We start from the raw sequence: 57,671 nt of genomic DNA on the forward strand, positions 1-57,671 counted from the left end.
AAGCTTAAGGTTTGCTTAAAGAGTGAAAATTTTTGGTTAAGTAAGTTAAAATTTTGGTGCGATTAGGTTTTGAGAAGTTTAAAACCCACCAAAAACACGCACACGCTCCCTAATAATATCCCATTAAGCACGAGTTCACCCCCATTTTCAAGGATGATTCCCACACTCAAACTAGCCATTAAGTTCGCCCCAAAAATTGCTATAGCATTTAACTCTTGTAATTTGACTTGGTTTTTGGACTGAATGCTGTTAAACAAGAAAGTTCCTCCATTAAAACTCAACGACCATGCAATGCCTACAAAAATGAGCGATACTAAAAAGCCCCAAAAATCTTGGCTCATTAGAGCTACAATCCCAGCGATACCATAAAAAATCATGCCTATTACAATAAGCCTAAAAGGATTGAGTTTTTTAACTAAAAATGCAAGCAATAAGCTTGGAGCATACATGGCTATGAAATGCCACATTAAAACATTTTTGATTTCTTGTGGCTCATAATGTGCCATACTTAAAGGCAGAGCGTTCATCATTAAAGTCATTAAAGAAAAGCCCACAGCACATGATAGCGTAGCCCTTAAAAAATGGGGTTCTTTCAAGCATTCTAATAGCGTTGCTTTTATCTTTGGCTTAGGGGGTAAAGGCGTTAAGTCTAAAAACATGGTGCATAAGAAATTCAAAGCACACAAGATTGAAACAAAAATGAATGAACCCACAAAAGGGGTAGGCATAAGATGGAGTCCAAAATGAGCTAAATTAGGGCCTAAAATGCCCCCTAGTATGCCACCTCCTACAATTAAAGCGCTCGCTTTGTAAGCATGATTTTGATTAGCATTTTTTAAAGCTTCATTAACCAAAAAGCGATAAAAGCTATTTAGGGCTGTGAAAAACCCAAGCAAAAAGGTGGCTAAACAAAAGAGTAAAAAAGAGCCTTGAAATAAAGCAAGAATGGCTAACAACGCCCCACAAACCCCTACAAAAGCGCTCCACAAAAAAGCCTTTTTTCTGCCCAACTTATAGATGATATTAGAAGAAAAAAATACCGCTATAAAAGCCCCACAAAGCGTTAGAGAGACAGCTAGAGTGCTAAGATTAAGCACAAAAACACCAGTATGTTTATTGAGCTGTTCTACAAACCACTTCCCTGCTAAAGGGCTAGAAAAGGTTAATAAACTAATCACTGCCCCATTAAACCCCTGAGACAGAAAAAGCAGAAAGATGTTTTTGTTGAACATAAATACTACCCCCAAATGCGACTATAAATAGCCTAAAAAATACGCTCTTTTTTTAAATCATTCAAAAATTTTCTAATATTTTCTCTAGGGATAATCACTAAAGTTTTAGGGTGTTCTAAGGTTGTGCTGACGACCCCAACAAGTTCGCCGCTATCACTAAAATAAGGTCTTCCGCTCCATAAATAGCTTGCTTGCTTAAAAGAATTTTTTGGCAACAGAGTGTTTTTAGGATTCAAAAAATCCAAGACTAAGCCGTCTGCAACTTGAATAGAAAAAGAATTTTCCTCACTAATTGTAGGGTAATAGATTTTAGAAAAGGTTTGGTTTTTAGCCAAAGGAGGATTTAAATAAAAAGTTTGTGCATAAGCTGTATAAATCCTTGCATGATAATAACTCTCTTGTCGTTTCTGGCAATAATCGTTATTAAAGCTTGAAGTCTGCAAAAGCGAAAGTCCCTTACTCCTATCAATCGCTCTTAAACGCAAATTTGCAATACAAATCAATGCCTTAGCACTATCATCTTGCATTTTAGCTAAAATGGTCTTTGGGTATTTTCCATTCGCATAAAGCGTTTCAGAAGAGGCGATATAATGCCCACTTTCTAATAAAGTAGCATAGCCTTGCTTATAAGTCCCATCGCTGAAATACACTTCTAGTAGTGCAACCGCATAAACCCACTTAGGAAGAGATAAATCTATAGGCGTATCATCACGAACAATTTCAATGGGGTAAAAAATCTCTGAGTTTATTGTGGGTTTTTCATTAATAGGGTGGGCATTATTTTTTAACGCTAACCCCTTAGCATTAATGCCACTCAATGTGCTAACCAACAATAAAATAAATGCCTCTTTTTTAAAATGCTCCACTTTATTTTTTGATTGGCAAAACCCTAACATAAAATATGCTCCTAATCTAACCTTATAAATGCTTTTAGAATAACTGCCAAAGGCACATAGTTAGCTTCAACTCTAAAATCCATAAAACAATTCAAAATATTATCGGCTAAAAACACCACTTATTTTAATTTGTTGCTATAATAAGGGGTTTTAATTATTATATACATGTCTAATGTTAATGAGGATTTTAAGATGAATTCAATAAAAACTTATGATATTAAAGAGGAAGAGCTTGCTAAGTCGGCGTATGCAATTATGAAAACAAGCAGAGGGGATTTAGCGATAGAATTTTTCTATAAGGATGCGCCTCAAGCCGTAAGCAATTTTATCACTCTAGCTAAAGAGGGTTTTTATAACGGACTTAATTTTCATCGTGTGATTGCAGGCTTTGTGGCTCAAGGGGGTTGCCCTTATGGCACAGGCACAGGGGGTCCGGGACATCGCATTAAATGCGAAGTGGCTAATAACCCTCACAAGCACAAGCGAGGTTCGCTCTCTATGGCGCATGCTGGAAGAGATACTGGGGGAAGTCAGTTTTTCTTATGTTTTGTAGATTTACCCCATTTAGATGGCGAACATACCGTGTTTGGCAAATTAGCTAATGCAGAGAGTCTTAATGTCTTAGATAAAATCAAACAAGGTGATATTATAGAGAGTATTGAAATTCATTCCTCTCTGTAATGCTAAAGGAAGTCTATGCTCATACTCAGTCGCAAACTCCATGAGGGAATTGTCATTGATGATAATATCCACATTAAAATTATTTCTATAGATAGAGGGAGCGTGCGTTTGGGTTTTGAGGCACCTGAAAACACTCTAATTTTACGCTCTGAACTTAAAGAGGCGATTGTTTCTGAAAATCAAAAAGCCTCTGTTGCTGTAGATGAGAGTTTGTTAGAAAATATTAAGAAAGTCATTAAAAATTAATGCAATTTTCTTTTGAAGTCTATCCTAAAGTCAATGTTTTCTTAAAAATCTTACAAAAAGAAGGCACATACCATAAACTCATCTCTCGTTTGGTTCTAACTAATCTTATAAAAGATTTTATTAATATCAAAACAGCTCATTCTTTTAGTCTTAAAGGTAATTTTGATTGCCCCTTAGAAGAGAATACTATTTTTAAAGCCCTTCAAGCATTAAAAAACTATTTAAAACAAAAAGATTTTCCAAAATCTAAACTAAATCCTTTAGACACCCTATCTATTGAAGTAGAAAAGCACATTCCTACTCAAGCAGGTTTAGGTGGAGGGAGTGCTGATGCGGGCAATTTACTCTATTTTTTAAACCAATTTTTTGAGTTTGATTTGAGTTTGGAAGAGCTTTATGCTATTGGTTCTTTGGTGGGTATGGATGTGAATTTTTTTATCTCACAATATACAAGCGCTAATGTAACTTCTTATGGCGAAGTCATTGAGGTTTTTGATGAAGAGCCTTTAGAAATAGGTCATATTCAAATTCCTAAAGGCATAACTTGTAATACTAAAGCTATTTATCAAGCTTATCGCCCTAGTGCTTGTAATTCTCAACTCAACACGCAATCTTGGCTCAAAAAGCCTAGCCTTGAGTGCTTGAAAACTCATTCTAGGCATGAGCTTAACGACCTTTTAAAACCAGCATTACAAATCAATCCGTCTTTAAAAGAATTTGAAAGCGCGTTAGAAAAAAAGTATTTTTTTAGCGGGAGTGGGAGTGCGTTTTTTTATGCAATGGGGGTAGAAGATTAGAAATGAAACTCATTGCCAATAATAAAAAAGCGTATTTTGATTACGAAATTTTAGAGACTTTAGAGGCTGGAATAGTGCTTTTAGGTTCAGAAGTTAAAGCTTTAAGACAATCTAGGGTGAATTTAAAGGATAATTTTGTTAAAATTGTCAAAAGAGAAGCGTTTTTGTTTGGCGTCCATATATCGCATTTAGATACAATTCATGCTCACTATAGACCAAATGAAAGGCGGGAGCGTAAATTGCTCCTACATAAAAAACAACTACTCAAATGGCAAAGCGAAGTGAGCAAAGAACGCTTAAGTATTGTGGGTCTAAAATTGTATTTTAATGAAAGAAATAGGGCTAAAATCCAAATCGCTTTGGTAAAAGGGAAAAAATTGCACGATAAAAGACAGAGTTTAAAAGAAAAGGCACTTAATAAAGAGGTGCTTGCTAGTTTAAAACATCACTTCAAAGGATAATGATGAAAGAAATGGTAGATTATGGGATTTTAGGTTTTTTATTATTTTTGTCTGTGGTGGTTGTTGCCATCGCTATAGAGAGAATGTGGTTTTTTGCCACCGTTCGTGTAGATGACTATACAGATAGGCGCAAACTAGAATTAGCCTTACATAAACGCTTAACTTTAGTGGCAACCATTGGTTCAAACGCTCCTTATATTGGTCTTTTAGGGACTGTTATAGGGATTATGCTTACTTTTATGGACTTAGGCTCTTCAGCAGGCTTAGATACTAAGGCGATTATGACTAACCTAGCCCTTGCATTAAAAGCAACCGGCATGGGATTATTGGTGGCTATTCCTGCGATTGTTGTTTATAATTTGCTCGTTAGAAAAAGTGAAATTTTGGTAACTAAGTGGGATATTTTTCATAATCCTATTGAAACTGAATTAAGCAAAATTTATTCGCAAGCATAAGGAAGAGCGGTGAAAAAAGTAGAATCAATGAATGTGGTGCCTTTTATAGACATCATGCTTGTGTTGCTTGTTATCGTATTGACAACAGCATCTTTTGTGCAGACTTCTAAGCTTCCTATCAATATTCCTAAGGTGGATAAAGAGTCTTCTGATTCCAAAGATGTTTTAGAGAAGAAACAAGTAACCATTGCCATATCCGATAAGGGCGAGTTTTATCTAGATGAAAAAAAGGTGGATTTTTCTTTTTTAAAGGAAAAAATTTCTTCTTATCCTAAGGATACTCCCATTGTTTTGCAAGGGGATAAAAAAAGCAATTTAGATAGCTTTGTGAGGGTTGTAGATTTGCTACAGACCAATAATCTTAAGCAACTTTATATTCTTGTTGAAGATAAGAAAAACCAATCAGAGTAGTTTTAGTCAACTTTTAGCATTCTTTGGCTAAAATCTTTGATTTATGTTAATTTAATTTAGAATAAGGAGTTTTCTCAAATGAAACGCACTTACCAACCACACAATACACCAAGAAAGCGAACCCATGGCTTTCTAGTTAGAATGAAGACAAAAAACGGACGCAAGGTAATTAATGCTAGAAGAGCCAAGGGCAGAAAAAAACTTTCTGTTTAAATCTGTAGGCTCTTTAAAAACCAAGAGCGAGTTTGATAAGGTTTATAAAAAAGGCTTAAAAAGGCACACTCCTTTTTTTTCTTTGCACGCTATGAGTTTGCGAGCTTTTGACATTTCTAAAATAGCCCCAAATACGCAAAGCCAAGACGCTAATTTTTTGCCATTATCTAATAATAGAAACTCTCATCATAAGAGAGTGTTTTATTCAAGCTTGTTGGGATTAAGTGTTTCTAAGAAAGTAGGCAACGCAGTAAAACGCAATCTTGTCAAACGCCGTTTGCGTTCGCTTGTCATTAAGCATGCTATGCTTTGTGAAGGGCTTGCTTTAGTGTTTGTGCCTAGAAATGGTATTCAAGATTTAAAGTTTCAAGCTTTAGAGGAGTATTTCTTAGAAACGCTTGTTGGGCTACAAGATTTTGTAAGAACTGCTAAAAAAGCAACTTTTAATAGGTCTAGCCCCGTGCATAAGGGACACATGCATAGAATATCTAAGGATTTTACAAAAGGAACTGCTAAATAAGTTATGCAAAACCATAAAATGTCTTTTTTAAATGTTGTTTTGAGTGTATCAGTTAGATTTTACCAACGCTTTCTTTCGGTTTTGAAACCTAGAACTTGTCGGTTCTATCCTAGTTGTTCTAACTATGCCTTATGGCTACTCAAATTTGAAAATCCTTTTTTGGCTATAGGAAAAATCGCTCTAAGAATTTTTTCGTGCAATCCCTTTTTTCAAGGGGGTGTCGCTTATCCTATTGTTTCTTGTTTCAAGCGTCCTATTTTGCTCCAACCAAATAATACTAGCTTTGTCCAACCCATTATTTTTTGGCTTGTTCCACTTAAAAATAGCCATACATCTTACTATATCATTAAGGTTTTATAACTCATGGATAAAAACAACAACACGAATCTTCGCTTAATTTTAGCGGTTGCTCTCTCTTTTTTGTTTATCACTCTTTATAGTTATTTTTTTCAAAAATCAGAAGTCAAAACTACTCACACGCAAGCCACTCAGCACACTAACTCAAATGAAACGCCAAAAGTCTCTAACGCTAGCGTTGATACTTTAAAAACCAATAGTCCTACCATAGCATTGCAACAAGATAGTGTTCTTGCTACCATTTCTTTTGAGCATGCCAAAATTGAAATTGATTCTTTAGGGCGTATCAAACAAGTTTATCTCAAAGATAAAAAATACTTAGCTCCTAAACAAAAAGGCTTTTTAGAGCATATCACGCACTTATTTGGGCATGGTAAAGCAGAAGAAAAACAGCTTAGCGAACTTCCTCTTTTAGGCACAGACAAATTAAAGCCTTTAGAGGTGCGCTTCTTAGACCAAACACTCAATAACAAGGCTTTTAGCACTTCTTATACGACTTCTAAAGCACAGCTTGGCCCTAATGAACAACTGATTTTAACCCAAGATTTAGGTTCTATTACGCTTACTAAAACCCTAACTTTTTATGATGACTTGCACTATGATTTGCAAATCACATTCAAATCGTCCAATAATGCTATTCCTAGCTATGTTATTACTAATGGCTATAGACCTATTGCTGATTTAGACAGCTACGCATTTTCTGGCGTGCTTTTAGAAAATAATGATAAAAAGATTGAAAAAATTGAAGATAAAGACGCTAAAGAAACCAAACGATTTTCTAACACTCTCTTTTTATCTAGCGTAGATAGATATTACACTACCTTGCTTTTTACCAAAGATTCACAAGGCTTTGAAACTTTAATTGATTCAGAAGTTGGCACAAAGAATCCTTTGGGTTTTATCTCTCTTAAAAATAACGCTAATTTACATGGCTATATTGGTCCTAAGGATTACCGCTCCTTAAAAACGATTGCCCCCATGCTCACTGATACCATAGAATATGGATTAATCACTTTCTTTGCTAAAGGCGTGTTTGTTTTTCTAGATTATTTGCACGATTTTGCAGGAAATTGGGGTTGGGCTATCATTCTTTTAACTTTAGTAGTGCGTCTCATTCTCTATCCTTTGAGTTATAAGGGCATAGTAAGCATGCAAAAAATCAAAGAGCTAAGCCCTAAAATGAAAGAACTCCAAGAAAAATACAAAGGCGACCCTCAAAAATTGCAAGCTCAAATGATGCAACTCTACAAAAAACATGGGGCTAATCCATTGGGAGGTTGTTTGCCTTTAATCTTACAAATTCCGGTATTTTTTGCTATCTATAGAGTGCTTTATAACGCCGTAGAATTGAAGAGTGCTGAGTGGATTTTATGGATACATGATTTGTCTCTTATGGATCCTTACTTCATTTTGCCTATTCTTATGGGTATTTCTATGTATTGGCATCAAAGCATTACGCCAAATACTATGACAGACCCCATGCAAGCGAAAATTTTTAAACTCTTGCCGTTATTCTTTACTTTCTTTTTGATTACTTTTCCAGCGGGGCTTGTATTGTATTGGACAACGAACAATATTTTTTCAGTCTTACAGCAATTTTTAATCAATAAGATGCTAGAAAAGAAGAAAAGCCAACAACAAAATCTTCATTAAAGGTTTATTATGCAGACTAATCCTATTGAAATCAAAGCTAAAACTTTAGAAGAGGCACTCATTCAAGCCTCTATTAGTCTTAACTGCTCCATTGTCAATTTGCAATATGAAATCATTCAAATGCCTTCTAAAGGATTTTTAAATATTGGCAAAAAAGATGCCATCATTTTAGCGAGCGTTAAAAATGAAGAAAAGCCTGTATCTCAAGAGACAGAGCTAGAAAATAGCTCGCTCCAAAAAGAACAAGAACACGAGCATGCAAAAGAACATGAAGAAGAGGAATTTTCAAATCTCCCTACTTTTGAAGATTCTATCCCCACTCACAATTCTCATTCCCTTGAAGAACACGCCCCTAAAGATAACCATAAACCCTTTAACCCTCCTATTAAAGATATATCGTCTCTAGTCTCCTTAGAACCTAAGCTAAATTCTCAAAAATTCCCTAAACAAGATAAGATAGTTGAAATTGAGCAAGAGCTAAAAGACCTATTTTCTCATCTGCCTTATAAAATCAGCAAGGTAGAAGTTAGCCTTTATGAACCGGGGGTTTTATTGATTGATATAGATGGCGAAGACTCAGCTCTTTTAATCGGCGAAAAGGGTTATCGTTACAAAGCCCTTTCTTACTTGCTATTCAACTGGATTCACCCTGCTTATGGCTATAATATCCGCTTAGAAATCTCCACTTTTTTACAGAACCAAGAAAAGGTTATGGACACTTACTTAGAGAGTGTGATTATGACCGTGCATGAAGTAGGCAAGGCACAGATTAAAGCCCCCGATGGTGTTTTAACCTACATTGCTTTAAAAAAACTACGCAAAACTTTTCCTAACAAATATATCTCACTTAAAACCAATCTAAACGATGAGCAATCCATCGTTATTAACGATTTTTTTGAATGAATGACACCATTGTAGCCATCGCTACCCCCTTAGGTAAAGGGGCAATTAGCATTGTTAAAATCAGTGGCAACAACGCTCTAAATATTCTTAAACAACTCACTAAAAAACAAGACTTTACCCCTAGATATGCTTATGTGTGCGATATTTTTTCTAACGACATTTTGTTAGACAAAGCCCTAGCACTCTATTTCAAAACTCCCTATAGTTTCACAGGTGAAGATGTGTGCGAAATCCAATGTCATGGAAATCCCCTTTTAACTCAAAATATTCTTCAAGCTTGTTTGAATTATGGGGCTAGGCTTGCTAGACCCGGTGAATTTAGCAAAAAAGCCTTTTTAAACCATAAAATGGATTTGAGCGAAATTGAAGCGAGTGTCGCCTTAATAGAATGTGAAGAGCAAAGCTCTCTAAACGCCCTAGCTAGACAACTCAAAGGCGAATTAAAAACCTTTATAGAAGATTCTAGAAACGCCCTTTTAAAACTTCTAGCAAGCTCAGAAGTCTTAATTGACTACAGCGAAGAAGATATTCCTAGTGATTTTTTAGACGAAGTGTCTAAAAGCTTAGAAACTCAAATCGCATGTTTTAAGGACTTACTAAACTTTTCAAACATGCACACTAGTAAGGCTAAAGGGCATGCCTTAAGCATTATTGGCAAACCCAATGCTGGCAAAAGCTCCTTATTAAACGCCATGCTTTTAGAAGAAAGGGCTTTAGTGAGCGATATTCAAGGCACCACAAGAGATACCATAGAAGAAGTCATAGAATTACAAGGACATAAGGTACGTTTGATTGACACCGCCGGCATTAGGGAAACTACAGATAAAATAGAGCAATTAGGGGTTGAAAAAAGCCTTAAAAGTTTAGAAAATTGCGACATCATATTGAGTGTATTTGATATTTCTAAACCCCTAGAAAAGGAAGATTTTAACCTTATTGATACCCTCAATCGCACCAATAAGCCCTGTATCATCATTCTGAATAAAAACGATTTATCGCCCAAGTTAGAGCTTGAAACATTAAAATCTCATCTTAAAATTTCTTATTCCTTACTGGAGACAAACACTCTTAATTCAAGAACTTGTTTAAAAGATTTGAGCCAAAAAATCAGTGAATTTTTTCCTAAACTAGACACACAAAACAAGCTCTTACTCACTTCCACAGCCCAAAAGAACGCCCTAGAAAACGCTATTAGCGAATTGCAAAATGCTAGAAATCATTTAGAAACCTTAGAACTCTTTTCCTACCATATCCTAAGTGCCATAGAAAGTTTGAACTTGCTCACTCGCCCTTATGAAACTAGCCAAATGCTAGATAGCATGTTCAGTGATTTTTGTTTAGGGAAATAATAAAGCTCTCTTTTAAAGAGCTTTAATTGTGATTTATTATGATGTGCCTTAAAGGCTTATTTCTAATCTATTTTTATGCAAGCTATGAGTTGTTTTGTCTAAGTAAAATTGAGATTATAGTCCTGTATTACCTTGTCCCTCTTTATTAGCAAAGCCTTTTAATTGCTTGTAGAGTAAAGATTGAATGCGTAAAAGGGCAAAATCTCTATCTGTCTCATATGCAACAATATTTCTGTCTAATATTGTTTCACCCTCACAATTACTCACGCTAAAATTAACTTTAATTCGGGTCTTACCTTCTTTTTCCTCTGTAAAAATATGGTTAGCAATCTTGTATAATCCTTGCTCTTTGCTTGGTTGTAGCACTCTAGCATACGCACTAATTAAAGACTGCTTGATTTCCAAATCAGCATTAGAATCAAAAATCAATATTACTTTCGGTTTGGGCAAATTTTTGTGATAAATATCTTCATATCTATCTAAAGGCTTATTGATGACACCATATGCCCTTAAAATTCTCTCAATAGGTTCAATCTGATCCAATAGTTCTTTTAGTCCACTAAATTGTTGCAAAAAAATCCCACAGCCTTTGGGAATAAGAGGGGCAAACTTGGCATAAAGCATATTATATTTTTTTACTAACCCTTGCAAAAATAAATCTCTATTAATTCTTACCATGGTGTAATAGACGCCTTTTTGAACTTCTTGTTTAACAATTTCTACATTATCCAATTCTAAAACATTGCTATTGAGATGGATTTCTTGTGAATCCTTAGAATATATTTTGTGGTTAACTCTCTCTTTTTGGCTACTAATTTGAGAGCTCACGCTCACACTAATAGAATTTCTCAAATCTGCTAATGCTTTTTGCTTAGAGGTTTCTTTAGAATCTGATTGGCCACTTCCATAAAGATAACCGTCTTCAAGTTTTGCTTTGCCATACCATCTGGGTTCAGCACTCAGCAAAGTAATGATTAGAAATAAAATTATTTTTTTCATTACAACTCCTCTTTTAATGTTTTATTTAAATGTTGAGATAATTTCTTTAAGTTTTGACTCTAGAATTTTTAAATCAACTTCTATCAAAACAAAAGCCCTACCATTTTGATAAGCCTTAGCTTTTATAGGCGTGTTATATACAAAGTCCTTAATGCTTTCTGGCAAAATCTCATTCAACAATTCTTGAGAACGCTCTGGCACCAAGGCTTGAAATTTAGCATTAAGGGGTTGCTTTAAGCGAGCAACAAAATTATTTTCATAATTCAATGTCTCAATTCCATTAGATAACCTTTCAAATAACGCTTTGCGTGCGTTCTCTGTGGCATATTTCATGCTATCTAACATATTAGAACCCATAGCACTTTTACAAGATTCAGCTGTAGTTTGCTTAAGAGTGGTTTTACCACAATGCTTTACCCACTGCATGGTTTGCCCATGTTCATTGTTTGGTTTTTCAGTATCGACTGTTGGTTTAACCTCTTGTATAGCTCCCATTTTTTTTAATGCCTCAACTTTTTTCTCTATATTAGAAAATTGCTTAGTGGCACTTCTTAGGCGCAAAGTGTGACTTGGAATTTTATCTTTTAAGGATTTTAAGCGTGCTGAGACTAAAACATAGTATTCTTTAGTCTCTTGATAGCGCCACTTACTTCTAGCAAGAATTTCTTTTTGAACTTTATCTAAATCTGTCTTTAAATCATCTAAAAACCCTTGAAGAGTCTTGTTGAGACTATCAAGAGTGTTTGAATAAGCCTCCTTAGAATCTTGTGTCAAAGAAGAATCTTGCACTTCTTTAATAGTTCTTTCAAGTTGTTCTTTAGTGGCTACAATCGCATTTTGATATTCAATAATCAAGGGGTCTTGCTTAAGATTTCGCATTAAAGTTTCTTTAGCCTCTTTAAAAGCTTTTTCTTGCCCTTGTGAATCTATAGAATTAGCAATAGCACACGCCCTAAAATAGTCATTCTCCCATGATTTTAGCTCTCCTACTTGGCATTCTTTTGCCCATGTGGGAATATTCTCTTGCGCATTTAAACACAGCATAAGGCTAGTTAGCACGATAACTTTTTTCATGTCATTCCTTTTTTTCTTGAATCAATTGGATATTTTTACTATCAACTTCTATTAAAACAAATACTTTACTCGCACCAATAAAAGTCGCTTTTATTTTGCTTGCTTTAATCTCTAACCTGTCGCTATTGTGAGTATTAATAATCTTTTCTAAGGCATTATGTCTAGCTAAGGATAAACTATAATCCATATCTAAAGATAGCGCCTCGCTCATTCCGCATGAAAGAATAATTTCATGTTTGATTTGTGGCTTATTGGGGCAACTCTTTGCCCATGTAGGCAACTCCCTTGCCCATGCAACTTGTAATGCCATAATTACTATAGCACTACAAATAAGGCGTTTCATGGAATTTTTATCTTTTCTTTTTTACCATACCTAGTTCTGTGCGAACCTTATCTACAATATCTCTATCCAAACCAACTAGCACAAAAACTCTGTCCTTGCCCACATAACTAGCCAATGTTTTAGTGGCAACCAATTCCCTATCTACAAGCTGAGAAATACGCTCACTATCTGTACCGCTCAAAGCTCTTTTCCCACCAGCATCTGTGGTTCTAGATTTTTCATTTTGCAAATCCCTTTGTAAAGTTGCTTTAATGTTGGCTGCCAAATTAGCTCTAGCCTTTGCTGTGGCTTGATTGGTAGAATAATCTACATCGCCATCAGTAATTACATCTTGCGCTCTAGCCAAAAATACGCTTGAATATTTCTCATACTTAGCCACTTGCTCCAAATCGCCCTTTGTCCAATCAGGTGCTCCCTTAGTTGCTTGGTAATACTCTTGATTGCTTTTGCTAACACCAGATTTAGGTGCTCCGCCACAACCTACAATCAACATTGTCGCTACAACACTTAGACCAAAAACACTTTTAAATTGGTTTTTCATAAAATTCTCCTTTTTATTTTTTAAAACGCAATATGCTTATTGCTAGCATTTTTTACAATAGGTTCAGTGCCGGTCCAAACACCAGTTCCAGTTTTTCTATTGGCAAGTCTTAACGAAAAATTATAGTCAATTCTTTGTCTCTTTTTATCGATAGAATCAGCACTCTTTGAAATTTTTCCACTCAAAGATAAATCAGCAGCAACCAAAGTGCCTTTTTCCATAGTGGTGTCTTGGTTATACTCTGAATTCTCTCTTTCTTTTTTGCGTTACTCTACCATTCTTTCATCAGCTACAGTGCCACTACCGCCACTTGCTCTAGTTACCTCAAATTTATCTCCAAGTTTCTCTTCCAACACTTCTACAATCCTATCAGTAAGAAAGTTCATATCTAAATTTGGCTGAGTGGTGTCATTTATAATATTTGAAATCTCAATTACATGCTTACCTTTAAGTCCCATTAACTTCTTACTATTTAACATTTTATCAATCATTACCTTGGCGGTCTCAACCAAATCCGTGCTGTTAATGCCTATAGTTGTGTTTTTAGTGGTATCATTCACATTTTGATAGCTTGTAGGACCACCGCCACCACAACCGACCATTAAAAGAGCGCTTAAAACAAACGCCCCACCTAGTTTGAACCCCATGTTATTCATCATTTCTTAACTCCCCTTATTTAAGGTTTAAAATAGAGACATTCATGCCCGATTTTAAAGTTCTAATAAACACGATATTGTTCATGTTATTACAAATTTTACCATTTTGTGCATCTGGTTTTTCACATTTTGTGGAATTTAATTCTACAAATTTAGCACCATCAGCATTTAAGGTTGCAGAATCACTCGCCTTTAACCTAGCTACATAAACTTTGTTAGGGAATACACTTGAGCTTCTGGTGTCTGCTTTTGTAGTGTGTTTGTTAACCATTTTCATACCTTTGCCAAAAAGACTTAGAGCAGCTCCAGCTGTCCCACCAACAGCATCACCAGCTGCCTCAGCTCCTCTTGATAAAAGATTTTTAGTAATCGCTGCACTAATAGCCCTTGCTCTAATGCTTGGCAACTTATGATTAAACTCTGCCTTGATAACCTCATTAAAATTGCTTAAGACTTCTAGTTTTTTACCATTAATGCTATAGCTTTGCTTGAAATCTGTCCCCTTACCATCATTATCTAAGTATGGCATGGCAAAGAATAAATCTGTGTCAGCTTCCTCTTTCAATAAAGGTTGCTCACCATCTTCTACAATCACCCATGTATGCTTAGTGGTTTGAGGTTTTTTCACATCAGCTAAATCTTGCTCTACAATTTTAGAATTACTAATCGCAAAAGCTTCTTTAAAATATCCTTCTGCCTTGCTTTTATCATTATTTAAGAGATAAAACAACCCAGAAATATAATTGACCATAGGGTTAGAAAAATTTTCATAGCCTTTCATCAAATCTAAGCTTTTATATTTTTCATTCATATTGGCATATTGGGCTGTAACTTCTCCAAGTTTGTGTGGTGCTTTTGCCTTTTTTCTATCTTCTTGTTCTCTTTGCTTGATTTCTGCTTGCTCTTTAGCAATCTCTTTAGCAAAATATTCTTTAGCTCTTCTTTGTCTCTCAGCAGTTTGATTAAAGAATACTCTAGCTTTATTCATGTCATTTAAAAATGCATAATCTAGTGCTAAATAATAGTTTGCCATAACCCATTCATATACATTGCCCCTATAAGGGATATTCTTTTCATTCCCTAGCGTAGAGGCTAGAGCCTTACCGCCTCCAGTCGCTCCCTCTTTAAATTTATTATCAAAACTCGCATTCACATCTTCTAAACTTGTAATAGACTGCTTGTAATCACTCATTTCAAATGCGTTCACACCATTTTGTAATTTCCATAAAAGGGCATCATACTGGTGTTTATCGGTTGCAATCAAATTCTTTGAAATTTCATGCGCATTTTTAAAATCCTTAGTATAATGTGCCTGCTCAAACTTGCTAAAGCCATCTTTTACCTTTTTTGCCTTAGAAGACCCACTTTGACTAGGGTTATTCGCACAACCTACAATAAGTGCTAATGCACACACGCTCAAACTACAACTTTTTAACCAATATTTTGACATTCTCAAAGACTCCCTAAAATTAAAATATAAGCAGTCATTATACATAAAAAAGACACAATATCATAATATAAACATTGATTAATTTTAAAAAATTACAAAAAAAAAAAAAAACTATTTTTTATATATTTTACATTATAAAAATATATTAATATTGAAATTATCGGCAACAAGCAATAGTATTTAAGACTAAGGGTTTAGTATAAAAGATTAAGTTAAGGGCATAAACCCCCTTTTAAAAGAGATTTATGTGTTTTAAAAATAGTTTTATCTTACAATAACTCCTTTATGGCATCTTCAATAGGTTTTTGAGAGCCAGGTTCTACAAGTCTTTCGCCCACTTCTTTTCCATCTTTGTAAAAAATTAGAGTAGGAATTTTGCGAATACCTAAGCTCTCTTTCAAATCCTCGCTTTCATCAAAAGAAACCTTAAAAAATTGCACTTTCCCTTCATAAACCTTAGCTAGATTATCCATAATCGGCTCAACTTTCCTACAATCGGGGCACCAGCTTGCTCCAATATTGACTACTACCGCTCCCTCTTTAATTTTTTCTTCATAATTACTTCCATTAATAACTTCTAACATAATATATCCTTTATTTTTATTTCCCCCAACAAGTCAAAGTATAGCACAATCTCTATACTCAAAAGCTTAATTCGTCTTAACATTTGCCATAAATATGTGCAACTCATTATATTCTTGGCGGTTTAAAAAACGCATTTTCCCTACCGGCAAAGCATTCAAATTCACAAAGCCATAACGCACACGCCTTAAATCCAATACTTCAGCATTAAAATACGCAAAAAAACGCCTTAATTCTCTGTTTTTCCCCTCACTAATAACCACCCTAAGCTTAGAGTATTTGGCGTGGTTTTTGATGATTTCATAATGAATAAAGGGGGCAAATTCCATGCTTTTAATCGTGGTTTTACTATGTGCACCCTTAGTGGCATTCTCTAATTTCAAGCCCTCTTGCATAGCAAGTTCTATATCCTTTGTAACACTGCCTTGAATTTTGATTAAATACTCTCTTTCTAAATTTGCATGCATTAAAGCACTCACCACCGCCTTACTATCGCTTAAGAGTAGCACCCCTTCACTTGCAAAATCCAAACGCCCCACAGGTGCAAAATGAGCATATTTTTTCTCCAAACTTTCATAAATCACACGCCTATTTAAGGGGTCAGCTTTACTCACTAATTCGCCCTTTGGCTTGTGATAAACTAGAACGCTAAATTTTTTGTTTTTTAAAGGCTTGATTAGGCGTTTGTCTAAAAACACCTTGTCATTTTCCTTAACCATGCTAATAAGTTTGGCATGCTCATGGTTGATTTTGACACGCCCTTCTAAGACAAGCTTTTCAGCCTCTCTTCGTGAATGCTTAGTATGGTGGGCTAAAAATTGATTGATTCTCATGTTAAATCTCTCCACTCTAATTCTTTAAATTCTTCTTTAATGCTTTCATCTACCAACAAATCGCTTTGAAACTTGAATTGCTTGCCCTTATCTTTGACAATCAAACACAAAGGGTGTTTGCCTTGATGTTTTAAAGCGCTTTCTTTGATTTGTTTTAAAAACTCTTTTTTCACATCATTTTCTAGCACAATCGCTAAAGAACAAGAGCTGGATGCTAACATCTCAACAGGTGGAATTTCTCGCACATCTTCTTTTTCTTTACTAGGGTCTTTATAACGAGCTTTTGGAATTTTAACTTCTCTAGCACTCTCTAAATCCAAGATTTCAAAAAGCCTTAATCGGGCGACTTCTTCTTGCTCCTCAATCTTGCATTTAAACACTAAAGGTTTATTAATATCTAACTCTTCTAGGGCATTTAATTGCTTTTCAAAAAGCATGAGCTCAAATTTGCCATATCTGTCTAAAATATCTGCTGTGCCATAAGGCTTACCGCTTCGTTTGCCAATTTTCTTTTTAACTTCCATAATCTTACCGAGCAAATAAGCTTGTGAGCCAATTTCTAACTCTTCAATATCAATGCTTTTGACTAAGTTTTTAAAGCCCTTAATCTCTTCTTTAAACTCATCTAAAGGGTTTCCTGAAACATGGATTCCTAAAATCTCATATTCATATTCTAAAAGCGTTTTAGCGTCATGTTCGCCTAAATCAATCATATCTAAGACAACTTGCTCTTTTTCCTCACTCTCTATTGCCCCAAAGAGTGAATTGCTTCCTTGCATCATCTCATTAGCTTTGTCTTTAGCGCGCCCTGTATCACAGATTAAATCTAAGTTAGCAAGCATACTCTTTCGTGTGTAGCCTAGATTATCCAAGCTCCCTGATTTGACTAAGGGTTCTAAGGATTTTTTAGTGATTTTAGAAAAATCCACCCGTGAAATAAAATCTTCTAAACTCTTATAATCCCCCTTAGCCCTCTCTTCAATGATGTTTCTAATTGGCTCACCTCCAGCCCCTTTAATCGCCCCTAATCCAAACACAATTTTCTTTTCTAGTTCGCCCTTTTCATTCTCAAATTCTTTAACACTGAAATCTTGCATAGAAGAATTGATGTGGGGGGGCATGACTTCAATTTCTAAAGCCCTAACCTCATCAATATAGCGAGCCACAGATTCAATCTTATTAGATTCGCTTGTAAGCATGGCTGCCATAAATTCGTGCTTGTAATAAGTCTTTAGATACGCTGTTTGGAAAGTTATCATAGCATAGGCTGCAGAGTGTGATTTGTTAAACCCATAGCCGGCAAATTTAACAATCAAATCCCACAAAGTGGCCGCCTTTTTACTATCATGCCCTAATTTTTTGGCTCCTTCTACAAACTTTGCCTTATTATCCGCCATAATTGAAGCGTCTTTTTTACCCATAGCACGACGGATTAAATCTGCCTCACCTAAGCTAAACCCACCGATAGTTTGCACAATTTGCATAACTTGTTCTTGATAAACTATCGTGCCATAAGTGGGTTTCAAAATGGATTCTAATTCTTTGAACGCATAAGTAATTGGCTCAATGCCATGCTTTCTATTAACAAAGTCATCTACCATGCCTGATTCCATAGGCCCTGGTCTTCCAAGCGCAATTATCGCAATAATATCTTCAAAACTTGATGGTCTTAAGCGTTTGTTAAGCCCTTGAAACATGCCTGATTCAATTTGGAATATCCCCACCGTGTCCCCACTTTGAATCGTTTTATAAACTTTGGGGTCGTCCATATCTAGCGATAAGAAGTCTAAGTCAATGTTATGCTGAGTTTTAATGATTTTAAGAGCGTCATCTATCACGGTCAAGGTTTTAAGCCCTAAGAAGTCAAACTTAATCAAATCCACCGGTTCTAAATACTTCATAGAATATTGCGTAACGATACCACCGGTTTTTTCAGACGCAAATAAAGGGGTTTTGTGCCATAACTCTTTCTCGCTATCCACCACTAATGCGGCGGCATGCACGCCAGCATTACGATTTAAATTCTCTAAATTAAGCGAATACTCCCATACTTGTCTGGCTAAGTCATTACTCTCTACTAATTCTTTGATTTTAGGCTCTAATTCCCACGCCCCTTCTACAAACTCGCCATTTTTTTCATAGCCTTTAAGCGTGATACCCAAGCGATTAGGAATGAGTTTGGCAAAATCATCAGCTTCCTTGTAAGGCATATCCAAAACCCTTGCGACATCTCTAATCACACCCTTAGCCAACATCTTATTAAAAGTGATTACTTGAGCCACATTGTATTTGCCATACTTTTCAATCATGTATTCTATGATTTCTTTACGCCTACGCTGACAAAAATCCGTATCAATATCAGGCATGCTTATTCTTTCAGGGTTTAGAAATCTTTCAAACAGCAAATCGTATTTTAAGGGGTCAATATCAGTAATCTTTAAAGCAAAGGCTACTAGACTTCCTGCAGCACTCCCCCTACCCGGTCCTACAGGAATACCCACTTCTTTAGCATGGCGGATAAAGTCCCACACAATTAGCATATAACCCGGAAACTTCATGTTAGTAATGACTTCAATTTCTTTTTCTAAACGCTCTTGATATTTTTCATGCTCAATTTCTGGCACTAATTTTAGACGCTCTTTTAAACCCTCTCTAGCCTTGTAAGCAAAATAGCTCGCATCATCTTCAAAATCTAGCCCTTCATTTTGAGCGTAAGTTTTAGTGAATTTAAAGCTTGGGGGGGTTGGAGGGTTAGCTTTATCGTCTTTTAAATCAATCTCTAAAGTGCATTTCTCTGCGATTTCCTGCGTGTTAGCTAGAGCTTCAGGAATATCGGCAAATAGTTTCGCCATTTCTTCAGGGCTTTTAATATAAAACTCATGCACAGAGTGTTTTAAACGCCCCTTATCGTTTAGAATTTTACCCATAGCCACACACATCGCAATCTCTTGAGCCTTAGCGTCATTTGGCATGGTGTAGTGGGTGTCGTTTGTGGCAATGATTTTTAGCCCTGTTTCTAAGGACATTTTAATCACTTGTTCATCAATAAAACGCTGGTCTAATATGCCATGACGCATAATCTCTAAATAAAAATCATCTTCAAAAATCTCTTGGTATTCACAAGCAATCCTTTTGGCTTCATCATAGCCCTTAGCCCCATACTTGCGATTTCTTTCGCTATTGGTGTTTAAATGAAAATTGACTTCGCCTTGTAAGCACGCACTAGAGGCAATAATACCCTTAGAATGCTTTCTTAAAAGCTCTTTATTAATGCGTGGGAAATAATAAAACCCCTCTAAATACGCCATAGAGCTTAAGAACATCAAGTTTTCATAACCCTCTTGATTTTTAGCGAACAAGCACAAATGAAAGCGTTGTTTAGTCTCTTTGCTAGAAAGTTTTTCATCATTATGGATATAAGCCTCCATGCCTATAATGGGTTTAATGCCTTCTTTTTTCATGCTGGTATAAAAATCAATCGCTCCAAACATATTCCCATGGTCAGTCATGCTCACACTTTTCATGCCTAGCTCTTTAATGCGTTTGGCTAAGACTTTAATCTTATTAGCTCCATCTAAAAGCGAATATTCGGTGTGTAAATGCAAATGCGTGAATGCTTTAGTTTCTTCCATTATTGACTCCTAAAACCCTAAATTATAATCTCTTTTGTTTTTATCTAGGCATTATACCCTTAACTGATAAAAAATAATCGGTTAAGTTTTTATAATCTAATTTGTTGTATAATTGCTAGAATAATAAGAAAATCATCTCTCTTTCCAAGCGAGTTAATAGGAGTTTTTATGAAAAAATTGGCCTTTTTTGGCGTTACGGCGTTTTGTGTGGCATTTTCTTTTGCACATGCTACAAATGATTTAGCATTGATTAAGAAAGCTAGAGAAAGTCATTTAGAACCTATGCCTATAGGCAAGGCACTTAGAGAATACCAAATTAAAAAAACTAAAGATGTAGGTATTGGTATCAATGGCTCTAATGTGATGACCCAAGCTCAAGTGGAATTAGGTAAAATGCTTTACTTAGACCCTAGAATTTCTACTTCTTATCTTGTATCTTGTAACACTTGCCATAATTTAGGTTTAGGTGGAGTGGATTTAGCTCCTAAGGCTGTAGGCTCTCAATGGAAGAGTAACCCCCACTTCTTAAACTCTCCAACCGTGTATAACTCTGTGTTTAATGATGTGCAGTTTTGGGACGGAAGAGTTACACACTTAAGCGAACAAGCTCAAGGGCCTATCCAAGCACCTTTTGAAATGGGAGCAGATCCAAAAGTGGTGGTTGAAAAAATCAATTCTATTCCGGGCTATGTGAAATTATTCAAAAAAGCTTATGGCAATCATGTAAAAATTGATTTCAAGCTAATTACTGATACGATTGCGATGTTTGAGGCCACTTTAGTAACTCCAAGCCGTTATGATGACTTCTTAAGAGGTAATCCTAAAGCTTTAAGCAAGGCCGAGCAAGAGGGCTTAGAAGTGTTTATTGAAAAAGGTTGTGTAGGTTGTCATAATGGCATTAATTTGGGTGGTTCTATGCAGGCTTTTGGTGTGGTTAAGCCTTATAAATTCGCTAATGTAGGCGATTTCAAGGGCGATAAAAACGGCATGGTAAAAGTGCCTACTCTAAGAAATATCACAGAGACTATGCCCTATTTCCATAACGGACAATACTGGGATGTTAAAGATGCGATTAAAGAAATGGGCTCTATCCAATTAGGCGTTGAAATTAGCGATGAAGAGGCTAAAAAGGTTGAGACTTTCTTTGGGGCTTTAAAGGGTAAAAAGCCTAAGATTATCTACCCAGAGTTGCCTACAATGACTGATAAAACCCCTAAACCTACCTATTGATTCTAGCGTTATAGTTTATTATCAAAAAATGAGTGCTTTTTTGTGTTAGAAATTCTAAAAAGTGTTTCTAACACAGCAATAACACATTTAACTCCTTTGAGCAACGACAAGGAACAAAGAGCCCAGATAGAGCAAGATTCAATTCCATTAAATACATTTTTTTCAATTTAAATACCAAAAAATCAAAGAATAAAATCTATAAAGAAGGTCTATTACAAAGAATTTTTGAATGTTTTGAATAGCTTTGAGCGATTTTAAAAACAAAATTATTTATTTGCTATAATGCTATTTTGTCAAAGGGTAGATATGCAAGAGATTTTTTTATGCTCTATTTCAAATGTGCGTAGTGGGGATTGCAAAGAAGATTGTGCTTATTGCACGCAAAGCTCACACCACCAAGGGCAAATCAAACGCTATAAATTTAAAGATGAAAAAGTAGTTTTACAAGAGGCAAGAGCCTTGAGAGAGCTAGGGGCTTTGGGGTTTTGCTTGGTAACTTCAGGGCGTGAATTAGATGATGAAAAATGCGAATACATCGCTAGACTAGCCCAAGCGATTAATAAAGAAGAATTAGGCTTGCATTTAATTGCATGTTGTGGGCGAGCGGATTTAGACAAATTAGAGTATCTAAGAGATGCTGGCATTCATAGCTATAACCATAATTTAGAAACTTCGCAAAAATTTTTCCCTAAAATTTGCTCTACACACACATGGGAAGAAAGATTTATTACATGTGAGAACACTCTAAGGGCGAATTTAGGTCTGTGTAGCGGAGGGATTTTTGGGCTTGGGGAGAGCTGGGAAGATAGGATTGAAATGCTTAGGGCTTTAGCCTCGCTTTCGCCACACACCACACCGATTAATTTTTTCATTAAAAATCCGGTATTGCCTATCAATGAAGAAACCTTGAGCGCTGATGAGGCCTTAGAATGCGTGATTTTAGCTAAAGAGTTTTTGCCTAACGCTAGACTTATGGTTGCTGGGGGGCGTGAGGTGGTGTTTAAGGGCGATGAAGAGGCGAAACTTTTTGAATACGGCATTAATGCAGTGGTTTTAGGGGATTATCTTACCACTAAGGGATTAGCCCCTAAGAGAGACATTGAAAAACTGCTCTCTTATGGTTTGAGCATGGCTACAAGTTGTCATTGATGACTTTTTTTAGAGTGTTTTTAAGAAACCTTAGAGGTTTCTTCCATTTAGTGAAAATGTGTTTCCCTGAGCATTTCAAAAAAGGTTTTTTAGGCATGGGGGAGTTATTTTATTATGCCTCAAGCTTGAGTTTTTATACGATTTTATCTCTATCGCCTATTTTATTGTTTGTTTTTACGATTTTTGTTTCTTCTTACATGCAAGCGCATGCAGGCGAAGTGGAGGCGCTCATTTTTCCTAACTCGCCTAAGCTTATGGAGGCGATTAAAGCCTTTTTGGAAACCTTTAAAAAAACGGATATGACTTTAGGGGTGGTGGAGGCTTTTTCTATTGTATTAGCATTAGTGCTGTTTTGTGAAAACTACCGCAATATCGCCTCTAAGATTTTTGAGGCACGCCCTAGGGATTATGTGTATCTTAAAGGCAAGGAAATCTTTTTGTTTTGGGGGTTTGGCACAACTTTAGTGTTTTTATTCGCTCTGCCTTTAGTCGTGTTTTTTGACATTAAAATTCAAGTGTTTTTTGATGATAGAAATTCCTCTTTGTTGCATTGCTTGCGTTGGGTGGGGACTTATGGATTTTTTCTAATCCTTTTTACTATCCCTACTAATCATGTGTTTAACCACCGCTTTTGGGTATTTTTATGGGTGTTTTTTACAAGCGTTTCATGGCATATTTTAAAATGGGCGTTCACTTACTATGTGCTGTATAACCGCACTTACCATGAATTATATGGTAGCGTTTCTATTTTATGGTTTTTAATGAGTTGGGTATATGTAAGCTGGCTTGTCATCTTGCTTGGTATGTATGGGTGCAAGGTGTGCGATAAGCACGACCCAAAGGCTGTATTACAAGGGATTTTTCCTTTTTTGAAAATCAAATGAGATAACTAACACCCTCTAAAAAAGGGTGTTAAACCTTAAAAGCCGACAACATAATTCACATAGAAAGAATAAAGTCTTCTGTATTCTAAATTCGCACCTTGGCTTTTAAAATATTGTTGGTTGATAGTAGGGATTTTTACACCAAATTCAACGCCTTGTTGGATAGTCCTACCGGTGAAAAACCCCTTAGAACCAAACTTTTGGCTCACTAAAGAGGCAAAATTTGTTCTAAAACCTAAGTTGAATAAGAATTGGAAATTAGTGGGGTTGATAGCTTTAGAGCTCCATTGAGATTTGATTTGATTATTCAAAGAGCTTTCCCATGTGTTGCCAGCGATTTGAATACCTCCAAAAACTCCCACATTGATAGCCTTACTCACAAAAGTCTTTCTAAAGAAGTTATAAAGCAAATCAGTCCCCACACCATAAGTATAGATATTAGTCGTTACTTGATTGGCAGTTCCTCCAATAGAGGCATGGTTATAATCAAAAAAGCCATAATAACGCAAGCCAAAGAATCGTTGCTGTCCAAAAAATTGCTTGTATCCTATGGAAAAGCCAACTCCATTAGCAATGCCTTGCTGTTTGGAAACCCCTGCATTATATTGATAAAACGCTCTAGTTTCTGTGTGAGATTGTATGCTACTTTCTAAAGATTCCATTTTTTGATTGATTTCTTGGATAAAGGACTTTAATTGGCTCAAGTCCGTGGTCTTATCACTAGCAAGTAGTTGGGATAAGTTTTGGCTAAAAACTTGCACGCTGGAGGTTTGATTGCTAATAGTGCTTAAAATATTATTGATAGTTTTTGACATAGAGGCGTTGTTTAGATTGGATTGGGCATTATTTAAATCCGTGATAAAGCCCTGCAAGCTTTGAGTGTAGTTTTTAAGAATGCCAGAACCATCAGAGTTCATCATCACTTGCACAAGTCTTACCATATTATTAATATTATTAGTAAGGTCTGCAATAGTGATGGTTGTAGAGCCTTGGCTTGCCTGCTGTAATTCATTCACAACAAAATTAGCATACTCTTTAAAATTAGTTTGGTTTGTAATGCCTAGTTGTTTAAGCGTGTTGGCTGTAATGGCTTGATTAATTGAATATATCAAGTTGTTGTTGTCCAAAATACTTTGCAGTCCATTAGCACTTGTATAGCTCGTGTTAATAGTAGTATAGGCGTTTTTAATAGTTTCACTTTGCAAAGTGGCTTGGTTGTTTAGCTGGTAGTAGATACTACCTTGATTTTGAGAATTAAAAAGATTTTGCAAAGTGGTGTTACCTTCAAAAGTGTAGTTAGGATTATTTGTTTGAAACTTTTCAATAGCTTTAAGAGTTTGATTAACAGCGTCTTGTTCAGTAGCAGCGATTTTAGCCCCACTAGAAACACTAGCAGCATTAGTGATTTGATTGTTGATGGTGCTTGGGTCTTGTATGGTCATTTGCGAGGCACTAGCATTACTAGCATTAGCGATACCACTGAGATAGACCATAAGATTGCTTAATGTGTTAGCGTTTAGAATGCCATCAACTTGATTTTTCATGGTTTCTAAAATTTGGGTGTAGGAGTTTTTAGCGTCATTATTAGTCGCATTAGCTAGAGGGAGATTTTTTAAATCTTCTGTAAGAGTGTTTTGTAAGGTTTCTAGCTTGGTTTTTAAATCGCTAGAGATAATGTTTATCGCTAGAGTTTGGTTACACCCTGTGCTTAAATTGTCCGTGCTGTTAGCGACTTGGGCTGTGTAGCCACTATTCCATGCACACCCACCGGGATTTGCTTGATTATTTATAAGAGTGTTGATGCTTTGAAACTGCTCTGCAATACTCTTAAGGCTGTTCATAGCATCTTGGCTGTGCGTTTCACTAGCGATATTATTCAATTCATTAAGATAGCTATCCATTAGAGGCTTTTCTAAAGCGTTATTTAATAAATTAGCTTTATTGACAAAAACTTTTAGGTAATTAAAATCTTTATTTGTATTAACTTTCTGTTTGTTTTTATTACTATCATTTAATTTTAAATGAGAAAGCAAAAGGCCAATAGGCGTGTTTTAGGGCTTTTCATTAAGAAATTATCAAAAATAATATTAAAATAAAAAGTTACCTTTTGTAATTATTTTTACAAAATGGATTTCAGATGGCTGTTAGTGTTTGGTATTTTATAGAATTTAATCTTATTAAAATTTGTAGTTATATGACATATAAAACATAGCTGAAGTTTCAAAGCGTTCAGATTTTGAAAGCATGCGAGCTGTGGGCAAGATTTTAAACCCCCATTCAATGCGATGCCTTAAAAAAAGAGCGAGCGTTATACCTCCATCTATAGTAAGCCCCCCTGCATAAGCACCATGTTTTATGAGCCTAAAATTTTCATTATCCGCATAGACAACCACGCCTCCTCCAGCACCCCCAAACGCTCCTAAATAATATTTATAACTTCCTAAAGGAAACTCCATAATAATATCCATGCCCACTGAAAGCATGGTAAAAAAGGAGTTTGTAGGGTCTTTATGGCTTTGGTAATTGACCTTTCCTGTGCCTAAATCCCATGCAAAAAACCCTCTCACGCCTACATATTTTTTAAAAAAAGTTTGCACACCGGTTTTTAAATTGAGTGTGGCGATAAAATTTTTGACTTCTTTACCCTTATAGTCTTTGATAGCATCTAAAACGCCAAAGCCTACCAAAAAATACCAACCGCTTTTTTTACGAGTGAGCCTTTGGCGGTTAACAATACTTTTATACAAAGCCTCATGGGCTTTTTTATGTCTATAAACGACTTTTTTAGTTGCTTTAGACTCAGTAATACCATAAGCTTGTGGCACAAGAATACCCAATAGGAGCAAAAGGCATGGAAAAAAAACGGATTGTTTAAACACTTTAGAAATAATTCCGCCTTTAGATTGATAGAATTTTATTGCGTTAGTTTATACTATTTTGTGTTAAAATAGTTTTACAAGTGCAAGTTAAGCGATATTTACTAAATAAATTTTATTTGAGTAGAGAGCATATTTTTATGGGAATAGAAACACAAAGTTTTTTAGAGATTGCCAAAGAAGGCACTGATTCTGTATTGGTTTTGAGGGGGGATTGGAATTTTAGAACAAGTGCTAAGCTTTTAGGGGAGCTTAAAGACGCTTTATTGAAAAATAAAGGGCATTTAAAAATTGACCTTTCTTCTTGCAAGAATGTGGATTTTGTCTTTGGCATGTTTTTGTTTGATTTGATTAAGACACACCGCTTAAATATTGAGCTATGCAATGTGTGCGAAACCAATGCTTGTGCGCTTAAAGTAGTGCAAGATTGGATTGGACAAAGCGAAGAAGAGCTTAACTCTAAAAAGACCAAAGCAAGACGAGAATTGCTATTCACTAAAATGGGTAGAGGCGTTGTAGAATTTTGTGATACTTTTTTAAACGCCTTAAATTTCTGTGGCATGATTTTATTCTATTTTGCTAAGGGAGTTATGAACCCTAAGCGTTTTTGTTTCACGCCTTTAGTATATCATATCAATGAATCTGGTTTTAAAGTCTTACCGGTAAGTATTTTGACGGTGTTTATTGTGGGTTTTGCTATTGCTTTACAAGGGGCATTAGAGTTGCAAGAAATGGGCGTGCCTTTGACAGCCGTAGAGATGACAGCTAAGCTTGCCCTAAGAGAGATTGGCCCCTTTATTTTGACCCTTGTTATTGCAGGGCGTAGTGCAAGTAGCTTTACCGCTCAAATTGGAGTGATGAAAATCACTGAAGAATTAGACGCTATGAAAACTATGGGTTTTAGCCCTTTTGAATTTTTGGTTCTACCTCGGGTCTTAGCCTTAGTGATTGTCTTACCTCTAATGGTATTTATTGCTGATGCGTTCGCGCTCCTTGGAGGTATGTTTGCGATTAAATACCAATTAGGATTGACTTTTTCACATTATGTAGACAGACTGCATGATACGGTGAGTTGGAGTCATTTTTGGATAGGCATTGTGAAAGCACCTTTTTGGGGCTTTGCTATTGCTATGGTTGGGTGTATGCGTGGCTTTGAAGTTAAGGGCGATACTGAGAGTATTGGGCGTTTGACTACTATTAGCGTTGTAAATGCTTTGTTTTGGATAATTTTCTTAAACGCAATATTCTCCATTATTTTTTCTAAATTGGATATTTAAAATGGATAGAACAAGCAATGAAATCTTAATTGAAGTTAAGAATATCCATAATGCTTTTGGTAGCACTATTATTCATAGAGGCGTGAGCTTTAATGTCCATAAGGGCGAAGTTATGGCTATTCTTGGGGGTTCAGGGAGTGGTAAAAGCACTCTTTTAAGGAGTATGATTTTACTCAATCGCCCTGTAAAAGGGGAGGTGCTACTCTTTGGGGAAGATATATGGAAACTCAAAGATGAAGAGCAACTAAGAATTTTTAATCGTTGTGGCATTTGCTTTCAGTTTGGAGCGTTGTATAGCTCGCTTACCGTTTTAGAAAATGTGGGTATTATGCTAGAAAAATATAGCTCTTATTCTAAAAAGATTATTGAAGAAATTTCTAAAATGTGGATTGAAAAAGTGGGCTTGCCTACTAGGGCTTATCATCTCTATCCCTATGAATTAAGTGGGGGTATGAAAAAGCGTGTGGGTCTAGCAAGAGCTATGGCAACTAACCCTGAAATTTTATTTTTAGATGAGCCAACAAGTGGGCTAGACCCCTATAGTGCGGGTAAATTTGATGAATTGATTATGACACTTAGAGAGAGTTTGCAACTCACGGTAGTGATGATTACGCACGATTTAGACACTGTGCATGATTGTGTGGATAGATTTATCATGCTGAAAGACGGACTATTAGAGTTTAACGGAGATTTAGAGGCTTTTGTTAAAAAAGCCCAAACTCAAGGTTTGGACGAGGGGAATTTATTCAATTCAACACGAGGAGAGAAATTTTGGAAAGGCATGTAAATTACACCTTAATTGGTGGTCTTTTCTTTTTGTGCTTGGTTTGCATGGTGGGCTTTATTTTATGGCTTGGTCATGTGGGCTTAGAAGATGGAAAATATCAAAAATATATTGTTTATACTGATAAAGAATTAGGCGGAATTTCTACCAATTCGCCCATTAGCTATAAAGGGATTCAAGTAGGAAATGTTATTAAAGTAGGCTTTGCAAAAGGGAAAGTGGGGGTAGTGCGTTTAGAATTAATGATTGATTCTAGCGTTAAAGTGCGTAAAGACTCCACGGTAATGGTTTCTTCGCAAGGTCTTATGGGATTAAAATATTTAGCCTTAGAACAAAGTAAAAATGAAGAATTTTATACAGGAAAAGATGAAAGAGTTTTGATTTTCAAAGAAGGGCTTATGGGTCGTTTAGCCGGCGATGCAGACCATATGGTTAAGGAAGTAATGAAAATCATTAAAAATGTAGATAGAATGCTTGATGATGAAAATGTGCAAAAAGTTAAGCATATTCTAACTTCTGTAGATGATATTGTAACCAATATTGATAGCATGAAAGGCACGATTGACTCCATAGCAAAGAATGCTAATGACTTGGTCTATAATGTGGATTTGCGGGTTAAACAAGGGCAATATGACTTTAAAACTATGCTAACTCCATTGATTATACAAGCAGAGTTAAGCCTAAGAAATATTGATAATTTTGTGCAAAAAGGGTCAATGCTGATAGACAAATTTGACGCTGACCCTTATAAAACCATTTTTGGAGAAAGGAAGTAAATATGAGAGCTACTTATTTAAAGTTATTCTCACTCTCATCGGTATTAGCATTATCGCTTGGAGGTTGCTTGAATTTAAATCTAAGGCAAGTGTTACCAGAAATTAAATCCTATGATTTGAATGCAAGCTCTTTTGCTGAAGAAAAATGCACCAAACAATTGGCTGAAGTCGGTTTAGTGAGCATTCTAAGTGCGGATTTATTCAATACTAAAGAAATTGTTTTTAAAGCAAAAGATGGACAAATCACGCATGGAAAGCATCAAAAATGGGTAGATTTACCTCGCAACATGCTCAAAACAATGTTTATGCAAGAGGCACAAAAAGCATGCTTAAGCGTTGCTTTACCTCCATATGGCATGAAAGTGCCAATTTATGCGGTGCGTTTTACTATTCTTTCTTTCTCTATCTTAGAAGGGGATAATTCTAAGTATAAAGCAGAATTTGCGCTTGGATATGATATTAGCGTAAAAGGCCATTCACATTCAGGAGTTATTATTAAGCATGAAAATATTTCTAGCTTGGAAAATAAAACAATGGAAGTGAGTAAAAATAAAGATAGCAAGCAAGATTTTCAAGAGAGTGCGATTCAATCGCTCCAGCATGTGAGCGAGCAAGCCGTGCAAGAGGCTATTACTTTGCTTAAAAAGGCTATTGAAGAACAAGGCTCTAAAGAGAGCGAGCATTAATTTAAACTTATCAAATTAGGGGGGGTCTCTCAAAGAGACTTTGCATTAAAAAGTGCGTAATTTTAAATCAAGGAATAATAGATTGAATGTGCGATTAATTGGAATGAGTTTGATGTTGGCTTGCATGCTTTCGGGGTGCTTTTTCTTTAAGGGGTTTAACCATAAAAAGATTGCAACAGATAATTGGCACATTCAAAAAATAGACATGGATAACAGAACCTACAATATTGATGCCATGCTTGCTGATAGTGCTTTTAGAGAGAGCCAAGAAGATGAAGACTCACTCCAAAATACCGCTTTACCAAAAGATAAAAAAATCACTGAATTAGAACAAAAAGAAAAGAAAAAGCATTGGTATGAACGCTGGTATGCACTCCTTAAGAAAAAACCACGCCCTAAAAATTCTATGGGGGAATTTATCTTTGACCAAAAAGAAGAGCGCATTTATGGGAGAGGCTATTGCAACCGCTATTTTGCCAGCTATGCATGGTGGGATAACAATCATATTAAGATAGAAGAAAGCGGGATTTCAAGAAAAGTTTGCAGAGATGGGGAATTAATGGCGTTTGAACTAGAATTTATGGAAAATTTTAAGGGTATGTTCATGCTCATAAGAGGTAAAAACACGCTTATTTTAGAAAATCCAAAGATGAAAATTTACTTAGTAACGCCATAAATTAGTGCAAAAACTATTAATTTAACCCCATACTTATAAATAGGGAATTTTAAGTATAATGAAACCAAAGGTTTTTTGCCACTTTTTTACTCATGGCAATTCCTTTTTTATGGGTTTTACCCCCTAACTTCGCTAAAAACTAGGGGGTAGATGTAATTTTACAAAAATCTTTCTTAAAACTTAAAACAAGCTCTCTTTTTTCGTTTGTGTGTTTTCTTTTTCTATCACGCTTTTAGTAGGCTTATTTTTAATTTTGTTTTTAAAATTCTTTTATTTTTTAGGGGGGTTTAAGGCAGAATAACGGTTCGCCCCCTAGTTTTTGAAGAGATTAGGGGGTGAAAATTGTTCTGAAGGGACTGCCATGAAACGCAAAAATGGCAAAAACTCTTGGAGAGAATTATACCTTGAAATTTCATTTTCTTGCTTTTTAATTTCGTTTGATTAAATCCTTTCATTTCTTAAGGGGGACTTAGGACACTCTTCATTGTGTCCTTATCCCCCTTTTGGTTTAAAAAGACATTTGGTCTTTTTAAACTCCCCAAACACCCGCAAGGCTTTTAAAGTTATCGCTTTAAAACTTTGTTTTAAAGCTCTTTATTATTTATCTTAAAAAGCTATCGCTTTTTTCTTTTTCTATCACAAGTTTTGTGGCTTTGATTTTAGCATTGTTATATTCCACTACGCCCTTAATGGTGTGTTTCATTAAGGCGTTAATGAGATTTTGCATAAACTTAAAATCAAGGTTGCCATGTTTTGTGGTGGGTAGTAAAATGCTGTCGTTTTGTATCTTAGCATTGCTTATGCTATTACCCCACGAATATTTATCGTTTAAAGCCTTATAAATACAAGTAATCATAAATAATTGATTAAGCTTATTTTTTGAGCGCATATCTTTTAAATATAAGGCTAAATTATGGCTATCGTTTGAATAAAAATCTTTTTGTTGGTAAGTAACCACAAAAGTTTTACCACCGATAAAAATACAATCGCCCCTATCCAAAAAATCTGTATTGTAAGCAATATAAGAATTTACGGCGTTATTTTCTTTACTGGCACACAAATAAGGGGTTGTCCCACTATCTTTGACAATATTCCTTGCTAAAATATTTTTTGTATTTTTGATTTCAAAAATATCCACGATTTTAAAGCTTTCCCATTCTACGCCGCTTTTACTCTCTCTCTCTCTCTCTCTCTCTCTCTCTCTCGTTTTCGCCCATTAGTTTTAGGGCGTTTTCTTCATCGCTTGTTAGAGTGGTGTTTTGTAGCCCTGTAGCTTGTAAGTAAGCGTCAAGTTCGGCGAGCCGATGCTGTTCAAGTTCGGCTATAAAATTTTCCATGAAATTAAAGTCAATATCGTTTAGGGTGGGTGTAGCAGTGTTGATGGTGGGCTTTAGGGGTAGAGAAATAATCGTTACATTAAAATCTTTTTGGCGGTATTGTTTGCCATAAGAAAATTTAGCTTTTAAAATTGTGTTAATCCTAGTTGTGATACATAGCCCTATTCTATGGCTCATTGTAAATTTTGGGGTTAAAACTAAGATGTTATCGTCCGCACTATATTCGCTGTAACGATAAAAAGCGTTCGCAAACATATCAATAGTGATTGTGTTACCCTTAAAAATTTTCTGTTCTTGATTGCTGATACATTCTGCAACCCCATAGTTTTCATACCCTGCGGTTACTAATGGTCTAGTCCCCTTAATTCTGTTAGCTTTTGTTAGGCGAGTGCCACGCTCCATCTCAAACAAATCCCCTAATTTAAACTCGCCCCACTTAATAGCGTTGAGTGTGCTACTAATGGGGCTTAGGACTTTCCCGGCGTATTACTCTTTAAAATCAAGCTCACTTCATAGGCTAAATAATCGCTAATGGTCTTTTTAAAGTCTTCTAATGCAGGCTTAGTCTCATTCTTTTGGTGGGCTTCAAAATTAAAGTCTTTAGCGTGTTTATTCTCATTAGCTTTAGCGATAAAATCTTCTGTATAGATTTTTTCTAAATCGCCCCATAATTCTTTAGAAACTTGAGCTTTCAAGCCGGCTTTATAAATTTGAATGATTTCATTATAGCGCCTAAAAGGTTCGCTTATTTCATTTAAGCCTCTTTTAGTGCGTTTAAAGCCATCGTTTCTAAAATCTATGAATTTAACTAACTTTTCATAGTCATGCGGAATGTGGGCTTTGAAAATATAAATGCTCGTTTGCACGCCTGCCATAGGCATAAAAAGGTCTGTTGGCATTTTAATGCTTGCTATTAAGGTGTGCTTTTTCAAAATCTCTTTATTAGTTTGCAAAGCTTGTCCGCTTCCTGCGCTATCTTGGATAATTATCGCTCCAAGACCGCCTTTTTGCATATGTTCTAAGCCAAACTTGATAAAAGGCATACCATTTTGCTCGTAACTAAAAGGCGGGTTCAATAAAAGAATGTCAGGCTTAAAGTCTTTAAAAATTTGTGCGTTTGTTTCAAAAGTGTTGCCTTTAATGATTAAACTTGAGCCATCACCTCTTAAAATCATGTTCGTGGTCGCTAGAGAAAACATTTCAGCGTTGAGTTCTACGCCTAGAAGTTGGGATTTTTTCATTTTTTCTATTCTTTCTTTGGTAGTTGTATTTTTACCGGCTTTTTCAATATCTTCAATCATTAACACCATAGAAGAAATTAAAAATCCTGCTGAGCCTGCCGCTAAGTCCATAACCTTAGAATTAGCATTAACCCCTAAAAGTTGGCTCATCATTTTAGTTACATAAGGAGGGGTTAAAACAATGCCTAGCTCTTTACCATCGCCTAGTGCGTATTTTAAAAATTCGCTATAGAGTTCGCCCATGATGTCTAAATGCCCGGTATTATCGCTCTCGTTAATGGGCTTATGGACAAATTCATAGAGAAACGAAAAAATTTGTTTGGTAATGCTTGCATCTTGGGCTAAATGCGTGCTTATAGCTTTATCAAGAGCGGTTTTTTTATCTCTTTGAGGGTCCTTGCTGATTTCTTTAAAACTAGCTAGCATTAGCTCTCTTTTTTCTTTGTCTAGGCTTTTAGCGCTTAAAAAGTCTCCAATTTGATTGACAATTAAAACGCTGTCTCTGCTTGTGTCGGTTAAATGGCCTTTTAAATCGCTAGGTTTTAAACCCTCTTTTTTGTCTTTAATCTCTTGCATAGATAAAAGCATACCGCTTACATATAGCACTCGTTGAGGGGCGGTGATGTTATGGTTGTGCATGAGGCGGTTAAGCTTTTTAGCCATATCATTAAGCTGTTCTTTGCTTTTAATTAAGATTAAATGCTTTTCTTCTTCACTGAGCGTGCATTCTTTATAAAAGTCATCAAACGATTGTTGGTTTTCTAAAAAATGCAAGTTTGAAGCATGGGTTAATTTGTGCGAATTAGTTCCACTTGCAAACACATAATACACTTCTATTAAAATGTTTTCTATATCATCACCAGCAATGCCTATAGCGATACATTCTTTATACTTGTCTTTATCCCTAAGAATGCTTTTAGCATAGTGTAAAGCCCCATTCACAGCATATTTAGAAATAGAAGTTTCATCGCTTTTTAGGGTGCTATCTCTTGAATTAAGGGCTTTTAAAAATTTAGAATAAAGTTTGTTTTCTATCACTACAGGAATGATATTTTCTTTATTGTCTTTAGCATGATAGTTTTCTAAACTAAAATCAGGGCGGCCAAAGGAGGCTTTATTTTCGGTTTTACTCGCATTTTTTAGGGCGTTTTTTAAGCTATCGCTCATTTTTCCTTCAATATTGAAGTCCTTATTTTTAACTAAGCCTAAATTTTCTAATTCTTTTTTGATATAGTCGTTAATGTCATCTTCTAGTTTAAACGCTTGCATGTTTTTCCTTGTTAAAAAATTTTAATTATAGCTTATTCATCTGCATCAGCTAGTGCGATAGCAAAATGCACTTTTACATTCAAATTTTTAAGATAGCTTAGGGCTTCTTTTAGGGTGGTGCCGGTGGTGATAATATCATCTAATAAGAAGTAATCTAAGGTTTTATCGCCTTTGAAAATGAAATTGCGTGGGTTAGAGGTGCGAAATTCTAGGCTTTTACCTGCGTAAGTGATAGAATTAGAGGCTCTTAAATTCCCATAAGTGGCTTTTAGATTGTTTTTACAAAAAGCTTTTAAAAGCACGGCAGAGTGTGAGTAAAAAGACTTCACTCTATCATCAATAGCAATGCCATAAAGGGCTGTGTTTAAATTTTTTTCTTTTAAGATTTTTAAAAACTCTGTGCTAGCTTTTTGAGAGAGCAAGGGCAAAAGGCGAGAGCCTATCAAAGAATACTTGCTTTTGATTAAGTCTTCTACTTCACTATAGGCATAAAAGCTATATACGCTTATGCCTTCTAAAACCCTTACTTTTAATTGTAAGGGCAAGTCATTCAAGCAACTTTGACAAAGGGGTTTGAAAGAGAGTTTTAAACAAGTTAGACAACGCATTCAATAAAGGCTACTATTTGTTGGTGTAAGTTTTCTATGCTTTTCTTAGCATCAAGTTCTAAAATTTCGCACCCAAACTTTTCTTTTAACAAATAGGCTTTCTCTTTTAGGCGTTGCTGGATATTAAGTAATTTTTCTGTGCCTTGATTTTCTATTTTATCCAAGCTTTTAAGACTCAAACGCTGTTTTAAACTCTCTTCATCTATGAGTAAAAGAATGATTTTTTGGGGCAAGATATTTTGCGTGGCTAAAAGATTTAATTCTAAGCTTGAAAGCTCGCTATAAGCCATGCCAGAGATTAAACTTCTATCACTAATGATGAGGTTGTTTTCTTTTAAGGCGGGTTTGATTATGCTTTCTATATGTTCGGCTCTATCACTCAAGAATAAAAACGCTCTAGCTAATTCGCTTAAATTTTCATTTAAAACAAGATGTCTTAAACTCTCGCCTATTTTTGTCCCACCCGGCTCTTTAGTGATATGGGCGTTTTTAAAATGCGTTTTTAATAGTTCTATTTGAGTGCTTTTACCCGCACCATCAATACCTTCTATAGTTACATACATTCTTAAGCCTTTAAAATAAGGGGGTGGATTTCTTTAGGCACTAAATGGCTCGCATCGCCTTTGTGAATAATGATAGAACGCACAATAGAAGAGCTAATGAAAGCGTTTTGTAAAGTGGGCATGAAGTAAATCGTTTCTAACTCGTTATTTAAAGATTTGTTCGCATAACCCATTTGCAATTCGTATTCAAAATCACTCACCACTCTTAAACCCCTTACAAGCACCTTACAATGATACTCTTTGGCAAAATTGGCTAATAGCCCATTAAAACTCACGCACTCTACATTTTTGAAACTTTTTGTGGCAAGTTGTATCATCTCTAAGCGTTCTTCTAAACTAAACATGGGCTTTTTAGCACTAGAATTAGCTACGGCTACAATAAGCTTTTCAAACAATTCACTTGAGCGATGGATAATATCCACATGCCCATTAGTTACAGGGTCAAAAGTTCCCGGATAAATGCCTACTTTTTGCATTAGCTTAACACTCCCCATCGTGGGTATAAATCATTCTCTATGCCTAAACTATCAAACCACTTCCCCACTAAAAAATCTTGCATGCTTTCTAAGGTTTTACTTTGGGTGTAATAAGTCATCATAGGGGGTGAAATAATCGCATTAGAGCGAGCGAGTTTTAGCAAATTTTCTAACATAATATCACTTAGAGGCATTTCTCTAGGGGCAATGAGTAAAGGGCGTTTTTCTTTAAGCATAACAGACGCAGCCCTAGAGATTAAATCCCCAGAAAAGCCATGAGCGATTTTTGCTACCATATCCATACTCGCTGGAATAATCGCCATTTTATCAACCCCATAGCTCCCTGATGAAATGCTCGCATGAATGTCTTGTTCGTTAAAGAATGTGGCATTAGGGCGTAAATCTTTTAAGGCGGTTTTTAGGTTGATTTGAGATTCTTCTAGGGCTACAATATGAGCGTTTTTAGAAGCCACCACAAACACTTCAAGCTCTTTGGGTAATTTTTCTAAAAACCGCAAGGCTAGGGGTATTCCGCTTGCCCCACTAATGCCTAAAACTAATTTCATTATCATTCCTTTATAATATTTGAACTTTAGAGTTATTTAACACACGCACTTTTAGAATTTTATTGCTTTCTAAATTCTTGGCTTGAATAATTTGATTTAATGAGCCATTTTCTAAGGCTTGCAAATTTATCTCTAGCGTGATACGCCCCTCTTTTAATACGCCCATAATCATATCATTTTTACGCACGATAATTAAGGGCTGGATTTTACTTGCGGTTAAAATCGTGTTGGGTGCGATATAGACTTTAGCGCTTGCTTGGTTGATAGACTGAATAATTAAAGGGCTTTCTACAGAGCCAAAATTAATGCGTGTTTGAATGGTATTATTTGAAGTGATATTTTCATCTTTTTTAATCACGCTAGAGCTTTTAAAAGCTTGAATGCTCCCTATTACGCTATAGCGCACCGGCAAGCGTAAATTTGGCTCATTTTGTATTTTTAAGTTTAAAAACACAACGCCATCTTTTTTAAGCGTGTCTTTAGAGCCTAAATCATAGCTTTCTAAAACAGCGTTTGCAAAGCGTTCTGGCACTTTCAATTCAATCGCATCAATTTTTAAATCCAAAGTTTTATACGCTTTAAGGTATTGCCCCTTAATATCCTCTTTAAGTGCGCTTAAGTCTAGGGCTAATAACCCCTTTAAAAGCATTACAAAAACAACAAGAATTTTCAAAATCCCTCCCTAACTTTTTCTAAAAACCCTTGCATAACCCTTTGGATACGCCCCCCAAAATTCACTTTCATGCTTTGAGTGTGAAGATTATTTTCTATAGCAAGCACTCTTCCTATGCCAAAAATCTTATGGCTCACTAAATCCCCCACTCTAATGACAGACATATTTTCTTTATCAGTTAATAACCCTGCCTCTTTTAAAAATAAAGATGGCATGCAAGGGGTTCTACGCCCAAAATACAAGCGCTCCTTGACATAAGAAAGGTGCAATTCCTCCTTAGCTCTAGTGATAGCCACATAAGCTAAACGGCGCTCTTCTTCTAAATTATTTTCATTATCATTAAAATCTTTGTAAAAACTCCCATGAGGGAAAAACCCTTCTTCTAAGCCAATCACAAACACACGCTTAAATTCCAAACCCTTACTCATATGCACGCTCATGCAACTCACTTTGCCACAATCAGTAGGAGCTTGATTATCCAAAGCGCTCTCGTTTAAAAAATCTTGCAATGAATTTTCTGGGTTTTCTTTAAAATACTCTTTCAATAGCCCCAATAATTCTTCTACAAAACCTTGTCTTTCTTCGTAATTATCTTCTTTTTCATAGCTTTGCATAAGATTGGTTTCTTCTAAAAAAGAATTACAAAACCTCTCAATAGAAAAATCAAAATGTTCTTTTAAACGCTCTATTAAAGCCATAAAATTCTTTAAAATCCGCTCGTTTTTAACGCTTAGCACACCTTGAAACACATTCTTTTTTAACGCCTCTTCTAAGCCAATTTGCTCCTTTTCTAAGGTGTCAAAAACTAATTCTTGGGTTTTTTTCCCAATCCCTCTAGCAGGCTTATTTAAAATGCGTTTTAGGAAAAAACGCTCATTTTTATTATTGATTAAACGCATATAGGCTAATGCGTCTTTAATCTCTGCTCTTTCATAAAAACTCACCGCTCCTACTAATCTATAAGGAATGTTTAGGGCGTTTAAACTCTCTTCAATGCTACGACTTAATCCATTCAAGCGGTATAAAATGGCTATGTCTTCTAAGCTATCGCCTTGATTGCTCCAAGCCTTAATGGTGTGTGCGATAGCTAAACTCTCTTCTTTTTGAGTGAGAAATTCTTGACATTCTACAGCTTTATGAGCGCCTTTATGGCTGATTAAGGTTTTTTGATGACGGCATTCATTATGCTTAATAAGCTTATTAGCGCATTCTAAAATCTCAGTGCTTGAGCGGTAATTTTGCTCTAATTTAATGATTTTAGTATCCTTAAAATATTGAGAAAAATTTAAAATATTAGAAATATCAGCCCCTCTCCAGCCATAAATGCTTTGGTCATCATCGCCCACTACGCATAAATTATCATGCCTAGAACACAATAATTCTAATAATTCAAATTGCAAGCGGTTGGTATCTTGATATTCATCTACCATAATATAATTGTAGCGTTCGCTTAATTGATGGGCGAGCGAAGGGTTATCTTGTAAAATCTTAAAACTCAATGCCAATAAATCATCAAAATCCACGAGATTGTCTTTTTCTAAGGCGTTTTGATACATTTCATAGGCTTTTTGGCATTCTTTATCTTGCATATCTAGGTCTAAAATGTGGTTTTTGATTTTTGAAATGCTCTCACGATACGCTGAGATTTTAAGCTGTTTGCAAAGCGACTTGCTATCATCAGCATCCATTAAAGCAAAATCACAAGCTCGTTTTAATAAATGCATGTGCTGGCGTAAAAATAGCAAGCCAAACCGATGGAAAGTGCAAAGCAAGGGGGGGATAAGGAATTGGTTTTTTAGTAAATGGCTCGCTCGCTCTCTCATCTCTAAGCTTGCTTTATTGGTAAAAGTAAGCGTTAAAGTGTTTTCACTAGGCACACCACAAACGCCAATTAAATAAGCTAGTCGGCTTGTTAAGGTCTTAGTTTTCCCACTTCCTGCTCCAGCTAAAACTAATAAAGGGCCCTGTGCGTGTAAAACAGCCTCTTTTTGAGCCTCATTCAACCCTTCTAAAATACTTTTTTCAAAATCCATTGCTTGTTGTTTCATTCTAAAAACTCGCCTTTCTTTTCTTTATCCAAACGCTTTTTTAAAATATCTGTATCAATTTTAAAATCAAAATAATCTGAGGAAAAATTAGAAGTTCTAATGGCTAAAAAATGGTTTAACGCCGCTTTTAAATCCCCTTTTTGCTGATACAATAGCCCTAGTGCATAGCGAATATCTTCATTTTTTGGCTCATCTAATTTACCAAGCTCTAACAATAAAACTGCGTTATTATAATTGCCTTGTGCGATATGCGCTAAGCTCGCTAAAATCTTTAAGCGTATATCACTATCTTTAAGTCCCTCAATTAAATTTTGATACAACGCGCTCGCCTTGACATATTTTCCTTGAAGTAGGCTCACTAACGCTAAATTTTGCAACAAGTCATTAGGCTCTTCGCCCTCCTCTAAGCTTGCAAGTTTTTTTTCAATCAATTTTTCTTGCTTGTCTAAATCCCCCACAATAAACCCCATATACGCATAAAAATTACGCCCTAAAATAGGTCCTAGCATGGTTTGTTCTAAATCAATAGAATTTGAATCTAAAAGCGTATAAATGCTCAAAGTATGGCGGATATTCGCATTATAATAAGAAATAATTTCATAAAGAATGTGCGATAGCAAGTCTTTTGGCATCATGGCCTTTAAGCGAGCAAAAGACTCTATAGCTAATTTTTTATCCCTACTTTCTTTAGCAAACACCGCTTGAAGAGCGTAGTAAAAGGGAATTTTTTTGGGTGCGTTCTCTAGCCAATCCATATCCCAATTACCACGATGATTTAAAAAAGCCACTAACGAGCCTAAAAAAGCTTTTTGTGTAGGACTAGAAAAATCTTGGCTGTAAAAATTCTCTGTAACCTCTCTCAAAAGCTCTGCATTATCTTCATGGGTGAAATGCGATGCCATTAGAGCAAAAACCGCGCTCAAATAATCTGCTGAATTTAAATGAAAAGCCCTTAAAAAATGAAAATAAGCCTTATAATAATCTTCTAACTGCGCATAAATCAAGCCCACATTATAATGAGTCAAGGCGTTGTTAGGGCTATTTTTTAATGCGAGCTTGAAATAATGCAACGCTTTTCGCAAACGCTTTTGTTCTAGCTCTTTTAATCCCTTAAGACTATTTTTATCTGCCAAAGCAATCATGCGCCCTCGTTTTAAAGCCATGCTTGCTCCTTTTAAATCCTTTTGCGTTTCAGATTCCAAAAGAAATAGCCCCTCTTGAATCACGCCTAAAGCCTCATAAGAATCCACAATCTTAAAAGGGGCGTAATAAAACAAAATACGATAAATAGAATCTCTTTTTCCTTGAAAATATTTATCATTCCAAAAAAAGTCCTTAGCTAATTCTTTGTCTAAAAAAAATGACCTCAACAAAGGTTTAATAGGATAAAAAGAGTTTGCTAAGGGGATTTGTTTCTTTTTATGGCTAACCATTTTTAAAATCTCGCTTGCACTAGACATATCGCCTCTTTTTAAGCTCACAATTTCAGTTGCCATTAAAGCGTTTAAGTCATTAGGATAATGTTGCAAAAACCGCTTTAAATGCTCTAGTGCCTCATCATAATTTCCCAAACGAGCTTGCAATAGCCCTAAAGCAAGCTCATCTTTAGTCTTGGCACTTTTTTGTAAATTTTCATAAGCATTCTTTTCATCTTTAAACATCAAAAACAATTTAGACGCTAAGCGTGCGTTAGGTTTTAAAAAGGCGTTTGAATTAGGGTGCATTAAAGGCGAAAGAGCTTCAAAATATTCTTCAGCATAATAGGATTTGAGCGCATACGCATAGGAATAAAAAGACTTTTTGTAGTCTTTGTATAAGGTATCTCTTGCAATTTTTAGATAATGATAATATAAATCCGCATCTTGTAAATGATAAGCCGTAACTAACGCATCAATCGCACTCGCACTCGCATTTTCTTTTGAAGCAATGCTAGAATCAAACAAATCTAATGCTCCATTAAGATCTTTTTCTTTAAACTTAATCACCCCCAAATTATGACTTGCAATGCTTTGTGAAAACGAGGCGATTTTATCAAATAAATGCAACGCCTCATTTTTTTGCCCTTGCTCATATAAAATACTAGCCTTTTTTATCATAGCATCCACTTGGCGTTCTTTAGATTCATTAGAAGAAAATGCTCCCTCGCCCATTAAATCGGGCAAATTAAGGTTTTCAGCCTTTTCCTTGTCTTCTTTTTCGTTTTCATTCTTAGCGTTATCATTGCTTGGCTTTATAGAGGTTGCAAGAGTTTTTTGAGAGGTTTTTTGAGGTTCTTTATGCCCCATAAACAAGCTAAGAACGACAATTAAAATAACCAAAAATAAAAAAGAGCCTAAAACAATATAAAGCTTTTTTTTATCATTGATGAGGTTTTTAAAAAGTTCTTTGGGGTTTTTTAATTTGTCTAAAGTCTGCTTAAGGGCTTGCTTAAAAGGAGGAATTTTAGAGTCAGTTGAACTTAAACTAGAAGATTCTGTTTCTGCTTTATTTTCTTCTGTCTCTAAGGGAGTCTCTTCTAGGGCTTGTGGATTTTGCTCTTCATTTAGCACAAACTAGCCTTAAAGATATTTTTCTAATGCCTTAGGAATGCTAATGCTTCCATCGGCAAGCTGGTGGTTTTCCATTAAAGCGACCATAGTCCTACCTACCGCTAAAGAAGAACCATTTAAAGTATGGACTAATTGATTTTTTTTGTTTTCTTTAAAACGAATTTTGGCTCGCCTAGCTTGAAAATCTCTTGTGTTAGACACAGAGCTAATCTCTCTGTAGCAATTTTGTCCGGGTAACCACACTTCAATATCTATAGTGTTACTCGCACTAAAGCCCAAATCAGCGCTGCATAATTGCACAAATCTATGCGGTAATTCCAAAGCTTTTAAAATTTCACTCGCACTCTCTAGCATATACTCTTGCATTGTATCGCTCTCTTTAGGGCGCGTGAGCGCTACTAACTCCACTTTATCAAATTGATGTTGTCTAATCATGCCCCTTGTATCTCTTCCAGCACTGCCTGCTTCACTTCTAAAGCAAGGCGTATGAGCGGTCATTTTAATAGGAAGTTTTTCAGATTCAATTATGGTGTCGTTATATAAATTAGTGAGCGTTACTTCAGAAGTGGGGATTAAATACAAATTTTCATTTTCTATTTTAAAAACATCTTCTTTAAATTTGGGTAATTGCCCGGTTCCAAAAAGCATGTTTTCATTCACTAAAGCCGGTGTATAGACAACTTCAAAGCCATTTTTTTCATTGAAATCTAACATTAAGTTAATGAGTGCCTTATAGACTCTAGCCCCAAAGCCCCTTACTACAGAAAAACGGCTTTTGGCTAATTTCACGCCACTTTCAAAATCAATCCAGCCATTATTTTGAGCTAACTCAAAATGCTCTTTAGGCTTAAAATCAAAATTTCTTGGGGTTAAGATTTTTTTGATTTCTACATTATCTTCTTCGTTTTTGCCCAAAGGGGTTTTTTCATCTAAAAGATTAGGCACTCTAATAAGCCATTCATCAATTTCGTTTTCTAGCTCATTAACCACTTTAGAAAGAGCGTTTAATTTTATTTTATTATTTTCTAGCTCTTTTTTTAGTTCGCTCACATCTTCCTTTTGAGCCATTTTGATACCAAATTCTTTAGACACCTTGTTTTGAAAGGCTTGCAAGCTTTCTAATTCTAGTAACTGCTTTTTATAAAACACGATTTTTTCACGCCAAAAAGTTAGCGTATCTTTATCAATATTACGCCACTCTAACGCTTGAGCCACTTTATCAAAATCTTGCAATAAAAGTTTTTTATCAATCACATTAACCCCTTTTAGTTTATCTCTCTAAAACTCCAAGTTTTAGCCCATTCCCTTATATAGTGCTTATCTACTTGCGTGCTAAGCATGTTCATTTTGCCTTGTAAGGAATTTTCAATACTCCCATCAGGCAAGGCAATGAAACTATCGCCATAAAATTTCCATAAATAAGTGCTTTTTTCATCTTGTTTTTGCACCACTTGTTGATAAGCTCCTATTCTATTAGCCCTCACAATCATGCAAGACGCACAAAAGGCACGCATTTTGCATAAATCTCTCCATCTTTCATTGGATTCAAAAGTTGCTACACTGCTTAAAAGCACTACATCTACACCTTGTTTTTTAGCCTGAACCCATATTTCATCAAAATGAGCTTCAAAGCCAAACATGGGGGCAAACCTTAAGCCCTCTTTTTCAAATACCAATAACTCTTTAAAATCGCTTTTTTCATTGTCAAAAAAACTTTCTTCGTCCCAATGCGAATAAGGAATCAAGCGTTGTTGCTCATAATATTTTATGCTATTTTTAGAAATTAGAGCGATTTTTTTATAAATCTTATGGTCTTTTTCTAATAACACTGGAGCTGAAATAATCAAATCTTTTTCTTTAGCACAATTCTCTAAATGCGTTATCGCTCGCATAGATTGCGCATGGATTTCACTAAATTCTAATGCCATGTTATGGTGAAAAAAGGGATTAATCACATATTCAGGCAAGACAACTACGCTAGACTTTGGCAAAGATTTTAAAGAAACTTCCACTAAATTTTCTTTAAAATCTTCTAATTGCAACGCTACCACTTGTGCCATTATTTTTTTAACCCCCTTTTAATCAAGCTGTTGGAATTTTTCATATTCTAAATGAGCGTCCTCTAAAAGCTTTTGAGCGAGCTTTAATTCTTGCATGCCTTGTTGGTATAGCTCCATGCCCTCTTTTAAGGATAAATCAGACCCATTTAAGCGTTCCATAATTTGCTCTAGCGTTTTTACATGCTCTTCAAAACTCTTGTTTTTAGACGCACTCTTACGCTTAGGGCTTTTTTGCTCTTCAAACAAATTTTTATCCATACCTTTAAGCTCCCTTTTCTTTAAGATTTTTTTGTGCTAAGAGCATGGTAGAGACTTCCCCTAATGAGCCTTGCGTTTTTAATACATCAAGTCCCACGCTCTTTAACTCTGTTTTCAAACTTTCCAAACTCAAAAACCCTTCAATAGATTTAGGCAAGTAAGAATAAGCCTCATAGTTTTTACTCACTGCTCCCCCTACTATTGGCAATACTTTATTGGTATAAAAACCTGAAATTCTATCTAAAAAGCTAGGGTTATCCTTTTTTAAAAATTCTAAAATCACTAAAATACCCTGAGGCTTTAAGATACGCTCAAACTCTTTTAAGGCCTCCTCTCGCTCTATTACATTACGCAAACCATACGAAATAGAGAGAATATCCACGCTACTACTCTCAACACCTTTTAAATTTTTAGCCTCTGCTTGAATAAACTCAGCCTTATTTTCAAGCTTCTTTTTAGCGATTTCTAGCATATTATTTGCGGGGTCAATCCCTATACATTTTTGAAAACTTACTTGGTGTTTTGAGCCTACTTCTTGCCATGCTATTAGCATATCGCCTGTCCCACAAGCCACATCTACAAGCACTAAAGATTGTTTGTTTTCTAACATCAAAAACACTTCATTGCAAGCGTTCTCTCGCCACTTCACATCTAAGCCAAAGCTAATCAAACGATTCGCTTGGTCATAAGAGTTTGCTATATCATCAAACATGCTGATAATTTTTTCTTGTTTTAAATTTTTTTCGCTCATTGTCTTATCTTTAAAAAGGCTTGATAACCACTAAAATCACAATACCTATCAGTAAGATTGTAGGCACTTCATTAAACGCACGATAAAATTTCCCACTCCTTTTTGTGGGGTCTTTTTCTAACTCACGCATGCATTTCTTACAATAAAAATGATAGATTAAAAGCAAAGCCACTAATAGTAATTTAGCATGCAACCAACCCCCACTTTTTAGAAACCCCGGATTTGCTAACAACATTAAAATGCCTGTAATCAGCGTAAAACCCATAGCAGGCGAACCTATAAAAGTATAAAGCTTTTTTTCTTGCACTTTCACTATTTCAACAAACTCTTTTGTATGGGCGTTTTCTGCATGATAGACAAAGAGTCTTGGCAAGTAAAACAACATCGCCATCCAAGAAATGAGTGCTATAATGTGAAAAGCTTTAATCCATAAAAAATATTCGCTTAAAAACCCCATAAACTCTCCCTAATAATCTTTGATTTGCTCTAAAAATGCTTGTAACTTTTCTCTTGAACCACTAATTTCTACTTCCACACCATGGGCTTGAAAATTCTTTTTATTTAATTGTAGGCTAAATTTCTTAACTTCACGCTGAATATAATCTAATTGCGCATAAGGATAAAAACAAGCATGGGTTTCTAACTCTATAAAATCCTTGAATGCGTTTGCTTGCTTAGCGTTTTCTACGCATAATAACACACTATTAGCATAAGCTTTCATCAAACCCCCTACCCCTAAAAGCGTGCCTCCAAAATAACGCACGCTTATGATACCTATATCCATTAAATTTTCTCGCCTTAACACATTTAACATCGGCATAGCTGAACTCCCCTTTGGCTCGCCATCATCGCTAAAACCCTCTGTAATTTTGCCCTCTAATTGATAGCGAAATGCCGTTACAAAATGTGTAGCCTTAAAATGCTCTTTTTTTAAATCAAAAAGGGTTTTTTCAAAAACACTAAAAGGCACAAGATAGCCTAAAAAACGAGAGGCTTTAACTTGGTGTTTGGAGGTAATAGTTGTTTCAAGCGTTCGCATGCTTACCTTTTTGTTACGCTTAAAGAACTAAGCTTATACACACTAAGAATAAAACTCACTGCCAAAATACCTAAAAGCGCATAAAAATGGCTTGCCACATCTATAAATTCCGCATGCATTTGATTCAATCGCACTAATAAGCTAATGCCATGATAAGCTGGCACTAGTTGAGCAAAGCCTTGCAAGTAAGAGGGCAAAGACTCAAAAGGCCACACAAAGCCCATCATAAAAATCAAGGGCAAAGAAGAAATCAAAATAATTTGAGTGGTGTGTGCGGGGTTTTTAATCCAAGTGCCTAGAAAAATACCTAAAGACAGCGTTGAAAGCACAAACACCAAGCTATTAGAAAACACCACCAAAGCACTTGCATGCCGTTCAATCCCATGAATAGGGAAAAGCACTCCAAAATACAGCATGACAAACACGCTAAGAATGGTCATAAACATTAAAAGCCTTGCCATTAAAACAAGAGCGATTTGCTTTTTACTAAAAGATAGGGTTTCTAAACGCCTCGCACTTGTGAGCATGCTCGCTCCTATGAGCATGACTTGATGCAGGATAAAAACAAACACGCTAGAAAGAGCGTAATTTAAATAGCCTTCGCTAGGATTATATAAAGCAATGGGTTTAATCCCTACAATGTTAGTCTCTAGTTTAGCCTCTTCTCTTTGGGCGTTGCGTTTGAATTTGATTTCATCATTAAAGGCGTTAATACTTTCAATGACTGCGGTGGCTAAAGTTCCATAAATCAAAAAATAATTTGCATTAGCATAGAAATCTACTACCATAGGCACTTGCTTATAAATATCAGTCTCAAAATGATAAGGAATATGTAAAATCCCATGCACCTTTTCTTCTTTTAAAAGTTTCTTAGCCTCTAGCATAGAGGGGCTTTTATAAGCAATCCTTAAAGCGTTAGAGCTTTGAACCATAAAAGCAAGTTTGCGAGACGAAATAGTGTTGTCTTCATCTACAAGGGCGATTTTTTGATGGGTTACTACATCGTTTAAATAAGGCAAAGGATACAGCAAGCCATACATAATAGGCCCCCCTATCACAACAAATAAAACCCCCCTATGAAGTAAAAATGCCTTAAATTCTCTCAATAATAAACTCAAAAAATTCATAATCTTAGCCTTTTTGAGAGTGTTTTTTTAAAGATTTGGCGAATAAAAAAACGCCTAAAAATAAAAACGCTAAAAAAGGGGCAAGGTGTGCCATAGAACTTAAAGATTGCATTAAGCTAGGCTTATAATACGCCTCTTGCAAGAAAAACTTCATAAAATGGCTGATTGGCAAAAAATGACTCCAAAAATTCCCTGCCATTTCCATGTTGTTTTGTGGGTAAGTAACTCCAGCAAATGCCAAGCTTGGTGCTGTATAACCAGCTACAACGCTTGCAACTTTAATCACATCTTTAAGCACCACATAAACTAGCACTACAAAACCACTCATCACTAAAGTCATCAATACTATAGCTAAAACCACCAATAACGAATGCTTATAATTGCCTTGCATTCCTATAAGATTAAAATATAATGCCATAGCTACCCCCCAAACGCTAAACACAAACACATTCGTTCCAATACTCAATAAAAACTCTCGCATATTTGAGGCTTTCTGAATCAAATTGAGCATACCAACTGCCACAAGAATTTGCCACATACAAGGCAACATCACGCTTAAAAGGTATTGTGCATAATTGCTATTTTCATTATACAAAGCATGCATTTTAGTGATAATAGGCAAAGCTTGTGCTCTAGCTAAATCTAAATTCGCATCTCTTACTAAGGCTTTAGTAGCTAATGACTTTGCATCTAAAGTGAGAGCTGTTTGTAAAAAAGCACTTTTGAGGGTTTTTCCAACAAGCACATATTCAGCGTTATAGTAAAAGGGTAAATCAATATTACGCCCCATTTTAATCTGTCTCTCTAAATCTTTAGGCAAAACTAATGCCCCATACACTTCTGCAGAGTTTAAGAACCGCTTGGCCTCTTTGAGACTTGGCACATGGTGTTTGATAACAATCGCACTTGTAGCATTAAGCTCAAAAATCACTTGATTGCTTGTAGTGGTTTTATCTAAATCCACCACTACAATAGGGAGTTTTCTAGGGATTTCTTGGATAAAAATTTGCTTGGCTAAAACGCCCAAGAAAATAGGCAATACCAAACACACTACCAATAAAAACTTGTCTTGCAAGACCCATAAATAAGCTTGCCTAAACAAAAGAAAATCCTTTTTAAGGCTTAAGCGTTACAAGCACGCTCATTCCTACTCTAAACCCCTCTAGCTCTTCTAAAGGTGTGGCCTCCACTTCATAACTTTTCATATCATAGCTACTTGAATTATTAGTGGCTTTCCAAGTGGCAAAATCCCCCATAACGCTCAAATATTTAACTCTAAATTTAGCTTTCTTTTTTAACGCTGGAATATAACCTTCAAATTCCTTACCCACTTCAAAATCGCTCAAATACTTCTCAGGCACGCTAATTTTTAACCACTTATCTTTTAAATCTATCATTAAGACCACAGGAAAGCCCTTAGGGCTAAGCTCGCCACTAAATAACAATACATTGCTTACTTCCCCATCAATTGGTGCGTAAGCCTTAATATCTTTTAGATAGGATTCTACTTCATTGACTTGCCCTAAAGCCGCACTCTCTTTAGCCTTAGCAGCAATTTTACTCTCTTTACTCGCTCCTTCTAACGCCATTTTATACTTTTGATAGGCCGCGCTTTCATTGTATTTAGTGCTTTTATAAGCCGCATAAGCCTCATCTCTTTTTTGCAAACTAGCTACGCCACTATCATATAAATCTTGAATGCGTTTATAAGTCTCTTCAGCTAAAGTTGCTTGAGATTTAGCCGCTTGCCAAATATCTCTAGCAGAATTAATGGTCTCATCTCTTGCCCCCTTTTTCACTTCATCACTGAGTGCTTTTGCAGCTTTGTGTCCTGCCTCAGCTTGAGCGAGTTTAGCCTCTAATTCAGGGCTAGAAATACTAAAAGCTAAATCGCCTTTTTTAATTCTATCGCCTTTTTTAACAAAAACTTCATCAATACGCCCGGGCACTTTAGAGCTTACGCTATATTCCCTAGCCTCCAAAAATCCTTGTAAAACCTCTCCTTTAGGGCGATAAGCCAAATAAAAAAGCACCACTAATAAAACAACAATTCCCCCTAAAACTCCTAGTAAAATCGCTTTCTTTTTTTCAACTTTTTTTTCAAACATGGATTTTCCTTAAAATACTCTAATAAACATATTCATAAAACATGTCAATATGGTCGCTTAAAACCATTAGGCTAGCTAACGAAACAATGTATCTATAAGCCACGCTTTTTTGTTCCACCATAATAGAGGCAAGCGTGTTTCTCGCATCAATAACTTGAGCGTTAGTGCTTAGACCTTGTGCGAAAGCTTGCTCTTGAAGTTTTAGATTTTCTTTAGCCAACTCTATACTAGAAATCAAGCTCTTGTATTCTTTCAAAAAAGAAAGGGTTTCTTTGTAAGTTTTACTCACCAATAATTCCATATCTTTTTTGGCTTGAGCTTGTTGGCTTGAAACTTGTAATTCGCCTAACTTGCTCGCTTGATACTTTTGGATACGCCCTAATGGCGAAAGGATAGGCAAACGCCCCGCTACGCCCACAAACCAATTAGGAATCATATCTTCAAATACCGAATTATTTTGTTTCATAATATATGAGCCAAAAAAAGTGAATTGGGGTAAAAATTTAGCCACTTGTAATTTAGTATTGTCTTTGGCAATTTCTACATGATTGGCTAAACTTCTTAGGGCTGGATATGCAATGAGTGTATCATGGACAAAAAAGCTCAAATCAGGCAAAGGCTTGTCTGCAATTGCCAAGCCTTTTAAGGGCAAAGTATTTTCTTTGCTAGACAAAATAGAATTAAAAGCTAATTGCGAAATATCCAAAGTGTCTTTAGCTCTAGCGCTAGCAATATGAGCTTTATCATAAGCCACTTGTGCACCTAAAGTCTCTACTCGTGCAATTTGTCCGGCTTTTTGCATTTTTAAAGCGTTTTGAAAATGCTTATAATGTCCTGCCTCAATCCCCTCTAAAACCTCTGCCACTTCAGTGTTTAACGCCATGCCATAATACACGCTCACTAATTCTTGAAAGGTTGAGAGCTTACGCAAGCGATAGCCCTCTTTGGCGTCTTTTTGCATTAAATCTGCCATATGCACCATAGTAAATCTTGCCCCGCCCATATAAATGGGATAGACAATGCTTAAAGCCCCAATAACGACATTCTGTCTAGAATACAATAAAGGCGCTCCTAAAGTATTAGCTAATCCTCCAAAACCTTGCATAATGCTTTGAGTGCCAGCCTGCAAACCAGCTTGCATTTGAGGAGGCATATGTTGCATCATAGGAGAGAGTGTGTGCTGAATGCCTTGTGTGCCTTGATGGATTTGCCCCATAGCTTTTTGAACACCCGCTTGCTTTTGATTGGCAAAATCCATTTTAATAGGGTTAGAAAGATACACATAAAAAGCACTCAAATCAATTTGAGGTAAAAAAGAGAGTTTGGCTGCTGTCTTTAGTTTGCTTGCACGCTTGATTTCATATTCTTTTGCATGCAAGCCCTCATGACTAGAAAGCACTCTATCCCATGCTTGCATTAAAGAAATCCTTTGAGCGTTTGGGTCAGTTAGTGGAGGTTTTTGCGTATCAATAAGGCTTAATTTGGAATGTGAGTTTTGAGAAGAAGAAAACGCTTGAGAAATACTATCTTCTTGTGTTTTATCTTGCATTTGTGTTTTTTGAAGAGCTTGTGAGGTGTTTTCTGGCATGGCATTGGTCTCTTCAAGAGCGTTCAGACAAACTGCAAGCCCCAAAGTTATTCCTAAAAATCTTTTTACTCTTTTCATCACCAACTTCCTTAATCTTGCTTAGTTGCTTTCAAGCGTTTTATCCTTGCCCCTTCTACGCTCAACACTTCAAATAAATACCCATGTGAAACAATCGTATCTCCCTCTATAGGCATGCGTTCTAAAAGACTAAAAATATACCCCCCCAAAGTTACTTGTTCGCATTCTTTATCAAACTTAATTTCAAGCACTTCTTCTACGCTCTCTAAATCTAGCATGCCATCTAGTTCAAACTTACCCTCTTCAAGCCTGCTTACACCCTCTTGCTTTAAATCGTATTCATCGCTAATATCCCCCATAATCTCTTCAATAATATCTTCCATAGTGAGTAGCCCTGCTGTGCCACCATATTCATCAATGACTAAGGCGGTATGGATTTGCTCCTTATTCATTTTAATAAGAATTTGAGAAATAGACGCACTTTCTGGAACAATGATCATCTTTCTAACCAATTGCTTAAAATCATGCAATTCTGGTGTAAAAATAGAGCGAGACAATAAATCTCTAATATGCACCATGCCAATTACATTATCCTTAGAACCTTTACAATAAGGATAGCGAGTAAATCGGCTTTGCAAAACAATATCTATGTTTTCTTCATAGCTGTTTTCTTCATCTAAGCACACCATATCTTTTCGTGGCGTCATAATCTCTTTAGCGCTAGTATCAGAAAAATCTACGGCATTTTTGATAATCTCACCCTCAACCGAATCAATTATGCCTCCTCTTAAACTCTCGCCTACAATGATTTTGAGTTCCTCCTCAGAGTGCATGTTTTCATGTTCTTTAAAAGGGTCAACTCCCATTTTTCTTAGGAAGAAATGAGCAATCACATCAAACAAACGCACAATAGGATAAAACAATATCCAAAACACATGCAAAGGGCGAGCGACAAAAAGAACTGCTTTTTCAGATTTAGCAATGGCTAAAGACTTTGGCACAATCTCGCCCAAAACCACATGCAAAAAAGTGATGCTTAAAAACGCTACACCAACGCTCAAAGAATGGATAAAAATAGGATTATTTCCTATATCAATTCGCCCTAAAATCGCCTCCAATAACTTAGCAATAGCAGGCTCTCCTACCCAACCTAAAGCTAGTGAAGAAAGCGTTACCCCTAATTGTGTCGCACTCAAATAAGTGTCTAGCCGTTTGCTCATATCCAAAGCAAGCAAGGCATTTGAATTGCCCGCTTTGACTAGCTCCTCTAAACGGGATTTACGCACTTTTACAATCGCAAACTCCGAAAGCACAAAAAACGCATTTAACAACACCAATAAAAAGGCAGACACCAACATCAGAATCGACTCAGATGTGTCCAAATAAACTCCTTAACGCTCCCACTCCTATAATCTATAATCTTAAAATCTCAAAAATAATATAAAATGCTAGAATTTTAACATAAAAGACTAAGCCTAACTTTAAAGATACTTTTAACTTTTGATTGAGCGAATGTTTTAAAAGATAAAGCTTTTTTAAAACCCTAAAAAAATCTCTCTACAAATATAAGGGCTACAAAAAGACTCGCTCCTAAAAGTGCTGAAACAGGCACAGTTACTATCCAAGCTGTGATTATCTTTTTTAAAACAGAGCGTTTAATCACTTCTTCTTTATAGACTTTTTTAAGCGATTTTTTTTCTTTCTTTTTTAGTTCTAGGGCTAAGGCGGTCTTTTTATTCTTCTTCAAACTTTCAAGCATGAGTGATTTTTCCTTCAAACTAGCCTTATCAAAGCGGTTTAAAAACCCCTCAATTTCTTCTAAATCTTCCCCAAAATGCGCTGAAACAATGCTATCTCTTATTTTATAGAAACGCCGTCTTAAATGCTCCCTTAAAAATCCTACTCCAAATACCGCTCCAATGACAATATGAGTAGAGCTTACCGGCAAGCCTAGCTGAGATGCTAAAAGCACGGTAATAACCGCAGAGAGTGCGATACAAAAAGCTTGCATTTTATCTAACTCTGTGATTTCAGAACCTACCGTTTTAATGAGCTTTGGCCCATACAAGCTTAAGCCTAGAGCAATTCCAGCCCCCCCTACTACCATAATCCATAGTGGCACAGAGCTTAAAGCACTTTCTAAAGAACTCATAGAATTACCCAAAGTTTGACTAATAGCCGCTAAAGGTCCTATAGCATTGGCCACATCATTAGCCCCATGGGCAAAGCTTAAAAGCGCGGCTGCAAAAATTAAAGGAATATTAAAAAGCTCGTTAATACTCTCATGGCTATTTTCTATCAATGAGGCTTTTTTGAGTGCATAGCTTTTAAAAACCACAAAAACTAATAAGGCAATAATAGTTCCTCCTAAAAGCTGATACACCCAACCAATTTGATAAAAATGTTCTAACACTTTCAGCATTAAATACCAGCTAAAAGCTAGGCTCATCAATGCGACTAAATAAGGCACAACTTTCAGAGCTGCACTCTTTTTATCTTCCTTATAAGCAATGGTTTTTTTCATGAGTATCAAAAGTAACATCGCAATTAATCCCCCCATAACAGGCGAAATAACCCAACTAGCTACAATCCCTAATAAAAAATTCCAATTAACTACAGACACTCCAGCAGCTGCAATTCCAGCTCCCATCACTCCTCCAACTACAGAGTGCGTAGTAGAAACCGGTGCACCAAGTAAAGTTGCTACATGTAACCATAATGCCCCACTTAGCATGCTCGCTAACATCACTCTAATAAAAATCTGTGCGTCATTAATAAGTTCAGGTGAAACAATGCGTCCCTTAATTGTAGAGACCACTTCCCCACCAGCTAAAATAGCCCCAAGCATTTCGCAAATTCCAGCAATTAAAATCGCTCCGCCCATACTAATAGCTTTAGAACCTACGGCAGGTCCGACATTATTAGACACATCATTAGCACCAATATTCATTGCCATATAGCCTCCAACTACAGCCGCAAACACTAATAGTAGCCCCTTAGAATTAGCATGTCCAAAGATGAGTGCCAATAGGGCTACTCCGATGAGAAAAACTACTGCAAAAGCAATTTTTAAAGTGTCTTTTTGAAGTTTCTTGGAGGCTTTTTGAAACTCTTTGATGTCTTTAATTTTCATAAATGTGCTAAAAACCTTTTACTCTACTGAAGTTGAGTGATTGATATAACGGCATCTAATTCCAACGCTATTCTAACAAAAAACGATTTGACTATGCCTTAAAAAAATGTTTATTTACTCAATAATATTTGATAAAAAACGCTCATTATATGGTATCTTAGAGCAAATTTTAAAAGAGGATTTGCTATCATGGTAGTATTTAGCGATGAAGAATTGCAAAGGCCCGTGCGTGTATCTGTAGATAAAGTCCGCCCCTATCTCATTAGAGATGGAGGTAATATAGAGATTGTAGGGATAAAGAACATGAAAGTTTATGTAATCTTGGAGGGGGCTTGTAAATCTTGTCCAAGCAGTAAGCTGACTTTGAAAAATGTGGTGGAAGGACAACTCAAAATGGATATTCACCCAGAACTAGAAGTCATCTGCTTAGAAAATGCACAAGAATTTAGGGGGGTTTGATTTTTAAGGATTTAGGCGTGCATAAATTTGACTATGAATTTAAAAAACGAGCGTTGATTAAAAACGGATTTTTAGCGTTTAGAAAAAGACATTATTCTAAAGCATTGCGGTTTTTTGGCGAGGCACTCTATTTAGATGAAGAAGATAATAAGGCAAAAATTGGAGTGCTTTTGAGCGATATTGCCTTAGATTTTCCTAAAGAGGCGCATAGTTTTTATGAGCTGTATCAAAATCTTATCACCATGCAAAAACGAAGTCTCAAACACCAAGCCGAAGAGCAAATTTTAAGCCTTATCGCATCTTTTGATGAGGGGCTAAACAGAATGACTGAGGCCTTAGAGGCACAAGCTAGTCAAAAGGGCGAGGAGCTTAATGGTATTTTATATACAGATTTTAAGCGTTTATTTGAAGAGCGTGGGTTTAAAGAGGCGTTTGAAGATTTAATGTTTAGCACAAGAATCATTTTTGATAATAAAGAAGATTTTTACCAATTTTTGAGCCTATTAAATCAGCATGGTTATTATGAGCTTGCCATTAACTACATTGAGGGTATGCATGAGTTGCATGGAGTGTGTATTTATGACCCCTTTTTGTGCAATCTTTTAAAGGATGCACTTAAACATGTCTAGCCTATTTATGTCTGCATCAAAAACTAAAGGGGTAAAATTTTGAAACTTAAAAAATCACTTGTTTATAAAAACCATACTTACTCCTTTTTAAGCGATGACACTAACGAAGTCTTAAAAGACCCTAATGACACTCTCTTTGTCAAAACCCCCTTAAATGAAAAATACGCCTATCTAATTGAAGAAAAAAATCTAGCTATTTTAGATTTTAACGAGCTTAAAAACTATTTTGATTTTAAGATTAAAATTATAGGTATCACAGGCACTAATGGTAAAACGACCACGGCAAGCTTGATGTATTCCTTACTCTTAGATTTGAATAAAAAGGTCGCTCTTTTAGGCACAAGGGGGTTTTTTGTCAATGATAAACGCATTAAAGAAAAAGGCTTAACCACCCCTACTCTTTTAGAACTCTATAGCAACTTAGAGATAGCCATGTCTTTAGAATGCGAATACTTCATTATGGAAGTAAGCTCGCATGCCATCGCTCAAAATCGCATTGCTGGGCTTGATTTTACTCTTAAAATTCTCACTAATATCACCAGCGACCACTTAGATTTCCATAAAAGCATAGAAAATTATAGAGACACTAAAAACAGCTTTTTTAAAGATGAGAGCTTAAAAATTATCAACAGAGATGAAAAAAACGCCCTTTTTAATCCTATCAACGCTCACACTTACGCCCTAGATAAAAAAGCCCATTTAAACATTCAAGCTTTCTCTTTAAATCCTTCTATTAGTGTGTCCTTATGCTATCAAAAAGATTTAAGAGAACCTAAGGTTATAGAAAATGCATTAGCTTATTCCCCACTTTTAGGGCGTTATAATCTTTATAATATTCTAGCTGGGATTTTAGGGGTCAAATTACTCACGCAACTTCCTTTAGAAACGATTACGCCTTTATTAGAAAATTTTTATGGGGTCAAGGGGCGTTTAGAAATAGTGCATTCTAAACCCTTAGTCATCATAGATTTTGCCCACACAGAAGATGGCATGCAACAAGTCTTTGAAAGCTTTAAAACCCAAAAAATTGTCGCTCTTTTTGGAGCAGGGGGCAATAGGGATAAAACCAAACGCCCCAAAATGGGAGCTGTGGCAAGTTACTACGCTCATAAAATTATCTTAACTTCAGATAATCCAAGAAATGAAAATGAAGAAGACATTATCAAGGATATTTTAAAAGGCATAGACAAAAACGCTCATGCTAAGGTTATAGTAGAAGCAGATAGAAAAAAAGCCATTTTAAACGCTCTAGAAAATTTAAAAGATGATGAAGTTTTATTGATTCTAGGCAAGGGCGATGAAAGTATTCAAATCTTTAAAGACAAAACGATTTTTTTTAGCGACCAAGAAATTGTTAAAAACTATTATCAAAATTTAAAACAAGGATAAAACATGCAAGCATTTAGTTTGTGGTGCGATTTTATAGAAAGAGATTTTTTAGAAAACGATTTTTTAAAGCTTATTAATCAAGGGGCGATTTGTGGAGCGACAAGTAATCCAAGCCTATTTTGTGAAGCGATTACTAAAAGTGCGTTTTATAGAGATGAAATTACTAAACTTAAAGGTAAAAAAGCTAAAGAAATTTATGAAACTCTAGCCTTAAAGGATATTTTACAAGCTTCAAATGCTTTAATGCCCCTATATGAAAAAGACCCAAATAATGGTTACATTAGCCTAGAAATTGACCCTTTTTTAGAAGATAGTGCACAAAAAAGCATTGATGAAGCTAAACGATTATTTAAAACTCTGAATCGCCCTAATGTGATGATAAAAGTTCCAGCAAGCGAAAGCTCTTTTGAAGTCATAGAATCTTTAGCTAAAGCTCTCATTCCTATCAATGTAACCTTAGTCTTTTCGCCAAAAATCGCTCAACAAATCGCTCAATTACTAGCTAAAGTGGCACAAAAAAGAGCGGTCATTAGCGTGTTTGTCTCACGATTTGATAAAGAAATAGACTCTCTTGTGTCTCAAAATTTACAAGCAAAAAGTGGCATTATGAATGCTACAGAATGCTATTATGAAATCACTAAGCAAGCTAATCATCTTACAAGCACCCTTTTTGCATCAACTGGGGTTAAATCTAGTTCTTTAGCTAAGGATTACTATGTTAAGGCTTTATGCTTTAAAAACTCTATTAACACCGCCCCCTTAGATGCTTTAAACGCTTATTTACTCAATCCAAATACAGAATATCAAACCCCCATAAGCATGACAGAAATTGAAGTGTTTAAAAAAGAATTAAAAAAAGAAAACTTGGATTTAGAAAATACCGCTCAAAAACTTCTTAATGTTGGCTTAGTCGCCTTCAAACAATCCTTTGAAAAGCTTTTAAGCAGTTTTTAAATGTTTTCTTAAGGGTTTTTTAGATAGGATAAACCCTTATTTTAATTTTAAAGGATTAACATGTTAGAAGGCGTTATTAGAGAGAGTATTACTAAGGCTAATGCCAAAGCTTTAAAAAGAGATGGCTATCTAATCGCAAATGTCTATGGTAAGGGGATTGAGAATGTCAGCTGTGCGTTCAAATTAAACCCTTTCATCAAATACCT

58 protein-coding genes and 2 pseudogenes (1 of these 60 running past the window's edge) are annotated in these 57,671 nt (G+C 35.7%); 25 read left to right on the top strand and 35 right to left on the bottom strand.

Features of this window, described 5'->3' with window-relative positions; genetic code table 11:
* Positions 1-62: 62 nt before the first annotated feature.
* Complete coding sequence (locus C6H25_RS00005; protein WP_104747440.1) at positions 63-1,232, bottom strand: MFS transporter; 1,170 nt, start codon at positions 1,230-1,232, stop codon at positions 63-65.
* 32 nt (positions 1,233-1,264) lie between these two features.
* The gene (locus C6H25_RS00010; RefSeq protein ID WP_104747441.1) at positions 1,265-2,128 is read right to left on the bottom strand and encodes a hypothetical protein; all 864 of its coding nucleotides are present in this window, start codon (positions 2,126-2,128) and stop codon (positions 1,265-1,267) included.
* A gap of 192 nt (positions 2,129-2,320) precedes the next feature.
* Here C6H25_RS00010 and C6H25_RS00015 point away from each other — a divergent pair, with 192 nt between their 5' ends.
* The 12 genes from C6H25_RS00015 (at position 2,321) to mnmE (ending at position 10,174) form a co-directional block, all read left to right on the top strand.
* Complete coding sequence (locus C6H25_RS00015; protein WP_104747536.1) at positions 2,321-2,809, top strand: peptidylprolyl isomerase; 489 nt, start codon at positions 2,321-2,323, stop codon at positions 2,807-2,809.
* Between the two features lie 15 nt (positions 2,810-2,824).
* Positions 2,825-3,055, top strand: coding sequence for a carbon storage regulator (locus tag C6H25_RS00020; RefSeq protein ID WP_104747442.1), 231 nt, complete (start codon positions 2,825-2,827; stop codon positions 3,053-3,055).
* Entirely contained in the window at positions 3,055-3,852 is a 798-nt protein-coding gene (locus C6H25_RS00025; RefSeq protein WP_104747443.1) for a 4-(cytidine 5'-diphospho)-2-C-methyl-D-erythritol kinase, read from the top strand. Before C6H25_RS00020 ends, C6H25_RS00025 begins: the two co-directional genes overlap by 1 nt.
* Before the next feature lie 2 nt (positions 3,853-3,854).
* The gene (gene smpB, locus C6H25_RS00030) at positions 3,855-4,313 is read left to right on the top strand and encodes an SsrA-binding protein (protein WP_104747444.1); all 459 of its coding nucleotides are present in this window, start codon (positions 3,855-3,857) and stop codon (positions 4,311-4,313) included.
* 2 nt (positions 4,314-4,315) lie between these two features.
* Positions 4,316-4,768: a TonB-system energizer ExbB gene (exbB, locus tag C6H25_RS00035; RefSeq protein ID WP_104747445.1), complete on the top strand. Its 453-nt coding sequence runs from the start codon at positions 4,316-4,318 to the stop codon at positions 4,766-4,768.
* 9 nt (positions 4,769-4,777) lie between these two features.
* Positions 4,778-5,179: an ExbD/TolR family protein gene (locus C6H25_RS00040; RefSeq protein WP_104747446.1), complete on the top strand. Its 402-nt coding sequence runs from the start codon at positions 4,778-4,780 to the stop codon at positions 5,177-5,179.
* Between the two features lie 78 nt (positions 5,180-5,257).
* Positions 5,258-5,392: a 50S ribosomal protein L34 gene (gene rpmH / locus C6H25_RS00045; protein ID WP_001847286.1), complete on the top strand. Its 135-nt coding sequence runs from the start codon at positions 5,258-5,260 to the stop codon at positions 5,390-5,392.
* Positions 5,352-5,912 carry a ribonuclease P protein component gene (rnpA, locus tag C6H25_RS00050; RefSeq protein ID WP_104747447.1) on the top strand — a complete coding sequence of 187 codons (561 nt, stop codon included), beginning with the start codon at positions 5,352-5,354 and terminating at the stop codon, positions 5,910-5,912. Before rpmH ends, rnpA begins: the two co-directional genes overlap by 41 nt.
* 3 nt (positions 5,913-5,915) lie before the next feature.
* A complete protein-coding gene (gene yidD / locus C6H25_RS00055) occupies positions 5,916-6,272 on the top strand; it encodes a membrane protein insertion efficiency factor YidD (RefSeq protein ID WP_104747448.1) in 357 nt (118 codons plus the stop codon).
* 3 nt (positions 6,273-6,275) lie between these two features.
* Positions 6,276-7,922, top strand: a complete 1,647-nt coding sequence (gene yidC / locus C6H25_RS00060; protein WP_104747449.1) for a membrane protein insertase YidC — start codon at positions 6,276-6,278, stop codon at positions 7,920-7,922.
* Between the two features lie 9 nt (positions 7,923-7,931).
* The gene (locus C6H25_RS00065; RefSeq protein ID WP_104747450.1) at positions 7,932-8,825 is read left to right on the top strand and encodes a Jag N-terminal domain-containing protein; all 894 of its coding nucleotides are present in this window, start codon (positions 7,932-7,934) and stop codon (positions 8,823-8,825) included.
* Entirely contained in the window at positions 8,822-10,174 is a 1,353-nt protein-coding gene (mnmE, locus tag C6H25_RS00070; RefSeq protein ID WP_104747451.1) for a tRNA uridine-5-carboxymethylaminomethyl(34) synthesis GTPase MnmE, read from the top strand. The genes C6H25_RS00065 and mnmE overlap by 4 nt, the downstream gene beginning before the upstream one ends.
* 114 nt (positions 10,175-10,288) lie before the next feature.
* Here the strand turns inward: mnmE and C6H25_RS00075 are convergent, their stop codons facing one another.
* From C6H25_RS00075 to dnaE, 9 genes and pseudogenes are all read right to left on the bottom strand, one after another.
* The gene (locus C6H25_RS00075; protein WP_104747452.1) at positions 10,289-11,173 is read right to left on the bottom strand and encodes an LPP20 family lipoprotein; all 885 of its coding nucleotides are present in this window, start codon (positions 11,171-11,173) and stop codon (positions 10,289-10,291) included.
* Between the two features lie 21 nt (positions 11,174-11,194).
* Positions 11,195-12,247 (bottom strand): hypothetical protein, encoded by a 1,053-nt coding sequence (locus C6H25_RS00080; protein WP_104747453.1) that lies wholly within the window; start codon positions 12,245-12,247, stop codon positions 11,195-11,197.
* Between the two features lies 1 nt (position 12,248).
* Positions 12,249-12,590, bottom strand: a complete 342-nt coding sequence (locus tag C6H25_RS00085) for a hypothetical protein (protein ID WP_104747454.1) — start codon at positions 12,588-12,590, stop codon at positions 12,249-12,251.
* Positions 12,591-12,597: 7 nt separating this feature from the next.
* A complete protein-coding gene (locus C6H25_RS00090) occupies positions 12,598-13,131 on the bottom strand; it encodes an LPP20 family lipoprotein (protein ID WP_104747455.1) in 534 nt (177 codons plus the stop codon).
* Positions 13,132-13,151: 20 nt separating this feature from the next.
* A pseudogene (lpoB, locus tag C6H25_RS00095) lies at positions 13,152-13,790 on the bottom strand (penicillin-binding protein activator LpoB).
* Positions 13,791-13,803: 13 nt separating this feature from the next.
* Positions 13,804-15,237 (bottom strand): hypothetical protein, encoded by a 1,434-nt coding sequence (locus tag C6H25_RS00100; protein ID WP_104747456.1) that lies wholly within the window; start codon positions 15,235-15,237, stop codon positions 13,804-13,806.
* Between the two features lie 269 nt (positions 15,238-15,506).
* Entirely contained in the window at positions 15,507-15,821 is a 315-nt protein-coding gene (locus tag C6H25_RS00105; RefSeq protein ID WP_104747457.1) for a thioredoxin family protein, read from the bottom strand.
* Positions 15,822-15,887: 66 nt separating this feature from the next.
* Positions 15,888-16,667, bottom strand: a complete 780-nt coding sequence (locus C6H25_RS00110; RefSeq protein ID WP_104747458.1) for a pseudouridine synthase — start codon at positions 16,665-16,667, stop codon at positions 15,888-15,890.
* The gene (gene dnaE / locus C6H25_RS00115; RefSeq protein ID WP_104747459.1) at positions 16,649-20,284 is read right to left on the bottom strand and encodes a DNA polymerase III subunit alpha; all 3,636 of its coding nucleotides are present in this window, start codon (positions 20,282-20,284) and stop codon (positions 16,649-16,651) included. The genes C6H25_RS00110 and dnaE overlap by 19 nt, the downstream gene beginning before the upstream one ends.
* A gap of 168 nt (positions 20,285-20,452) precedes the next feature.
* Between dnaE and C6H25_RS00120 the strand changes: the two genes are divergently transcribed.
* The 3 genes from C6H25_RS00120 (at position 20,453) to C6H25_RS00130 (ending at position 23,547) form a co-directional block, all read left to right on the top strand.
* Entirely contained in the window at positions 20,453-21,514 is a 1,062-nt protein-coding gene (locus tag C6H25_RS00120) for a cytochrome-c peroxidase (RefSeq protein ID WP_104747460.1), read from the top strand.
* A 306-nt stretch (positions 21,515-21,820) separates the two neighbouring features.
* A complete protein-coding gene (locus tag C6H25_RS00125; RefSeq protein ID WP_104747461.1) occupies positions 21,821-22,663 on the top strand; it encodes a biotin synthase in 843 nt (280 codons plus the stop codon).
* On the top strand, positions 22,663-23,547 hold the full coding sequence (locus C6H25_RS00130) for a YihY family inner membrane protein (protein WP_104747462.1): 885 nt from the start codon (positions 22,663-22,665) through the stop codon (positions 23,545-23,547). Before C6H25_RS00125 ends, C6H25_RS00130 begins: the two co-directional genes overlap by 1 nt.
* Before the next feature lie 35 nt (positions 23,548-23,582).
* Here the strand turns inward: C6H25_RS00130 and C6H25_RS00135 are convergent, their stop codons facing one another.
* Both C6H25_RS00135 and C6H25_RS00140 read right to left on the bottom strand, forming a co-directional pair.
* Positions 23,583-25,580: an outer membrane protein gene (locus tag C6H25_RS00135; protein ID WP_104747463.1), complete on the bottom strand. Its 1,998-nt coding sequence runs from the start codon at positions 25,578-25,580 to the stop codon at positions 23,583-23,585.
* 144 nt (positions 25,581-25,724) lie between these two features.
* Positions 25,725-26,426 carry an outer membrane beta-barrel protein gene (locus C6H25_RS00140; protein ID WP_104747464.1) on the bottom strand — a complete coding sequence of 234 codons (702 nt, stop codon included), beginning with the start codon at positions 26,424-26,426 and terminating at the stop codon, positions 25,725-25,727.
* 137 nt (positions 26,427-26,563) lie between these two features.
* Here C6H25_RS00140 and C6H25_RS00145 point away from each other — a divergent pair, with 137 nt between their 5' ends.
* From C6H25_RS00145 to C6H25_RS00165, 5 genes are all read left to right on the top strand, one after another.
* Positions 26,564-27,700: an ABC transporter permease gene (locus C6H25_RS00145; RefSeq protein ID WP_104747465.1), complete on the top strand. Its 1,137-nt coding sequence runs from the start codon at positions 26,564-26,566 to the stop codon at positions 27,698-27,700.
* Between the two features lies 1 nt (position 27,701).
* Entirely contained in the window at positions 27,702-28,487 is a 786-nt protein-coding gene (locus tag C6H25_RS00150; RefSeq protein ID WP_104747466.1) for an ABC transporter ATP-binding protein, read from the top strand.
* Positions 28,472-29,260 carry an MlaD family protein gene (locus C6H25_RS00155; protein WP_104747467.1) on the top strand — a complete coding sequence of 263 codons (789 nt, stop codon included), beginning with the start codon at positions 28,472-28,474 and terminating at the stop codon, positions 29,258-29,260. Before C6H25_RS00150 ends, C6H25_RS00155 begins: the two co-directional genes overlap by 16 nt.
* 2 nt (positions 29,261-29,262) lie before the next feature.
* Positions 29,263-29,946: a hypothetical protein gene (locus C6H25_RS00160; RefSeq protein WP_104747468.1), complete on the top strand. Its 684-nt coding sequence runs from the start codon at positions 29,263-29,265 to the stop codon at positions 29,944-29,946.
* 82 nt (positions 29,947-30,028) lie between these two features.
* Positions 30,029-30,622, top strand: a complete 594-nt coding sequence (locus tag C6H25_RS00165; protein ID WP_104747469.1) for an META domain-containing protein — start codon at positions 30,029-30,031, stop codon at positions 30,620-30,622.
* A 601-nt stretch (positions 30,623-31,223) separates the two neighbouring features.
* On the opposite strand, the gene C6H25_RS00170 is transcribed toward C6H25_RS00165, so the two are convergent.
* The 22 genes and pseudogenes from C6H25_RS00170 to C6H25_RS00275 all read right to left on the bottom strand — a co-directional run bounded on the left by C6H25_RS00170 (position 31,224) and on the right by C6H25_RS00275 (position 54,034).
* Positions 31,224-31,760: a type II restriction endonuclease gene (locus tag C6H25_RS00170; RefSeq protein WP_233707291.1), complete on the bottom strand. Its 537-nt coding sequence runs from the start codon at positions 31,758-31,760 to the stop codon at positions 31,224-31,226.
* A gap of 31 nt (positions 31,761-31,791) precedes the next feature.
* Entirely contained in the window at positions 31,792-32,361 is a 570-nt protein-coding gene (locus C6H25_RS00175; RefSeq protein WP_233707292.1) for a restriction endonuclease subunit S, read from the bottom strand.
* 65 nt (positions 32,362-32,426) lie between these two features.
* Complete coding sequence (locus tag C6H25_RS00180) at positions 32,427-34,469, bottom strand: HsdM family class I SAM-dependent methyltransferase (RefSeq protein ID WP_104747472.1); 2,043 nt, start codon at positions 34,467-34,469, stop codon at positions 32,427-32,429.
* A 32-nt stretch (positions 34,470-34,501) separates the two neighbouring features.
* Positions 34,502-35,077 carry a phosphoribosyltransferase family protein gene (locus C6H25_RS00185; protein WP_104747473.1) on the bottom strand — a complete coding sequence of 192 codons (576 nt, stop codon included), beginning with the start codon at positions 35,075-35,077 and terminating at the stop codon, positions 34,502-34,504.
* Positions 35,065-35,640 (bottom strand): dTMP kinase, encoded by a 576-nt coding sequence (gene tmk, locus C6H25_RS00190; RefSeq protein ID WP_104747474.1) that lies wholly within the window; start codon positions 35,638-35,640, stop codon positions 35,065-35,067. Before tmk ends, C6H25_RS00185 begins: the two co-directional genes overlap by 13 nt.
* 2 nt (positions 35,641-35,642) lie before the next feature.
* Positions 35,643-36,116, bottom strand: coding sequence for a pantetheine-phosphate adenylyltransferase (gene coaD / locus C6H25_RS00195; RefSeq protein ID WP_104747475.1), 474 nt, complete (start codon positions 36,114-36,116; stop codon positions 35,643-35,645).
* Positions 36,116-36,682 (bottom strand): UbiX family flavin prenyltransferase, encoded by a 567-nt coding sequence (locus C6H25_RS00200; protein ID WP_104747476.1) that lies wholly within the window; start codon positions 36,680-36,682, stop codon positions 36,116-36,118. The genes coaD and C6H25_RS00200 overlap by 1 nt, the downstream gene beginning before the upstream one ends.
* Before the next feature lie 10 nt (positions 36,683-36,692).
* Positions 36,693-37,355 (bottom strand): flagellar basal body P-ring formation chaperone FlgA, encoded by a 663-nt coding sequence (flgA, locus tag C6H25_RS00205; protein WP_104747477.1) that lies wholly within the window; start codon positions 37,353-37,355, stop codon positions 36,693-36,695.
* On the bottom strand, positions 37,352-39,388 hold the full coding sequence (locus C6H25_RS00210) for an ATP-dependent helicase (RefSeq protein WP_104747537.1): 2,037 nt from the start codon (positions 39,386-39,388) through the stop codon (positions 37,352-37,354). Before C6H25_RS00210 ends, flgA begins: the two co-directional genes overlap by 4 nt.
* An 11-nt stretch (positions 39,389-39,399) precedes the next feature.
* Positions 39,400-41,580 (bottom strand): annotated as a pseudogene (locus C6H25_RS00215) (tetratricopeptide repeat protein); the annotation flags it as partial.
* A 381-nt stretch (positions 41,581-41,961) separates the two neighbouring features.
* The gene (serS, locus tag C6H25_RS00220) at positions 41,962-43,206 is read right to left on the bottom strand and encodes a serine--tRNA ligase (RefSeq protein ID WP_104747479.1); all 1,245 of its coding nucleotides are present in this window, start codon (positions 43,204-43,206) and stop codon (positions 41,962-41,964) included.
* 11 nt (positions 43,207-43,217) lie between these two features.
* Complete coding sequence (locus tag C6H25_RS00225) at positions 43,218-44,012, bottom strand: carbon-nitrogen hydrolase family protein (RefSeq protein ID WP_104747480.1); 795 nt, start codon at positions 44,010-44,012, stop codon at positions 43,218-43,220.
* A gap of 18 nt (positions 44,013-44,030) precedes the next feature.
* Positions 44,031-44,270, bottom strand: a complete 240-nt coding sequence (gene xseB, locus C6H25_RS00230; protein WP_104747481.1) for an exodeoxyribonuclease VII small subunit — start codon at positions 44,268-44,270, stop codon at positions 44,031-44,033.
* 4 nt (positions 44,271-44,274) lie between these two features.
* A complete protein-coding gene (ubiE, locus tag C6H25_RS00235; protein WP_104747482.1) occupies positions 44,275-45,021 on the bottom strand; it encodes a bifunctional demethylmenaquinone methyltransferase/2-methoxy-6-polyprenyl-1,4-benzoquinol methylase UbiE in 747 nt (248 codons plus the stop codon).
* Positions 45,022-45,031: 10 nt separating this feature from the next.
* A complete protein-coding gene (gene hemJ / locus C6H25_RS00240; protein WP_104747483.1) occupies positions 45,032-45,478 on the bottom strand; it encodes a protoporphyrinogen oxidase HemJ in 447 nt (148 codons plus the stop codon).
* A 9-nt stretch (positions 45,479-45,487) separates the two neighbouring features.
* The gene (locus C6H25_RS00245) at positions 45,488-46,060 is read right to left on the bottom strand and encodes a YigZ family protein (RefSeq protein WP_104747484.1); all 573 of its coding nucleotides are present in this window, start codon (positions 46,058-46,060) and stop codon (positions 45,488-45,490) included.
* A 2-nt stretch (positions 46,061-46,062) separates the two neighbouring features.
* Positions 46,063-47,187, bottom strand: a complete 1,125-nt coding sequence (locus tag C6H25_RS00250) for an ABC transporter permease (RefSeq protein WP_104747485.1) — start codon at positions 47,185-47,187, stop codon at positions 46,063-46,065.
* 4 nt (positions 47,188-47,191) lie between these two features.
* Complete coding sequence (locus tag C6H25_RS00255; RefSeq protein WP_104747486.1) at positions 47,192-48,289, bottom strand: ABC transporter permease; 1,098 nt, start codon at positions 48,287-48,289, stop codon at positions 47,192-47,194.
* Positions 48,290-48,302: 13 nt separating this feature from the next.
* Positions 48,303-49,295, bottom strand: coding sequence for an HlyD family secretion protein (locus tag C6H25_RS00260; protein ID WP_104747487.1), 993 nt, complete (start codon positions 49,293-49,295; stop codon positions 48,303-48,305).
* 19 nt (positions 49,296-49,314) lie between these two features.
* Entirely contained in the window at positions 49,315-50,961 is a 1,647-nt protein-coding gene (locus C6H25_RS00265; RefSeq protein ID WP_324761416.1) for a TolC family protein, read from the bottom strand.
* An 11-nt stretch (positions 50,962-50,972) separates the two neighbouring features.
* Positions 50,973-52,259, bottom strand: coding sequence for a hemolysin family protein (locus tag C6H25_RS00270; protein WP_104747488.1), 1,287 nt, complete (start codon positions 52,257-52,259; stop codon positions 50,973-50,975).
* Between the two features lie 185 nt (positions 52,260-52,444).
* Positions 52,445-54,034 carry an inorganic phosphate transporter gene (locus tag C6H25_RS00275; RefSeq protein WP_104747489.1) on the bottom strand — a complete coding sequence of 530 codons (1,590 nt, stop codon included), beginning with the start codon at positions 54,032-54,034 and terminating at the stop codon, positions 52,445-52,447.
* A gap of 189 nt (positions 54,035-54,223) precedes the next feature.
* Here C6H25_RS00275 and C6H25_RS00280 point away from each other — a divergent pair, with 189 nt between their 5' ends.
* The 5 genes in view from C6H25_RS00280 to C6H25_RS00300 are tightly spaced (at most 60 nt apart) and all read left to right on the top strand, a layout consistent with a single transcriptional unit that may run on beyond the window.
* A complete protein-coding gene (locus tag C6H25_RS00280; protein ID WP_104747490.1) occupies positions 54,224-54,493 on the top strand; it encodes a NifU family protein in 270 nt (89 codons plus the stop codon).
* A gap of 17 nt (positions 54,494-54,510) precedes the next feature.
* Entirely contained in the window at positions 54,511-55,122 is a 612-nt protein-coding gene (locus C6H25_RS00285) for a histidine kinase (RefSeq protein WP_104747539.1), read from the top strand.
* A gap of 39 nt (positions 55,123-55,161) precedes the next feature.
* Positions 55,162-56,511 carry a UDP-N-acetylmuramoyl-L-alanyl-D-glutamate--2,6-diaminopimelate ligase gene (locus tag C6H25_RS00290; protein ID WP_104747491.1) on the top strand — a complete coding sequence of 450 codons (1,350 nt, stop codon included), beginning with the start codon at positions 55,162-55,164 and terminating at the stop codon, positions 56,509-56,511.
* Between the two features lie 3 nt (positions 56,512-56,514).
* Entirely contained in the window at positions 56,515-57,465 is a 951-nt protein-coding gene (locus C6H25_RS00295; RefSeq protein WP_104747492.1) for a transaldolase, read from the top strand.
* A gap of 60 nt (positions 57,466-57,525) precedes the next feature.
* On the top strand, positions 57,526-57,671 hold the beginning of the coding sequence (locus tag C6H25_RS00300; RefSeq protein WP_104747493.1) for a 50S ribosomal protein L25/general stress protein Ctc. It continues 391 nt past the right edge of the window; 146 of the gene's 537 nt are visible here — the first part of the coding sequence; it begins with the start codon at positions 57,526-57,528; the stop codon falls past the right edge of the window.

This window comes from Helicobacter cetorum, from assembly GCF_900198405.1.
Taxonomy (GTDB): domain Bacteria; phylum Campylobacterota; class Campylobacteria; order Campylobacterales; family Helicobacteraceae; genus Helicobacter; species Helicobacter cetorum_C.

What these genes read in the sequence shown, in the direction of transcription:
- C6H25_RS00265 (WP_324761416.1), bottom strand. Translation starts at nt 50,961, where the DNA reads ATGAAAAGAGTAAAAAGATTTTTAGGAATAACTTTGGGGCTTGCAGTT.
- C6H25_RS00280 (WP_104747490.1), top strand. Translation starts at nt 54,224, where the DNA reads ATGGTAGTATTTAGCGATGAAGAATTGCAAAGGCCCGTGCGTGTATCT.
- C6H25_RS00105 (WP_104747457.1), bottom strand. Translation starts at nt 15,821, where the DNA reads ATGTTAGAAGTTATTAATGGAAGTAATTATGAAGAAAAAATTAAAGAG.
- C6H25_RS00020 (WP_104747442.1), top strand. Translation starts at nt 2,825, where the DNA reads ATGCTCATACTCAGTCGCAAACTCCATGAGGGAATTGTCATTGATGAT.
- C6H25_RS00270 (WP_104747488.1), bottom strand. Translation starts at nt 52,259, where the DNA reads ATGTTGGTGTCTGCCTTTTTATTGGTGTTGTTAAATGCGTTTTTTGTG.
- C6H25_RS00130 (WP_104747462.1), top strand. Translation starts at nt 22,663, where the DNA reads ATGACTTTTTTTAGAGTGTTTTTAAGAAACCTTAGAGGTTTCTTCCAT.
- coaD (WP_104747475.1), bottom strand. Translation starts at nt 36,116, where the DNA reads ATGCAAAAAGTAGGCATTTATCCGGGAACTTTTGACCCTGTAACTAAT.
- C6H25_RS00260 (WP_104747487.1), bottom strand. Translation starts at nt 49,295, where the DNA reads ATGTTTGAAAAAAAAGTTGAAAAAAAGAAAGCGATTTTACTAGGAGTT.
- C6H25_RS00005 (WP_104747440.1), bottom strand. Translation starts at nt 1,232, where the DNA reads ATGTTCAACAAAAACATCTTTCTGCTTTTTCTGTCTCAGGGGTTTAAT.
- hemJ (WP_104747483.1), bottom strand. Translation starts at nt 45,478, where the DNA reads ATGGGGTTTTTAAGCGAATATTTTTTATGGATTAAAGCTTTTCACATT.
- C6H25_RS00120 (WP_104747460.1), top strand. Translation starts at nt 20,453, where the DNA reads ATGAAAAAATTGGCCTTTTTTGGCGTTACGGCGTTTTGTGTGGCATTT.
- C6H25_RS00090 (WP_104747455.1), bottom strand. Translation starts at nt 13,131, where the DNA reads ATGAAAAACCAATTTAAAAGTGTTTTTGGTCTAAGTGTTGTAGCGACA.
- C6H25_RS00275 (WP_104747489.1), bottom strand. Translation starts at nt 54,034, where the DNA reads ATGAAAATTAAAGACATCAAAGAGTTTCAAAAAGCCTCCAAGAAACTT.
- xseB (WP_104747481.1), bottom strand. Translation starts at nt 44,270, where the DNA reads ATGGATAAAAATTTGTTTGAAGAGCAAAAAAGCCCTAAGCGTAAGAGT.
- C6H25_RS00245 (WP_104747484.1), bottom strand. Translation starts at nt 46,060, where the DNA reads ATGCGAACGCTTGAAACAACTATTACCTCCAAACACCAAGTTAAAGCC.
- tmk (WP_104747474.1), bottom strand. Translation starts at nt 35,640, where the DNA reads ATGTATGTAACTATAGAAGGTATTGATGGTGCGGGTAAAAGCACTCAA.
- C6H25_RS00080 (WP_104747453.1), bottom strand. Translation starts at nt 12,247, where the DNA reads ATGAAAAAAGTTATCGTGCTAACTAGCCTTATGCTGTGTTTAAATGCG.
- ubiE (WP_104747482.1), bottom strand. Translation starts at nt 45,021, where the DNA reads ATGAGCGAAAAAAATTTAAAACAAGAAAAAATTATCAGCATGTTTGAT.
- yidC (WP_104747449.1), top strand. Translation starts at nt 6,276, where the DNA reads ATGGATAAAAACAACAACACGAATCTTCGCTTAATTTTAGCGGTTGCT.
- C6H25_RS00295 (WP_104747492.1), top strand. Translation starts at nt 56,515, where the DNA reads ATGCAAGCATTTAGTTTGTGGTGCGATTTTATAGAAAGAGATTTTTTA.
- rpmH (WP_001847286.1), top strand. Translation starts at nt 5,258, where the DNA reads ATGAAACGCACTTACCAACCACACAATACACCAAGAAAGCGAACCCAT.
- C6H25_RS00015 (WP_104747536.1), top strand. Translation starts at nt 2,321, where the DNA reads ATGAATTCAATAAAAACTTATGATATTAAAGAGGAAGAGCTTGCTAAG.
- C6H25_RS00180 (WP_104747472.1), bottom strand. Translation starts at nt 34,469, where the DNA reads ATGCAAGCGTTTAAACTAGAAGATGACATTAACGACTATATCAAAAAA.
- exbB (WP_104747445.1), top strand. Translation starts at nt 4,316, where the DNA reads ATGAAAGAAATGGTAGATTATGGGATTTTAGGTTTTTTATTATTTTTG.
- mnmE (WP_104747451.1), top strand. Translation starts at nt 8,822, where the DNA reads ATGAATGACACCATTGTAGCCATCGCTACCCCCTTAGGTAAAGGGGCA.
- C6H25_RS00160 (WP_104747468.1), top strand. Translation starts at nt 29,263, where the DNA reads ATGAGAGCTACTTATTTAAAGTTATTCTCACTCTCATCGGTATTAGCA.
- C6H25_RS00150 (WP_104747466.1), top strand. Translation starts at nt 27,702, where the DNA reads ATGGATAGAACAAGCAATGAAATCTTAATTGAAGTTAAGAATATCCAT.
- C6H25_RS00025 (WP_104747443.1), top strand. Translation starts at nt 3,055, where the DNA reads ATGCAATTTTCTTTTGAAGTCTATCCTAAAGTCAATGTTTTCTTAAAA.
- C6H25_RS00175 (WP_233707292.1), bottom strand. Translation starts at nt 32,361, where the DNA reads ATGGAGCGTGGCACTCGCCTAACAAAAGCTAACAGAATTAAGGGGACT.
- C6H25_RS00065 (WP_104747450.1), top strand. Translation starts at nt 7,932, where the DNA reads ATGCAGACTAATCCTATTGAAATCAAAGCTAAAACTTTAGAAGAGGCA.
- smpB (WP_104747444.1), top strand. Translation starts at nt 3,855, where the DNA reads ATGAAACTCATTGCCAATAATAAAAAAGCGTATTTTGATTACGAAATT.
- C6H25_RS00185 (WP_104747473.1), bottom strand. Translation starts at nt 35,077, where the DNA reads ATGCGTTGTCTAACTTGTTTAAAACTCTCTTTCAAACCCCTTTGTCAA.
- C6H25_RS00125 (WP_104747461.1), top strand. Translation starts at nt 21,821, where the DNA reads ATGCAAGAGATTTTTTTATGCTCTATTTCAAATGTGCGTAGTGGGGAT.
- C6H25_RS00225 (WP_104747480.1), bottom strand. Translation starts at nt 44,012, where the DNA reads ATGGCACAAGTGGTAGCGTTGCAATTAGAAGATTTTAAAGAAAATTTA.
- C6H25_RS00210 (WP_104747537.1), bottom strand. Translation starts at nt 39,388, where the DNA reads ATGGATTTTGAAAAAAGTATTTTAGAAGGGTTGAATGAGGCTCAAAAA.
- C6H25_RS00010 (WP_104747441.1), bottom strand. Translation starts at nt 2,128, where the DNA reads ATGTTAGGGTTTTGCCAATCAAAAAATAAAGTGGAGCATTTTAAAAAA.
- yidD (WP_104747448.1), top strand. Translation starts at nt 5,916, where the DNA reads ATGCAAAACCATAAAATGTCTTTTTTAAATGTTGTTTTGAGTGTATCA.
- C6H25_RS00075 (WP_104747452.1), bottom strand. Translation starts at nt 11,173, where the DNA reads ATGAAAAAAATAATTTTATTTCTAATCATTACTTTGCTGAGTGCTGAA.
- rnpA (WP_104747447.1), top strand. Translation starts at nt 5,352, where the DNA reads ATGCTAGAAGAGCCAAGGGCAGAAAAAAACTTTCTGTTTAAATCTGTA.
- C6H25_RS00100 (WP_104747456.1), bottom strand. Translation starts at nt 15,237, where the DNA reads ATGTCAAAATATTGGTTAAAAAGTTGTAGTTTGAGCGTGTGTGCATTA.
- C6H25_RS00085 (WP_104747454.1), bottom strand. Translation starts at nt 12,590, where the DNA reads ATGAAACGCCTTATTTGTAGTGCTATAGTAATTATGGCATTACAAGTT.
- C6H25_RS00200 (WP_104747476.1), bottom strand. Translation starts at nt 36,682, where the DNA reads ATGAAATTAGTTTTAGGCATTAGTGGGGCAAGCGGAATACCCCTAGCC.
- dnaE (WP_104747459.1), bottom strand. Translation starts at nt 20,284, where the DNA reads ATGGAAGAAACTAAAGCATTCACGCATTTGCATTTACACACCGAATAT.
- C6H25_RS00250 (WP_104747485.1), bottom strand. Translation starts at nt 47,187, where the DNA reads ATGAATTTTTTGAGTTTATTATTGAGAGAATTTAAGGCATTTTTACTT.
- C6H25_RS00145 (WP_104747465.1), top strand. Translation starts at nt 26,564, where the DNA reads ATGGGAATAGAAACACAAAGTTTTTTAGAGATTGCCAAAGAAGGCACT.